This window comes from Thioalkalivibrio sp. ALJ24 (assembly GCF_000377785.1).
GTDB lineage: Bacteria > Pseudomonadota > Gammaproteobacteria > Ectothiorhodospirales > Ectothiorhodospiraceae > Thioalkalivibrio.
In genome coordinates this window covers 225,681-282,422 of record NZ_KB898727.1, presented here as the reverse complement: position 1 = coordinate 282,422, position 56,742 = coordinate 225,681, and the positions used below count along the sequence as shown (strand labels likewise).

Sequence of the window (56,742 nt, the reverse complement as noted above, 5' to 3'; positions counted from 1 at the left end):
TCCGAGACCAGCATCAGCTGGGAACGTCCGGTCACCGGGTTGGTGGTGCAGGCGGGCATGCCCAGGGCCATGCCCAGTACGGCGATCAGGGCCAGCACCGGCAGGCGCCGGCGCAGCGGACGGAACAGCGAGTTCATGCGTGACCAGTTCATGCGGTTTCTGCCTGCAGGTCCCGCGGGGATGCGGGATGATGACACGTCTTCAGCATACACCCTGCGGACCGCCCTGCGGAGCCCGCACGCAAACGAGGGCACCCCGAAGGATGCCCTCGCCGGATCGGCCACGCCGGCGGGGCCGAGGGGCCGCCGCCTGCCTGCGGGGCCGCGTGATGCGACCTCGCGACGGGGTTCAGAACGCGAAACGGCGCTTGAACTTGTCCACCTGGCCGGCGGTGTCGACGATCTTCTGCTTGCCGGTGTAGAACGGGTGGCACTGCGAGCACACGTCCAGGTGCATCTCGTCCTGACCCAGGGTGGACCGGGTCGTGAACTTGGCGCCGCAGCTGCAGATCACGTTGACTTCGCGGTATTGGGGATGGATCTCGGCTTTCATGGTCGACTCACGCGTGTTCGGGCGAAAAGTGCGCTAGCATAGCCGCCTCCTGTGGCCGCGCGCAAGTCGGCGGCGGTCTTCGCCCGAGGCGGCTGGCGGTCCGGCCAGGTCGTTGTCTTTCGGGGTTTGCGCCGGGGCGCGCGAGTTTTCCCCGAAACCTGTGGAAAACTTTGTGGACGAACTGTCACTGGATGGCTCCAGCGGCTTGCTGCGGCGCAGGGCTCTGAATTGGTCAGTTTTTGCCCAGATTTATTATGTACCTGAAAATAAAGTTTTATTCTTGTGTCAATGGGCGCCGACCCGGTGCAGCCCCGGTTCGGGGCCGGCGTGAAAGGACGGGAGTCGCTTTGTGAATAACATGTCCGCATTGTCAAGCGCAGTGCCGCAGGTCGGCTTTGTCAGCCTGGGCTGCCCCAAGGCGCTGGTGGATTCCGAGCGCATCCTGACCCGGCTGCGCGCCGAGGGCTACGGGATTGTGGGGGACTACACCGGCGCCGACCTGGTTGTGGTCAACACCTGCGGGTTCATCGACGAGGCGGTGGAAGAGTCGCTGGGGGCGATCGGCGAGGCCCTGGCGGAGAACGGGCAGGTGATCGTGACCGGCTGCCTGGGCAAGGATGCCGAGACGATCCACGAACGCCACCCCGACGTCCTGGCGGTGACCGGGCCGCATGCCTACGAGGACGTGGTCACGGCGGTGCACGAGCACCTGCCGCCGCCGGCGGGCACCTTCGAGACCCTGGTGCCGCCCGAGGGCATCCGCCTGACGCCGCGCCACTACGCCTATCTGAAGATCTCCGAGGGCTGCAACCACCGCTGCAGCTTCTGCATCATCCCCGGCCTGCGCGGCGATCTCGTCAGCCGCTCGATCGGCGAGGTGCTGGCGGAGGCCGAGCGCCTGGCCGAGGCCGGGGTGCGCGAGATCCTGGTGATCTCACAGGACACCTCGGCCTACGGCGTGGACGTGAAATACCGTACCGGCTTCCACGGCGGGCGCCCGATCCGCTCGGATATTGCGCACCTCGCCGAGGCCCTGGGGCGGCTGGGTATCTGGGTGCGGCTGCACTACGTCTACCCGTATCCGCATGTGGATCGCCTGATCCCGCTGATGGGTTCCGGCGAGGAGGGCGGTCTGCTGCCCTATCTCGACATGCCGCTGCAGCATGGCCACCCGCGGGTGCTCAAGGCCATGCGCCGGCCGGCCGCGGCGGAGAAGGTGCTCGACCGCATCGCCGGCTGGCGCGAGCAGGTGCCGGGGCTGACCCTGCGCTCGACGTTCATCGTCGGTTTTCCCGGGGAGACCGAGGCCGAGTTCGAGACCCTGCTGGAGTTCCTGCGCGAGGCGCAGCTCGACCGCGTCGGGGCCTTTGCCTATTCGCCGGTGGACGGGGCCGAGGCCAATGCCCTGCCGGACCCGGTTCCCGAGCCCGTGCGCCAGGAGCGCCTGGCGCGCTTCATGGAGGTGCAGGCACAGATCAGTGCCGAGCGCCTGCGCCGCCGGGTTGGCACACAGCCGGTGGTGCTGGTCGACGGCACCGACGAACACGGCATCGTGGTCGCGCGCTCGGCTGCGGAGGCGCCGGAGATCGACGGGGTAATCCGCGTGCCGGATGCCGATCCCGAGTCGGTGGAGGCCGGGGACTTCATCGAGGTGCGGATCACGGACACCCGCGAGCACGACCTGATCGCCGAGGTGGCCGACCCGGACGAATGACCGGGGCGGCCTCGCTCGGCAGCCGTGCTCAGCCGCCGTTGCGCTTCGGGGCCACCGGTTCCGGCGTGGCGTCCCAGATCTTCTCCGCGTAGTCGCGCACCGTGCGGTCGATGGAGAAATAGCCCATGCGCGCGATGTTGGTGAGCGCCGCGGCGTTCCAGCATTCGGGATGGGCATACAGCTTGTCGGCGCGTTCGCAGGCCTCGCGGTAGGCGGGGTAATCGGCGAGCACGAAGAACGGATCCTGGTGGCGCAGATAGTGTCCCAGTTCCGCATGGGTGGCGTTGTCGTCGCAGGTGAAATAGCCCTGCTCGATCATCTCCACCGTACGCGTCAGGGTCGGGCGCCCGGCGAGCATCGCCTCGGGGGCCTCGCCGCGGGCGCGGTGGGCGACCACCTCGGACTCGGTCATGCCGAAGATGAAGATGTTTTCTTCACCCACCGCGTCGCGGATCTCGATGTTGGCACCGTCCAGCGTGCCGATGGTCAGCGCGCCGTTCAGGGCCAGTTTCATGTTGCCGGTGCCCGAGGCCTCGAAGCCTGCGGTGGAGATCTGCTCCGACAGGTCCGCCGCGGGGATGATCACGGTCGCGGCGCTGACCTCGTAGTTGGGGATGAAGACGCACTTCAGGCGGTCGCCCACCTGCGGGTCGTGGTTGATGATGTCCGCGACCTCGTTGATGACCTGGATGATGTCCTTGGCGCGCTGGTAGCCGGGGGCCGCCTTGCCGCCGAAGATCACCACCCGCGGGGGCACGTCCTCGCCGTCGCGGATGCGGTTGTACAGCTCGATCACGTGCAGCAGCTTGAGCAGCTGCCGCTTGTATTCGTGGATGCGCTTGATCTGCACGTCGAACAGCACGTCCGTGCGGATGCGGATGCCGGTGCGCTCGCGCACCAGCGTGGCCAGGCGCTCCTTGTTCCTGCGCTTGACCTGCTGAAACTTCTGTTGCAGATCCGGATCCGCGACCCAGGGCTCCAGCGCCCGCAGGCGGTCCAGGTCGTACTGCCAGTCGTGGCCGATCTTTTCGCCGAGGAACTCGGTCAGTTCCGGGTTGGCCTGGATCATCCACAGCCGGGGGGTGACCCCGTTGGTGACATTGACGAAGCGTTCCGGCCACAGCTGGTAGAAATCGGCGAACAGGGTCTGTTTCAGCAGCTCGGTATGCAGCGCGGCCACGCCGTTGATCTGGTGCGACCCGACCACCGCCAGATGGGCCATGCGGACGTTGCGGCCGCCTTCCTCGTCGATCAGCGACAGTCGCTTGAGGCGCTCTTCATCGCCGGGGAAACGGCGGCGCACCATCTCGAGGAATTCGTGGTTGATGCGGTAGATGATCTGCATGTGCCGCGGCAGCACACGGGTCATCAGGTCCACCGGCCAGGTCTCCAGGGCCTCGGGCATCAGGGTGTGATTGGTGTAGGCAAACACCTTGCGGCAGAGCTCCCAGGCACGGGCCCAGTGCAGCTCGTGGCGGTCCATCAGCAGGCGCATCATCTCCGCCACCGCGATCGCCGGGTGGGTGTCGTTCAGCTGGATCGCGACCTGATGGGGCAGATCGTCCAGCGTGTAGCCCAGATCCAGGTGGCGGTCGAGGATGTCGTGCAGCGAGGCGGCGACGAAGAAGTATTCCTGCTTCAACCGCAGTTCCTTGCCGATGGCGGTGGCGTCGTTGGGATAGAGCACCATGGAGATGCTCTCCGACTGGCTCTTGTCGGCCACCGCGCGGATGTAGTCGCCCTCGTTGAAATAGCGCAGGTCGAAGTCGCGGGTCGCCTTGGCCCCCCACAGGCGCAGGTTGTTCACGTTGCGCCGGCCGTAGCCCGCGGTGGGGTAGTCGTAGGCCATGGCCAGGACCTGTTCCCCGTTTTCCCAGGAGTAGTGCACCGAGCCGTCGCTGCGGTGATGCTCCACCACCTCGCCGTAGAAGCGGATCGGGTACTTGCGCTCGGCGCGCGGGAACTCCCAGGGGTTGCCGTAGCGCAGCCAGTTGTCCGGGTGCTCGACCTGACGGTAGGGCTCGAACTCCTGGCGGAACATGCCATATTCGTAGCGGATGCCGTAGCCAAAGCCCGGATAGCCCTGAGTCGCCAGTGACTCGAGGATGCATGCGGCCAGGCGCCCGAGGCCGCCGTTGCCCAGTGCGGCGTCGTCTTCCCACTCGACGATCTCGTCGTAGTCCTGTCCCAGTTGTGCGAGGGCCTCGCGGGCCTCGTCGAGGATGCCGGTATTGCGCAGGTTGGCCTCCAGCATGCGCCCGATCAGGTATTCCATCGACAGGTAATAGACCCGCTTGACGTCCTCTTCGGCGAACTGGCGGCGGGTCAGTACCCGGCGTTCGATCATGCGTTCGCGCACCGCGAACGAGGTGGCTTCGAGCCAGTCGCGAGGGGTGGCCTGCCGCGGGTCCTTGCCGACGAAGCGGACCATGGCATCGCGGATGGACTGCTTCAGCCCCTCGGTGTCATGCGGCAGGGGGCTGAGCGAGGGGACGGGGGTGTCGGCGGCGCTGGTGGACATCTTGTTCTCCGGGGTTGCGGTCGGGCCGTGCGCCATCGTCCCCGGCGCCCGTTCAGCCGGGCCGGTCGATGGCGCGGTGGCCAATATCAGTACGAAAGTATATACCCTCGAAGTGGATTTCCCCGAGGGCGGTGTAGGCCTTTTTCTGCGCGTCGGCGTAATCCTGGCCCAGACCGACCACGCACAGCACGCGTCCGCCGGCGGTGACGACCCGGCCGCGGTCGTCGCTCGTGGTGCCGGCGTGGAAGACCCGTGCATCCGGCAGCGGGTCCACCGCCTCAAGGCCGTCGATCCCGTCGCCCTTGCGATACGCATCGGGATAGCCTTGCGCCGCGGCGACCACGCCCAGCGCCACGCGCGGGTCCCAGCGGGCCTCCACCCGGTCGAGGCGGCCGTCCAGCGCGGCCTCGACCAGGTCCGCCAGATCGCTTTCCAGGCGCATCAGGATCGGCTGGGTCTCCGGGTCGCCGAAACGGCAGTTGAATTCCAGCACCTTCGGGTTGCCGTCGGCATCGACCATGATCCCGGCATACAGGAACCCGGTATAGGCCTCGCCGTCGGCGGCCATGCCGCGCACTACGGGTTCGATGACCTCGTGCAGGATGCGGTCGTGCAGGGCGTCGGTGACCACCGGGGCCGGGGAGTAGGCCCCCATGCCCCCGGTGTTGGGGCCGCGGTCGCCGTCATCGCGCGCCTTGTGGTCCTGCGAGGAGGCCAGCGGAAGCACGTGTTCGCCGTCCACCATGCAGATGAAGCTGGCCTCCTCGCCCTGCAGGAATTCCTCGATCACCACTCGGTGCCCGGCCTCGCCGAAGGCATTGCCGGCCAGCATGTCGCGTACCGCGGCGCGCGCCTCGTTCGTGGTCTGTGCAAGGATTACGCCCTTGCCGGCGGCCAGGCCGTCGGCCTTCACCACGATGGGCGCGCCGTGGGTCTCGATGAACGCCAGTGCGGCATCCTCGTCCTCGAAGCTGCCGTACGCCGCCGTGGGGATGCCGTGGCGCTGCATGAAATCCTTGGCGAAGGATTTCGAACCCTCCAGGCGCGCGGCGTCGGCGGTGGGACCGAAGATCGGCTGGCCGGCGGCGCGGAAGGCATCCACCACTCCGGCGACCAGCGGCGCCTCGGGCCCGACCACGGTGAAGGCGACCTCTTCGCGCTGCGCCACGGCGAGCAGGCCGTCGATGTCCGTGGCGGCGCAGTCCACGTTCTCGCAGCCGGGCTCGCCCGCGGTGCCGGCGTTGCCCGGCGCGACCAGCACCCGCGCGACCCGCTCAGCCTGTGCCAGCTTCCAGGCCAGCGCGTGTTCGCGCCCGCCGCCGCCGATGACCAGGACGTTGATGGCCGGTTGGTTCATGAGCGTTCTCCTGCGGCCACGATCAGTGGCGGAAGTGGCGCATGCCGGTGAAGACCATCGCGATGCCGTGCTCGTCGGCCGCGGCGATGACTTCTTCGTCGCGCATCGAGCCGCCCGGCTGGATCACCGCAGTGATGCCGGCGCCGGCGGCCGCATCGATGCCGTCGCGGAACGGGAAGAAGGCGTCCGACGCCATCACCGAGCCGGCCACCTGCAGGCCCTCGTCGGCCGCCTTGATCCCGGCGATGCGGGCGGAATACACCCGGCTCATCTGGCCGGCGCCCACGCCGACGGTCTGCTGGTCGCGGGCATATACGATGGCGTTGGATTTCACGTACTTGCCCACCTGCCAGGCGAAGGCCAGGTCGCGGTTTTCCTGGTCGGTGGGGGTGCGCGCGGTGACGATCTTCAGGTTCACGTCGGCCAGTGAACCGCGGTCGGTATCCTGCACCAGAAGCCCGCCACCGATGCGCTTGTAGTCCAGTCCCGGGGCCGCGGGGGCGTCGGGGATCTCCAGCACGCGCACGTTCTTCTTCGCGGACAGCGCGCGCAGGGCGCCGGGGGTGATCTCCGGTGCCATCACCACCTCGACGAACTGCCGGCTGACGATGGCCTGTGCGGTGTCCCCCTCCAGCGGGCGGTTGAACGCGATGATGCCGCCAAAGGCCGAGGTGGGGTCGGTCTGGAACGCGCGCTCGTAGCTCATCAGCTGCGACGGGGCCGCCGCCACCCCGCAGGGGTTGGCGTGCTTGACGATCACGCAGGCGGCCTCGTCGAACTGACGTACGCATTCCCAGGCGGCGTCCGCGTCCGCGAGATTGTTGTACGACAGCGACTTGCCCTGGTGCTGGCGGAAGCTGGCGAGCGAGCCCGGCGCCGGCTGCGGGTCGCGGTAGAACGCCGCGTTCTGGTGCGGGTTCTCGCCATAGCGCAGGGCCTCCACCCGCTGGAAGGTCGCGTTGAGCTGGCCGGGGAATGCCTCCCGGTTACCCTGATCATCCAGCGCCGACAGATAGTTGCTGATGGCCGCGTCGTAGCGGGCCACGTGATCGAACGCCGCCACCGCGAAGCGGAAGCGCAGCGTGGCCGGGATGCCGTCGTGCGCGTCCAGGGCCTCGATGATCGCGGGGTACTGGCCGGGATCGGTGGCGACGGTCACGTCGCGGTAGTTCTTGGCGGCGGCGCGCAGCATCGCCGGGCCGCCGATGTCGATGTTCTCGATCGCCTCTTCCAGCGTGGCGTCGGGACGCGCCACGGTGTTCTCGAACGGGTACAGGTTGACCACCAGCAGGTCGATCGGCGGGATGTCGTGGGTCTCCATCGCGCCGGCGTCGGTGTCGCGCCGGCCCAGCAGGCCACCATGCACCCGCGGATGCAGGGTCTTCACCCGCCCGTCCATGATCTCGGGGAAGCCGGTGTGCTCCGAGACCTCGGTCACCGGGATCCCGTGCTCGCCCAGCAGTCGGGCGGTGCCGCCGGTGGACAGCAGTTCGGTGCCGCGTTCGTGGAGGTGGCGGGCGAGTTCCACCACGCCGGTTTTCTCGGAGACGGACAGCAGCGCGCGGCGCACGGGAGCCTGAGTAGTCATGGGACCTCGAAATCGCGTCAAAACGGCCATTATAGCGAAGGTGCCGGGGTTGTCGCGGTGGTCCGGTCCGGTGTCGCGCCACGGCCGGACGCCGGGGCACGGTCCGGGGCCCGGTTTGTAATTTGGGCGCAAAACCTTTAGCGTATAAAAACTCTTTCGGACACAACGCCTGCGTTCCGACGCAACGCATGGCACCGTTTGCGATCCCCGAGCCAGGCGCGCGAAGGCCGCCAGACCACGGCTCGGCACCCGGGCAACCACCGAATCCTTCCGGGTGTCAGGACCCGCCGGCCAGACCGGCGCCGGATGCTGGAATCAACGCATCCGTTCGGGAGCCCGCGATGACGGGCCGCCCGCACCCGGTTTTCGCAGGAGATGTTTCATGCCAGCGACCCGGGGTGCGGGATCGTCTTCGGTCGTGCAGGCGTTGTAATCCGGTGTGGCGGGGCCACGATGCCCGGTCGCACTTCATGCAGCAAAGCCAAGAGGACTCAGCATGTCAGCGAACATCAAGAACGATCAGGATTTCGGCGAAGAGCCGATCGAAACCCGCGATACGGATCATTACCTGGAGGAATACACCACCGGTTTTGTCGACAAGTGGGACGACCTGATCGACTGGGACAGCCGCGCCAAGAGCGAAGGCACGTTCTTCATCGAGGAACTGAAGAAGCGTGGCGCCAAGCGCGTGCTGGACGTCGCTGCCGGTACCGGCTTCCACTCGGTCCAGTTGATCGAGGCGGGCTTCGACGTGGTCACCGCCGACGGCAGCCCGGAGATGCTCGTCAAGGCCTTCGAGAACGGCCGTTCGCGCGGCCACATCCTGCGCACGGTGCAGGCCGACTGGCGCATGCTCAACCGCGACATTCACGGCCATTACGACGCCGTCGTCTGCCTGGGCAACTCGTTCACCCACCTGTTCAACGAGCATGACCGGCGCAAGGCCCTGGCCGAGTTCTACGCCACGCTCAAGCACGACGGCGTGCTGATCCTGGACCAGCGCAACTATGACACCATCCTGGATCACGGTTACTCCTCCAAGCACACCTATTACTACTGCGGTGACGACGTGCAGGTGCAGCCGGCCCATGTCGACGAAGGTCTGGCCCGCTTCCAGTACCAGTTCCCGGATGGTTCCGAGTACTTCCTGAACATGTTCCCGCTGCGCAAGGCCTATGTGCGTCGCCTGATGCGCGAGGTCGGTTTCCAGAAGATCGAGACCTACGGGGACTTCCAGGAGACCTATCGCGAAGCCGATCCGGACTTCTTCATCCACGTCGCCGACAAGCGTTACATCGAGGGCGAGGAACGATGAGCCAGGACTATTCCGACGTCGTTGAGACGGCGCGCGATTACTACAACAGCGAGGATGCCGACACCTTCTACAAGATGGTGTGGGGCGGTGAAGACCTGCACATTGGCCTGTACGAGTACCAGGATGAGCCGATCGGTGACGCCAGCCGGCGTACCGTTGCGCACATGGCCGATATGCTGGGCGAGCCGGAACCGCAGTGGCGCGTGCTCGACATGGGTGCGGGCTACGGCGGCGTGGCACGCTACCTGGTGGAGAACTACGGCTGTGACGTGACGGCGCTCAACCTGTCCGAGAAGGAAAACGAGCGCGATCGCGAGATCAACCGGGCGCGCCAGCTGGACCACAAGATCACCGTGGTGGACGGCTCCTTCGAAAAGGTCGACGAGCCGGACGAGTCCTATGACGTGGTGTGGTCCGAGGATTCGTTCCTGCACAGCCCGAACGAGGACAAGTACAAGGTCATCCAGGAGGCGGCGCGGCTGCTCAAGCCGGGAGGCTGGTTGATCTTCACCGATCCGATGCAGACCGATGACTGCCCCGAGGGCGTGCTGGATCCGATCCTCGCGCGCATCCACCTCGATTCGCTCGCGTCCCCGTCCCTGTACCGCGATGCGGCGCAGAAGGCCGGACTGCGCGAGATCGGTTTCGAGGAGCACTCCGGGCAGATCTCGACCCACTACGGTCGGGTCAAGCAGGAACTGGAGTCGCGCGAGGACGAGCTCAAGCGCTTCATCTCGCAGGAGTACATGGACCGCATGAAGCAGGGCCTGCAGCACTGGGTCGACGGTGGCAACTCCGGGTATCTGACCTGGGGTATTTTCCGCTTCCGCAAGCCGGCCTGATCGGGTCCGTCAGCGCGGGTCCCGGGGGCGTTACGCGTCCAGGGCCCGCCAGGTTCCGCCCCGTCGACCCTCGGCGGGGCGGAATCGTATCTTGTAATCCATGCGGGGTGCGTTCGGGATCCAGTAACCGAGATAGAGATGTGCCAGGCCCAGGGCCCGCGCACGCTCGATCTGGGACAGGATGCCGAACGTGCCCAGCGCGCGGGTCGGGGCATCCGGCTCGTAGAAGGTATACATGGCCGACAGCCCGTGGGGTGTGCGGTCGGTGATCGCGACGCCGAGCAGCTGGCCGGCGCGGCGGAACTCCAGCAGTTCCACCGTTGCATGGCGCTCGCTCAGCATGCCGGCATATTCCGTGCGATCCATGGACTCCATGCCGCCACCGGCGTGGCGTGCATGCAGATAGCGCCGGAACAGCGGCATGTGTTCGTCGAGATCGGCCTCGGCGCGCCCATCGACCGCACCCGGCGGGGCGCGGAGTTCGATGGTGAGATCGGCATTGGCGCGCTGGCAGCGCCGCTGGCTGCGGTTCGGCCGGAAGGTGGCCACCGGGATGCGCACCGGCACGCAGGCATCGCAGGCGGGGCAGTGGTGGCGATAGACAAAACGGCCGCTGCGGCGAAAGCCCTCGGCCAGCAAGGCCCCGAAGCCGGCGGCATCCAGCCGGGCCTCGGGGTCGACCAGCAGGGACTGCATCTCGCGCCCGTCGGTTATGTACGGACAGGGCTGCGGGGCAGTCAGATACCAGCGGATCGGGGATTCCTGCATTCCGCTATCCTGACAGCTCCGGCCCGGAGCGCCAATGGTGCCCGGGCCGCAGCCTCCGCCGGTGGCGGGGGCAGCCGGGCCGCGCGGTCCGGCGTGCTAAAGTAATGACATTCGAAACCAATGGTGTACGGCACATGACGGCAACGCGACAAGACCTCGAGAACGCCCTGAAGGAACGCATCCTGATCCTCGACGGTGGCATGGGCACCACCATCCAGCTGTACAAGCTGGAAGAGGCCGATTACCGCGGCGAGCGCTTCAAGGACTGGGAGGGTGACCTCAAGGGTAACAACGACCTGCTCTCGCTGACTCGCCCGGACATCATCGAGCAGATCCACAACGACTATCTCGAGGCCGGCGCCGACATCATCGAGGCCAACACCTTCAACGGCACGCGCATCGCGATGGCCGACTACAACATGGAGGACCTGGTCCCCGAGCTGAACCGCGAATCCGCGAAGCTCGCGCGCAAGGCCGCCGATGCCTGGACCGAGAAGACCCCGGACCGTCCGCGCTACGTTGCCGGTATCCTCGGCCCGACGAACCGCACCGCCTCCATCTCCCCGGACGTCAACGATCCGGGCGCGCGCAACGTCGATTTCGACACCCTGGTCGATGCCTACAAGGAAGCGGCCGAGGCGCTGGTCGAGGGCGGGGTGGACATCCTGCTGATCGAGACGGTGTTCGACACCCTGAACGCCAAGGCCGCGATCTTCGCGGTGAAGACCCTGGAAGATGAACTCGGGAAAGACCTGCCGGTAATGATCTCCGGCACCATTACCGACGCCTCCGGCCGTACCCTTTCGGGGCAGACCACCGAGGCCTTCTGGAACTCGGTGCGCCACGCGAACCCGATCTCCATCGGTCTGAACTGCGCGCTGGGCGCCAAGGAGATGCGCCAGTACGTGGCCGAGCTGTCGCGCATCGCCGACACGCACGTCTCCGCGCACCCCAACGCCGGTCTGCCCAATGAGTTCGGCGACTATGACGAGAGCCCCGAGCAGATGGCCGCGGACGTCGGTCCGTGGGCCGAAGAGGGTTTCCTGAACATCATCGGCGGCTGTTGTGGCACGCTGCCGGAGCACATCCGCGCCATCCGCGAGGCGGTGGAGAAGTTCCCGCCGCGCAAGGTGCCGGAGATCAAGCCGGCCTGCCGCCTGTCGGGTCTGGAGCCGTGCAACATCGACGACGACTCGCTGTTCGTGAACGTCGGCGAGCGCACCAACGTGACCGGCTCGCGCAAGTTCCTGCGCCTGATCCAGAACGAGGAATACGACGTCGCGCTGGAAGTCGCGCAGAACCAGGTCGAGGGCGGCGCCCAGATCATCGACGTCAACATGGACGAGGGCATGCTGGAGTCGCAGGACGCGATGGTCCGCTTCCTCAACCTGCTGGCCGGCGAGCCGGACATCGCCCGCGTCCCGGTGATGATCGACTCCTCCAAGTTCGAAATCATCGAGGCCGGCCTGAAGTGCGTGCAGGGCAAGCCGGTGGTCAACTCGATCTCCATGAAGGAGGGCGAGGAGAACTTCATCAAGCAGGCCGAGCTGTGCCGCCGCTACGGCGCCGCGATCGTGGTCATGGCCTTCGACGAGGAGGGCCAGGCCGACAACGAGGAGCGCCGTGTCGAGATCTGCACCCGTGCCTACAAGCTGCTGACCGAGAAGGTCGGCTTTCCGGCCGAGGACATCATCTTCGACCCGAACATCTTCGCGGTTGCGACCGGCATCGAAGAGCACAACAACTACGGCGTGGACTTCATCGAGGCCACCCGCCGCATCAAGAACGACCTGCCGCACGCGCTGGTCTCCGGCGGCGTGTCCAACGTGTCGTTCTCCTTCCGCGGCAACGAGCCGGTGCGCGAGGCGATCCACGCGGTGTTCCTCTACCACGCCATCAAGGCGGGTATGGACATGGGCATCGTCAATGCCGGCCAGCTGGCGGTGTACGACGACATCGACCCCGAGCTGAAGGAACTGGTCGAGGACGTGGTCCTGAACCGCCGGGATGACGCCACCGACCGTCTGCTGGAGAAGGCCGACGAATTCAAGGGCCAGGGCGGCGGCAAGAAGGAAGAGAACCTCGAGTGGCGCGAATGGGATGTGGCCAAGCGCCTCGAGCATTCCCTGGTCAAGGGGATCGACACCTACGTGGTCGAGGACACCGAGGAATGCCGGCAGCAGTTCGATCGCCCGATCCAGGTGATCGAAGGCCCGCTGATGGACGGCATGAACGTGGTCGGCGACCTGTTCGGCGAGGGCAAGATGTTCCTGCCGCAGGTGGTCAAGTCCGCGCGCGTGATGAAGAAGGCCGTGGCCCACCTGATCCCGTACATCGAGGCCGAGAAGACCGGCACCGAGAACAACGGCAAGATCCTGATGGCCACGGTGAAGGGCGACGTTCACGACATCGGCAAGAACATCGTCGGCGTGGTCCTGCAGTGCAACAACTTCGAGGTCATCGACATCGGCGTGATGCAGCCCGGTGCCGAGATCCTGAAGGCCGCCAAGGAGCATGACGTCGACGTCATCGGCCTGTCCGGCCTGATCACGCCCTCGCTGGAGGAGATGGCCAACTTCGCCGCCGATCTCGAGCGCGAAGGCATGACCACGCCGCTGATGATCGGTGGCGCGACCACCTCGCGCGCCCACACCGCGGTCAAGATCGAGCCGAACTACTCCGGCCCGGTGGTCTGGGTGAAGGACGCTTCGCGTGCGGTGGGCGTGGCCCAGAGCCTGATCAGCCCCGAACTGCGCGAGAACTACGCCGCCGAGATCCGCGAGGAATACGCGAAGCTGCGCGAGCAGACTGCCGGTCGCAAGAAGAAGGTCCAGTGGCTGTCGCTGGAGAAGGCGCGCGCCAACAAGCCGCAGATCGACTGGTCGGCCTATGCCCCGGCCAGGCCGAAGGCACTGGAGACCGAAGACCTGCCGGGCGAGCCGACCGTGCTGCATCCGCACGGCGACGGTTCGGTGCTGCTGCGTTTCGACGACTTCGACCTGAACACGGTCAAGGAGTACATCGACTGGACGCCGTTCTTCCATTCCTGGCAGCTGCATGCGGCCTACCCGCGCATTCTCGAAGACGAGAAGGTCGGAGAAGAGGCGCGCAAGCTGTTCAAGGATGCCCAGGAGATGCTGCAGCGGATGATCGACGAGAAGTGGGTCACCTGCCGCGGCGTGGTCGGCTTCTTCCCGGCGAACAGCGTCGATGACGACGACATCGAGGTCTATACCGACGAGAACCGCAGCCAGGTGCTGAAGAAACTGCACCACCTGCGCCAGCAGACCGAGAAGCGTCGCGGTCAGCCCAGCCATTCGCTGGCGGACTTCGTGATGCCGAAGGAGGCCGGCGGCCCCGACTACATTGGCGCGTTCGCGGTCAGTGCCGGCGGTGACGTCGACGCCAAGGCCGAGGAATACGAAAAGGCCAACGACGACTACCACGCCATCCTGGTCAAGAGCCTGGCGGACCGTCTGGCCGAGGCCTTTGCCGAGTGCATGCACGAATACGTGCGCAAGTACTACTGGGGCTATGTCCCGGACGAGCAGCTCGAGAACGAGGACCTGATCGAAGAGAAGTATCAGGGCATCCGTCCGGCGCCGGGCTATCCGGCCTGCCCCGAGCACACCGAGAAGGCCACGCTGTGGGAGCTGCTGCAGGCGGAGGAAAACGCCGACATGACGCTCACCGAGAGCTACGCGATGCTGCCGGTGTCGGCCGTGTCCGGCTGGTACTTCGCGCATCCCGAGTCGCGCTACTTCGGGCTGGGCAAGGTCAACCGCGACCAGGTCGAGGACTACGCGAAGCGCAAGGGCATGTCGTTCGAGGAGGCCGAGCGCTGGCTCGCGCCGAACATCGGCTACGACGACAGCGACGAGGCCAAGGCGGAAGCCGCGGCCGAGCGCGAGGCGCGCAGCGCGTAACCGCAGGGCCCGCCCTGTGACCCGAATCAGGCCCCGCCCCGTGCGGGGCCTTTTCGTTTGTGGCACCCCGCGGACGGCCTGTCCCGCTTTCCGCACATCGCTGAATGTTTGTATCCTGCAGCCATGTCCCGGCGGGCACTTGCGCCCACCGTCCCACACCAACGGAGCACCGCATGACCTCAGGTCAGGAAAGCGATTCCAGTCAGCACCTTCTCACCCTGCGCCAGACCCGGCTGGAGGACTACGACGACATCCGCGAGATCATGGAACGGGTGTATCAGGATCTGGACGGCGCCTGGAGCGAGGCGCAGTTCCGCTCTCAGGTAACGCGTTTTCCCGAAGGCCAGATCTGCATCGAGGACAACGGGAAAGTGGTGGCGGCTGCCATCAGCCTGATCGTCGAGTACAAGCGTTTTGGCGATCACCACAACTACTGGCAGATCACCGGCAACGGCTTTCTGACCACTCATGACCCGGACGGAGACACGCTCTATGGCGTGGACATCTTCGTGCACCCGGATTACCGCGGTCTGCGTCTGGGACGGCGGCTGTACGACGCGCGCAAGGAGCTGTGCGAGAAGCTGAACCTGCGTGCCATCGTGGCGGGCGGACGCATCCCCGGATACGAGGCCCATCGCGACGAGATGACGCCACAGCAGTACGTGGAGAAGGTCAAGAATCACGAGATCACCGATCCGATCCTGACCTTCCAGCTGGCGAACGACTTCCACGTGCGCAAGATCATCACGGACTACCTCCCGGACGACGAGAAGTCCGGGGCGTATGCCACGCTGATCGAATGGCTCAACATCTATTACGAGGAAAAGGAAAAGCTGATCGGCGGCAGCCGTTCGGATGTGCGCATCGGCGTGGTCCAGTGGCAGATGCGGCCCACCGCCGACCTCGATGCCCTGTTCCAGCAGGTGGAGTACTTCGTCGATGCGGTGTCGGGGTACCGCGCCGACTGCGTGCTGTTCCCGGAGTTCTTCAACGGTCCGCTGATGGGCGCGTTCAACCAGGACTATCCGGCCGAGGCCGTGCGCCGGCTGGCGGAGTACACCGAGGACATCCGCGAGGAGATGGTGCGCCTGGCGCTGTCCTACAACATCAACATCGTCGCCGGTTCGATGCCCGAATACCACGACGACGTGCTGCGCAACGTGTCCTACCTGTGCCGGCGCGACGGGACCTGGGACCGCCAGTACAAGCTGCACGTGACCCCCGACGAGATCGGCTACTGGGGCCTGCAGGGCGGTGACGAGGTGCATGTCTTCGACACCGACTTCGGCAAGATCGGGATCCTGATCTGCTACGACGTCGAGTTCCCCGAGCTGCCGCGGGTGATGGCCGATCACGGCCTGCAGATCCTGTTCGTGCCGTACTGGACCGACACCAAGAACGCCTATCTGCGGGTACGCCGCTGCGCCCAGGCCCGGGCGATCGAGAACGAGTGCTACGTGGTCATGTCCGGTTCGGTGGGCAACCTCCCGCGGGTGGAGAACATGGACATGCAGTACTCGCAGGCCGCGGTGTTCACGCCGTCGGATTTCGCGTTCCCGCATGACGCGGTGGCGGCCGAGGCGACCCCGAACACCGAGATGACCCTGATCGTGGATCTCGACCTCGACAACCTGAAGGAACTGCGCAACCACGGGTCGGTGCGCAACCTGCGGGATCGCCGGCGGGATCTCTACTCGATCGACTGGAAATCCGGCCCGATCTAGCCGGACATGCAATCGAAACGTGAAGGCCTTCCGCAGGTCGCCGCGCCGACGGGGTAGCTTTGTCCGGCGTTCGCACGTAATCTGGATAAATCGGTGTCCCCCTGCGGGGAATTGGTCGGGCGGGTGCCGGGGGGAAGGCAGGGATTCACGCAGGGGGTAACCATGGCGGAAGCAGCGAAGACCCACTCATCCGCAACGTCTTCCGGCGGCGGGCCGCGCAATGCGGTCCTGGTGGCTGATGACTCCAAGGTCATTCGAGTGGCCCTGCAGCGTATCCTGCGTGATACCCACACCGTGTACGAGGCCGCCGATGGCGAGGAGGCCTGGGAGCGGCTGCAGGAGCAGAAGGACATTGGTCTGGTGCTGACCGACCTGTCCATGCCCAACCTGGATGGCCAGGGTCTGCTGATGCGGATCCGTGACGGCGCCGACGGCATCCCCGCGGACCTGCCGGTGGGAATCGTGACCGGTCAGGAGAACGACGAACAGGCCGAGGACGAATGGCGTTCGATGGGCGCCAACGCCGTGCTGAAGAAACCCTTCGTGCCGGGCCGCGTGCGGGAAGTGGTGGGCGAGCTGTTGCCGGCGCCTGCCGTATCGGACGCAGACGCGGACGCCGAGCTGCGCCGCCTGCGTGACGAGGCGGAGCAGCTGCGCCGCGAGCTGATGCTGCGTCAGAGTTCGTCCGGCGATCGCGAGCTGCACAACGAGCTGGAACGCCTGCGCCAGGCCCTGGCCGAATCCCGCGATGACGCCACCGCTGCCTACCAGCGTGCCGACGAGTACGAGGAAAAGAGCCGCTCGCTGGCGCAGGAGCTCGAGGACGTGCGCGAGCGCCTGCACCAGAGCGAGGAGGCCCTCGAACAGGCCCGTACCGAGGCGGAGGCGAAGGCTGCGGAAGAGGCCGCCGAGGATACCGGTCAGCAGCGGGTGACCGAGCTGGAAGGCGAGGTGATCCGCCTCGAGCACGAGCTGGTCGAGCTGGAACGCGAGCGCGACAAGGCCCGCGAAGAGCGGGACGCGGCCAGGCAGACCGTGGAGCGCCTGCGCAACGAGCGTAACCAGCAGTGCGAACGGGCCTCGGCCGCCGAGTCGGCCCAGCACGAGCTGGAGACCCGGTGCTCGGACCAGGACAGCACGCTGCAGCAGCTGCGTGAGAGTCTGGAACATCGCGACCAGGAGCTGTCCGAGGCCCTGCACAAGAACAAGTCGCTGCGTGCGCGCATCCGCGACCTGGAACTGGAACTCAACGGCGGTCCCACGGCCGGCTCCGGCGAGGATACGAGCGAGAAAGCCGCAGCGGCCAGCCAGCCGGCCGCCGGTTCATCGCCCGGAAGCTTCACCCCGTCCAGCGACCGCCTGTGGTCGCGTCCGTGGTTCCGCGGCGTCCTGGTCGCGGCCCTGCTGGCCGTGATTTTCCTCGGGGTGCTGATCTACCTCCGGGGATTCTGAAACTCCCGGAAGCCCGCGGTCCGGATCAGCGGAGCCGCCGATCCAGTGCCCCCAGCAGGTGCTGCCAGGAATCCCGGTCGGCGCGCTCGTCGTAGCCCACCGGCATGTCGAAGCGTTCGGCAACCTCGTCCGCATCGGGGTTGGTGAAACTGTGCGGCACCCCGCCGAAGTCCACCAGGGTCCACTCTGCCTCCGCGTTTTCCATCTCTTCGCGGAAGTCGTCCACCTGTTCCTTCGGCACCATCGGATCGGCCGCGCCATTGAACACCAGGATCTCGGGTTTGAGGGTGTCGGCCGAGGCGGGCTCGTCGGTGGCCAGGCCACCGTGGAAGCTGGCGACCAGGGACAGATCCGCCCCGGCGCGCGCGGCCTCCAGCGCCACCGTGCCACCGAAGCAGTAGCCCACGGCGGCCACGGACTGGTCCGCGGTCTCGTCGTGCCCGCGCAGGTAGTCATGCGCCGCGCCGAAGCGCTCCAGCAGCACCTCGCGGTTCTCGCGGACCTCATCGGCGAATTCCCCGGCCTCGGAGGGATGGTCCGCAGTGCGCCCGTCGCCGTACATGTCCAGCGAGAAGGCGGTGTAGCCTTCGGCGGCAAGCTGCTCCGCCCGACCGCGCGCATAGTCGTTGTGGCCCCACCATTCGTGAATGACCAGCACGCCCGGGCGCGGACCCTCGACCGAGGGGTCCCAGGCGATGAACCCCTCGAAGGTCTTGCCGTCGTGCTCGTAGGTCACGGATTCGGTGTGCAGCTCGGCCAGCGCAAGCCCGGGGAACAGCGTGGCGAGCGCCACGGCGGCACTCAGGGAACGCAATGGTTGCATGGCAGGGCTCCTGGGTCGGTGTGTCCCCGGAGTATGGTCCGCTTCTGCAATGCCAACAAGCGGAATGCGAACCGGGCCGCCCGATCCGGGATGCGTCGGTGCGGCGCAGGGGCTAAGCTGAAAAGGCGATCCGGACGGGCGATTCCCCGCGGGAGGAGATTCGATGAGCGACGAAGCGGGCTTTGACAGCCTCGAGGCCCGGGTGGAGGCGGCGGACCGGCTGCTCGCCATGCCGCAGGTGGTGTTCGAGGTGTCGCGTTTGCTGGAGGACGACGAGAGCACCCAGCGACAGATCGCGGACGCACTGGGGCGTGATCCGGGCCTGGTGGCGCAGGTCCTGCGCATGGCCAACAGCCCGGCCTATGCGCCGGCGCGCGCGGTCGATTCGGTGGAACGGGCGGTCACCCTGCTGGGCCGCGGGACCCTGCAGCGGCTGGTCATTGCGGGCGCCGTCACCCGCTCGATGAGCAGCCTGCCGGAGCAGGAGCGCCTGCCGCTGGAGACTTTCTGGCGCCATTCGGCCTACTGCGCGGTGATCGCCCGCCAGCTCGCCCGGACCGTCGCCCCGCGCGAGGCCGAGGCGGTATTCCTGGCAGGGCTGCTGCACGACCTGGGCAAGCTGCTGCTGTTCTCGCAGTCGCCGGAGGCGGCACACCGAGCCTTCCTCGCGAGTCTGGATACCGCCAGCGGCCCGACGCCGCAGGCAGCCGAACGTGAACAGATGGGCTTCGATCACGCGCGTCTGGGCGGTGCCCTGGCGGAACGCTGGGGCCTGCCGGAGGTTCTGGTTCAGGGCATCGCCTGGCACCACGATCCGGCCTCGGCCAGCGAGGAATACCGCCGCGCGGTGGCGCTGGTGCATCTGGCGAACACCGGCGCCCATCTCGCCGAGATCGATTCGCGGGACTGGGCGGATGCACCGCCACTGACCGGGGAGGCCTGGTCGGCCGCCGGGGTCTCACCGGAGATGCTGCTGCAGGCGGTGGAGGATGCCCAGCACGAGGTCCTCGCGGTCCAGGCCCTGTCCGGCTCCGATGCGGGGGTCCCGACCGGCTGAGAACCCGTGCCGGTCCCCGGCGGTCAAAGGCGTATCATCAGGGGGATGTCGCCCATGATCGGTTTCGCCATTGTTCGCTCCGTCGTCGTGCGCTCGCATGCGCTGCCCCTGGCGCTGGTTGCGGGGCTGGTGCTGGCCGGCTGCGCGTCGGTACCCGAGCGCGTTGCCCCGTTGCCCGAAGACCCGGTCGAGCTGTCGGTGGCCCGCGGCGACCCGGCTGCCGTGGAGGGTCGCCTGGTGGTCTGGGGCGGGGTGATCGCGGCGGTCGAGAACACCCGCGACGGGACCGTGCTGGAGGTCGTCAAGCGTTCCCTGGATCGCGACGCCCGTCCGCAGCCGGCGGACGTCTCGCCGGGGCGTTTCCGCGTGTACAGCGACGCGTTCCTCGATCCGCGGGACCACGCACCGGGGCGGGAAGTGACGGTGCGCGGACGCGTCGCCGGCAGCGAGGAGGATCGCATCGGCGAGCATGCGTACGAGTTCGTACGGCTGGAAGCCGAAGGGGTTCACCTGTGGGAACGGCGTCCGCGACCGCGCGATCGTTATCACGATCCCTGGTATGACCCCTGGTACGATCCGTTGTACGGGCACTGGGGGCCGCGGGGTTACTACGGCCCCGGCTGGCGCTATCCGTATCCCCGGCATCACGATCCCCGTTACTGGTGAACATCATGTCCGAACGCCCGGATCTGCCCGTTGCCTCGCGTGTGCTGCGCCGTCTCGCTCCTGCAGCGGCCCTGCTGTTGCTGCTGAGTGGGTGTGCGGCCACTCCGCTGGAACCGCCCCGGCCGGCGGAGCCGGTAGAGCCGCGCGCGGTCACGGCCGACCGTCTGCCGCAGACCGAACAGCTGTGGGGCGGGGTGATCGCGGAGGTCAGCCATCAACCCGAGGTGACGGTCCTGGAGATCGTTGCCTACCCCCTGCGCGGCCAAGAACCGCGGACCGGTGCCGCCAGCGAGGGCCGGTTCAGGCTGCGGGTCGGGAAGTTCCTCGACCCGGTGGATTACCGTCCGGGGCGCCGGATCACCGCGACCGGTGCGGTGACCTCCATCGAGGACGGGACGGTGGGCGAGGCGGAGTATCGCTTCCCGGTGATGGAGGCGCGCCAGCTCCATCTGTGGCCGGTGATGACCCGCTCCGCGCCGGGGCGAGTGAACTTCGGCATCGGTATCGGCATCGGACTGTGACCGTTACATCCATCCAGCCTTTCTCAAATCCAGGGAGCGACATGCAAGCGATCCAGTTCAGGGAACCCGGCACGGCCGACGTGCTGTTCATGGGGGAGTGCCCCGATCCGGTGATCCGCGAGCCCGATGAGGTGCGCGTGCGCCTGCTGGCGGCGGGCGTCAATCCGGTGGATACCAAGGTCCGTACCGGCGGCATGCTGGTGGAAGGTGCGCCGCACAACACCCCCGGCTGTGACGGGGTGGGTATCGTGGAGGACTGCGGCGGCGCGGTGCAGTCCGTTCGCCCGGGGCAGCGCGTGGCCTTCTGCTTCGGCGGTACCGGGGCGGATCCGGGGACCTGTGCCGAACAGGCGGTGGTGCCCGAGGCGGCCCTGGTGCCCGTCCCCGACGCGGTCTCCGATGCCGAGGCGGCGGCCCTGCCGCTGGCCTGGATCACCGCGTGGGAAGCGCTGTTCGATCGCGGCGGGATGCAAAAGGGTGACTACGTGCTGGTGCATGCGGCCAGCGGCGGGGTCGGGCAGATGGCGGTCCAGCTGGCGCGCTCCGCCGGCGGCCGGGTGCTGGGTCTGGTGCGCAGCGAGACCGGCGCGGACGTGATGCGCGCTCTGGGCGTGGATCACGTGGACATCCGCAGCGAGCGTGCCGCCGCCGATATCGCCGCATTCACCGACGGGCGCCATTTCGACCTGGTGCTGGACACGGTGGGCGGTGATACCTTCGTCCAGGGGCTCGGGCAGATCCGCTTTGGTGGCCGCCTGGTGACCCTGCTCGCGCCTCCCGACGGCATGGACTGGAATCCGGCGCGCCTGCAGAACGCGGCCATCCATCTGGAGCTGATGCTGACGCCGATGCTGCAGCGCAGCCGGACCGGCCTCGCGCGGCAGGCCAGGATCGTGGCCGACGGCCTGGCGCGTCTGGAGGCCGGCACCCTGGAGGTCAACGTCGAGGACGTGCTGCCGCTGGCGCAGACCGCGGAGGCGCACCGGCGGATCGAGGCCGGCGGGCGTCGCGGCAAGCTGGTGCTGCGCATCCCTGACTGATGCGGGCCCGACTGAGGCGGGCCTGACCGAGGAGCCGGGTGTTCAGCCGCCGAACAGGTGGCTGAACACCCGCGCCCCGCCGATGTAGGTGCCGGCGGCCGAGCCCAGGGTCGTCAGCAGGAATACCAGCAGCACGCGCGAGACCCGGTTGTGCCACCACCCGCGGGCGTGGGTGGTGTCCTGGCGCAGGCGGGCGAAATCCGAGACCCGTGGCTTGCGCAGGAAGATCTCCGCGGCGGCGGCCACGAAGCCGACCCCGATGGTGGGGTTCAGGGAGGTCAGCGGCGCGGCCAGCGCGGCGGTCAGCAGGGTCAGCGGGTGGGCCAGGGCAATGGCCGCTCCCACGGCGGCCAGCCCGCCATTGATGACCACCCAGTCGATGATCATCTGTATCCCGATGTCGGGGTTGCGCAGGAATCCGATGACGAAGCCGGTGAGGATCACCCCCACCACGACCCACGGGACCACCTTCGGCCAGCGGGCCTTCGGCGGGGCCTGATCGAGTTCGTCCAGGATCTCGTCCGGCGGTTGTTGCTGCTGGCCGATCTGTTCGGCGATGCCGGCCAGGTGCCCGGCGCCGACCACCGCGAGGATGCGCCGGTGTTCGCCACTGGCGGCCATGCGCCGCAGATGTGCGGCCATGTACAGGTCGCGTTCGTGGATCAGCGTGCCGTACAGGGCCTCGGACTGCTCGGCGAACTCGCTGAAGGTGTTCTCCAGCATGTCGCCTTCCTTCAGGCGCTCGATCTCGCTCTCGTCGATCTTTTCGCGGCTGAGCACGCTGCCCAGCAGGCCGCCGACCAGGCCCATGCGCTGCCACCACGGAACGGCCCGGTAGGTGCGCCGCAGGGTCAGGCCCAGATCGCGGTCGATCAGCGCCAGCGGCACGCCCTGGTCGAGGGCGCCGTCCATGGCCGCGCGCATCTCCGCGCCCGGCTCGATCCCGTACTGCTCGGCCAGGCGCTGCTGGTAGGCCCCCAGCGCGAGGCTGGCGGCGATCATCGGGGCCTGGCCCTGGCGGATCACGCTGAACAGGTCCATGCGGCCCAGCGCGTCGGGATCCAGCATCGCGCGCTGGCGGCTCTCGCACAGCTCGATGGCGACCGCGTCGAAATCCCCGGTGTCGATCAGACTGCGGACCTGTTCGGCGCTGGCGCGCGAGACGTGTGCCGTGCCCAGCAGCACGATCTCGGTCTCCCCCAGCTGCAACACGCGGTGGGGTTCGCGGGCGATCAGGTCCTGGACGGTCGGATTCATGGGCGGGCCGGTGGTGGGATGTTTGCGGTTGGGCGCATGCTATCAGGCCCGTCAGGGCGCCGGCAGGGTCTCGCCCGGCGTATCCGGCCCTTCCACCGGGCCGCGCAGGGATTCGAGACGCTCCAGTACCCGCTGGCCGCGCTCGTGGGCGCTGCGCAGCCCGGAATGTTCCGGATCCAGTTCCAGCGCATGCTCCCAGGCCTCCAGGGCGCGGTGGATGTGTCCGGCGGCATAATCGGCATTGCCCTGTTCCAGCAGTTCGGCGGTGCGCGCGTCACGGCGCTCCTCCCAGCGCTCGCACAGGGAGCGGTGGCGTTCGGCGATCGAACCCGACAGCGCCTGTTCGGACAGGTCGCGGCAGTGTTCCCCCGCACGGACCAGGTCATCCGCCTCCAGCGCCCGTTCGATGGCGTCCAGCAGAGGGGGCGTGTCCTCGGGTTCGATCGGGTCGGGGGAGGCGCCGGTCTTTGTCTTCAGCTCCGCGATTCGCTGTTCGCGCTCCTCGCGCCGCTCGGGGTCCAGCTTCTCCGCCAGACGCAGACGCTCCAGGGCGGCCTCGGGATCGCCGTCGCGCGCATCGCGCTCGAGCTCTGCGGCGAGCCGGGTGCCGCGCTCGCGCAGTTCTTCGATGTCATCGGGCAGTGCATCGTCGTCGCGCGTCAGGGGCTGCATGATGTCCAGCAGCCGCAGGCGTTCGGCCAGTGCGCCGGCCTCCATCATCCGGTGCCGGCGTTCGAGGGCATCGAGACCGATGCGACGGTGGTGCTCCAGCTCTTCGATGCGCTGTTCGCGCACGGCGCTGGCGGGCAGGCGCGCATCGGCCTCCTCGAGGATGTCCAGGGCTCGTCCCACATTGCCCTCGGCGGTCTTCGCCTCGGCCTCGCGCAGGGCCCGGTCCGCGGCGTCGGCTGCACGCACCTCGATCTCGCCGCGCCGTGCCTCGCGCCCCGTGCGCTCGTCGTCATCCATTCCCTCGATGATTTCCAGCGCCTGACGGTATTCACCCGCCGCCACGGCGCGATCGATACGGGTGTCCGGGTCCTGCAGCGGTTCCAGCAGGGCGCAGCCGTGCAGTGTCGCCAGGACCAGCAGGATGCCGGGCAGGGTGCAGCGGAGCCAATATCGTGTCATGACACGGCTTGTGACGGGCTTACGCGGACCACGTCCACCGGGTCGCGCAGGCCGTGCAGCCGATGCTGGCCGAAATCTTCCTCCACGAATCTCCCGGTTTTGTGCCCGACCATCTGCGGATGCTCCATGAAATCGCGCGTGGTGACCAGGCCGCCCGGCGGTGCGACGGTCACCAGGCGCGCGGCCAGATTCACGGTCTCGCCGACCACCGTGAACTGCATGCGGTCGCGTGCGCCCATGTTGCCGGCGAGCATCTCGCCGGCGTACAGTCCGACGCGGAATTCCACCCGGCGTTCGCCACGGGCCGCACGGTCGGCATTGATGCGCGCCACGGTATCCAGCAGTGCGAGCCCGGTGCACAGGGCGCTGATGCGGTGATCGGGGTCCGGGCGGGCGGCTCCGAACACCGCCATTGTGCAGTCTCCCATGTACTTGTCCACCGTGCCGCCGTGTGCCGCGATGCACTCGGCCATCGGCCCGAAGAACTCGTTGAGCATGCTTCCCAGCTCCTCCGGGGTGCACTGCTGAGACAGGGCGGTGTAGCCGGTGATGTCGGCGAACAGCACCGACCCTTCCACTGCGCGTCCGCCCAGCTCGACCCGGTCCAGATTCTCGAGGATGTCCTCGGCCACGCCGGTGGAGACGTAGCGCCGCAGCGCCGCCTCGACCTGGTCCTTGCGCAGCAGGTCCTGCGCCATGGTGTTGAAGGCATCGGTGAGCTGGCTGATCTCGTCCCGGCGGACCACGACCCGCGGGTCGTCGTGATCCTCGGGGGGCGGCGGCAGGCGTTCGCGCATGGTCTGCGCCAGGTGCTCCAGCGGACGCACCAGGCGCCGCGAGATGTCGATCGCGAGCACCAGACTCAGCAGGAACACGACGGTGGCAGTGATGATCCCCGCGTTGACGGTGTTGCGTATCAGCTCCTGCATCGGCGTGGCGTCGATATGGGCCTCGATGTAGCCCACCTGGACGTCCTGAAAGCGGACCTCGCGGCGATAGGGCTCGCTGCCGGCACTCAGCGGCCACACGGAATCGGCGCCGTTATCCCCCGGGATGCTGCCGGCCACCGCCACGCGGCCCCGGTCGATCGCGTAGGCGGCGATGTACTCGACCCGCCCGTCTTCCACCAGCGAGTTCAGCAGGGTCTCCAGGGTCAGGTGGTCCTCGGCGAGGATCAGTTCGCCGGAGGTGCGGGCCACCGGGGCGACGGTCAGCTCCGCCTGGGCCTGGATCTGGTTGTCCAGCACGGTGCTCACCTGACTGAGGATCACCCACGCCAGCACCCCGATCCCGGACAGCGTCAGTCCGGCGATCACCGCCACGATCTTCCACGCGATGGGCAGATAGCGCGGGGCAAGGTCCGTATTGCGCCGGCGAGCAGAGGGCCCGCCGCGGGTGAACAGTCGCCTCACGTTGCTTCCCCGGCGGGCGGAGTCAGGTGGTCGGTGATCCATGCGTGCCAGGCGCGATGCAGTTCCGGGGCCCGGCCGGCGATGGCCGGCCGGCGGGCGAGATCACGGCGGAACAAGGGATGACCGGTCAGATCGCCCATGTCGCCTCCTGCTCGCCGCAGCATCAGGGTGCCGGCGGTGCTGTCCCACGGGGCCTGTCCGCCATGCAGGTAGAGATCCGCCCGGCCGGCCGCCAGCCAGGCCCATTCCAGCGCGCAGGCGCCAAGATTGCGCTGTGAGGCGAACGGTGCCGCGTCCAGCAGGGCCAGTCCCAGCGTCCGCGGCACCCGCTTGTAGTCCACCAGGGCGATGCAGCGATGCAGGGGCGGGATCGCGGAACCGGCGGTGCCGGGTCGTTCGCCGTTCAGCAGCAGCGGGCCGTCCGCGGTGGCGGAAAACAGTTCTCCGCGCACCGGGTCCAGGGTGGCCCCGTGGGTCACGCGGTCCCCCTCGATGCGTGCCAGGGAGATCGCGAAGAACGGCAGGCCGGCGGCGAAGTTGCTGGTGCCGTCGAGCGGGTCCAGCAGCCAGAACGTCGAGGCCTCGTCCAGTACCCGCTGCTGCTCTTCGGCCGTCTGTTCTTCACTGAGGACGGGCTCGTGGATCCCCAGCCCGCGCAGCAGATGGCGGATCGCGGCGTCCGCGGCGTGGTCCGCCGGCGTGATCACCGAGCCGTCCGGCTTGTAATCCACCGGCGTGCCGCCGGCAAATCGCGGAAGGAGTTCCTCGCGGCCAACCGCCCGCAGGCCTTCCAGCAGGTCGGAAAAGGGGATGGTGTTGCCGTTCATGCGGTTTCCAGGACGGGTCCGGACCTCGTCGGTGCGGCGCCGGGATCCGGGGCGACAGGAGAGCCTCCGGAGGGGCGGCGGGCGTGTGCGGTGTCAGTATGCGTATCATACCGATCCATGACCGGCGTGTTGATCCTGTTAGCCCTGGCCGCGGTGGTGGCCTATCTGAACGCCAACTGGCGGGCACACGAGCGTGCCCGGCGGCTGGCGCGCCAGGCCTGTGACCGCGCCGGCGTGCAGTTTCTCGACGGCAGCGTGGTGCGTCGACGGGTCCGCCCGGTGCGCCAGCAGGGCAATCCGGTGCTGCGGCGGGAATATGTTTTCGATTTTGCCGGGGATGGCGTGGAGCGGCGGCGCGGCTGGCTGATCCTGCGGGGCGCCACCCTGGAACGCATTACCCTGGACTGGCCGGAGGGCGGGCGAACGGTGGACGACAAGGGAGGCGAGCGGCATGACCCTGAGTGAACTGCGCTATGCGGTGGCCGTTGCCGATGCGCGCCATTTCGGGCGGGCCGCCGAGGCGTGCCATGTGTCGCAGCCGTCGCTGTCGGTGGCGGTGCGCAAGCTGGAGGACGAACTGGGGGTGACGCTGTTCGAGCGCGGCCACGGCGAGATCAGTGTCACCCCGGCCGGCGAGCGGTTGATCGCCCAGGCCCGGCAGGTGCTGTCCGAGGTGGAGCAGCTGCGCAACGTCGCGGCGCAGAGCCAGGACCCGCTGGTCGGGCCGCTGCGCCTGGGGGCGATCTATACCATCGCTCCCTATCTGCTGCCCGAGCTGATCCCGGTCCTGCACGAGCGCGCGCCGCAGATGCCGCTGGTGATCGAGGAGAACTACACCAGCCGCCTGCGCGAGCGGCTCAAGCAGGGCGAACTGGACGTAATCATCGTGTCCCTGCCGTTCGAGGAGCCGGGGATCGTGACCCTGCCGCTGTATGACGAGCCGTTTGTCGGCGTGTTGCCGGGAAGTCATCCGCTGGCGGAACGCGAGACGCTGGAGCTGCAGGACATGGCGCGCGAGACCCTGCTGCTGCTGGGTGCCGGGCACTGTTTCCGTGATCAGGTGCTGGAGCGCTGCCCGGAGTGTCAAAAAACCGTCGCCTCCGACGGCGGCACCTCCGGCAATCTGGAAGGCTCCTCGCTGGAGACCATCCGCCACATGGTCGCCTCGGGCATGGGGGTCACCATCCTGCCCTGTACCGCCGCGGGGGCCGACCACTATGCCCGCCGGCTGCTGGCGGTGCGGCGGTTCGCGGAACCCGTGCCGTCGCGCCGGGTAGCGCTGGCCTGGCGCAGCCGTTTCCCGCGTCCGGAGGCGGTCGAGGCCCTGCGTCAGGCGATCCTGCGGGCCCCGCTGACCTGTATCGATTTCATCCGTCCCGGGGAGGGCTACGAGGCCGACGGGCGCTGAACCCCGGCGCTGGCGTCAGTGGCCGGCGAGGACCCGGTCCCGCCCCGAGGCCTTCGCCGCGTACAGGGCCTCGTCCGCCTTCTGGTACAGCGACTGCAGGGTGGTGTGCCGGCCCAGCGAGGACACGCCCACCGATGCGGTGATCGTGGCCACGCCGTCGCTGGCGACCGGCGCGCCCTCCTCCGCGCGGGCGGCGACCCGGATCCGGGCAATCGCCTGACGAATGCGTTCCGCGCACTCCATGCCCGCCCGCAGGTCCGCCCCCGGCAGCAGGACCAGGAATTCTTCGCCGCCCATGCGCACGCACAGGTCCGACTGGCGGGTGGAATCGCGCAGCGCGCTCGCCACCTCGCGCAGGATCTCGTCGCCCACGGTATGTCCGAAGCGGTCGTTGAGCTGCTTGAAGTGGTCCAGATCCACCGTCAGCAAGGACAGCGATCGGTCCTGGCGCAGGCAGTCGGACAGCCACTGTTGACCCTGGACCTCGAAGGCGCGGCGATTGCCCAGCCCGGTCAGCTCGTCGCGTTCCAGGTTCGCGCGCAGGCGGCGGAAACGCCAGGCATTATGCAGTGCCGGGGCCGCCAGACCCAGGACCGATTCCACCAGAGCCTGCTCCTGATCATCGAAGCGCCGGCCCCGCATCAGAGCCAGGGATCCGAGGTCGGTACCGTTGTACCGGAGGGCGTATTCGATCCGGTGACGGTCGGTCGCACCGCCCTGCCAGTTCTCGCCCTGGTCGCTGGTGAAGATCCAGCCGCTGTGTCCGAGATGCTCGGCCAGGTGTTCGTTGATGCGTTCGATCACCGCGTCCAGATCCAGCGTGGCGGTCACCGTCTGTACGAAACCGAGGGCGTCCAGGGGCGCGTTGCGCTGCGGGCCCCCGCCGTTGCTGGAGATCAGGCGCAGATTGGTGGCGTTGTTATCGCTGCTCATGGCGGCCTCGCGGTGATCGATGATCCGTGTGACGGAGTTCAAGCCAGAAATGTGCCAGGTTTGTAACTTATTGATATGGAATCTTTAATTCTTTGGCCCTGGATCATGGCATGGCGGAAATCCGGCACTTTGGATCCCGCGGTGGCAGGTGATGGCCGCGCGGCAATGCCGGGTGGCAGCTTTTTGACACCCGTGCCCGCCCGACGGGATGGCGGGTCGCGGTCAAGCCTCGGTTACACTGCGCGCGCTGCAAGACCAGAGATTGGAGGCTGGATCCATGATCCGCATGCAGGACGTCGAACTGCGGCGCGGCCGCCAGGTATTGCTGCACGGGGCCGGGCTGACCGTGCATCCGGGCTGGCGTGTCGGTCTCACCGGCGCCAACGGTTCCGGCAAATCCAGCCTGCTGGCGGCGCTGCAGGGTGAACTGACGCTGGACGCCGGCTCCATCGAGGTACCCGAAGACTGGGTGGTCGCCCATCTGCCGCAGGAGGTGCCGGGCAGCCAGCGTCCGGCAGTGGAGTACGTGCTGGACGGGGATCCGGAGCTGCGGGATCTGCAGCAGCGCCTGGAACGGGAGACCGACGGGGCCGCGCAGGCGCAGTTGTACGCCCGCCTGGATGCGATCGATGGCTGGGGCGCCGAGGCCCGCGCGCGGCGCCTGCTGGCCGGTCTCGGGTTCGCCGAGGCGGACGGTGACCGCCCGATGGCCGACTTCTCCGGTGGCTGGCGCATGCGCCTGGGTCTGGCACGCACCCTGATGACCCGCTCGGACCTGCTCCTGCTCGACGAGCCGACCAACCACCTCGACGTGGAGACCATCGTCTGGCTGGAGGGCTGGCTGGCGCGCTACCCGGGCACCGTGATCGTGATCGCCCACGACCGGCGTTTTCTCGATGCGGTGGTCACGCACATCGCCCATATCGAGCGCGGCACCCTGACCCTGTACAGCGGCAGCTACACCCGGGCCGAGGCCCGGCGCGCCGAGGCCATGGCGCAGAGCGAGGCGGCCGCGGCGAAGGTGGCCGCGGAGCGTGCCCATCTGGAACAGTTCGTCCGGCGTTTTCGTGCCAAGGCGAGCAAGGCGCGTCAGGCGCAGAGCCGGCTCAAGCGGCTGGAGGCGCTGGAGGAGGTCGCGGTGATCCGTGCCGCGCGTCCGGTGCATCTGCAGATCCCCGCGCCGCAGCGGCTGCCCGATCCCCTGCTGGCGCTGGACGAGGCCGGCGTGCAGGGCGACGGACGGGTGCGTCTGCACCCGGCCAGCGTGCGTCTGCGGCCGGAGGACCGCATCGGGATCCTCGGTCCCAATGGTGCCGGCAAATCGACGCTCCTGGCCCTGCTGGCCGGCGAGCTGACGCCGGATGTCGGCGAGCGTTGCCCGGCACCGGATCTGCGGGTCGGCTATTTCGCCCAGCACCAGCGCGAGCAGCTGGATCTGGCGGCCTCGCCGCTGATGCATCTGCAGCGCCTGGATCCGCGGGCCACGGAACAGGACCTTCGCAACTTTATCGGCGGTCTGGGGTTCGGCGGCGAACATGCCGACCGGCCGGTGGGCGAATGTTCCGGAGGCGAGCGCGTCCGCCTGGTGCTGGCCCTGTTGATGTGGCAGGCACCGTCGCTGCTGCTGCTGGACGAACCCACCAACCACCTGGACCTGGACATGCGCGAGGCCCTGGGCGAGGCGCTGGAGGCCTACGCCGGGGGGCTGGTGGTGGTGGCGCATGACCGCGAGCTGCTGGCGCGGGTCTGTGACCGGTTCTGGCGGGTGGAGGCCGGCCACCTGAGCGAGTTCGACGGCGACCTCGACGACTATGCGCGCGAGCTGCAGGAGCGGCGCAACGAGGCCGTACCGGAGACCAGCGTGCCGGCCGCGGATGCCGCGCCGGCCGCGCCCGCGCAGTCGCAGAAGGAGCGCCGGCGGGCCGCCGCGCGCACCCGCGAGGTGCTCAGGCCCCTGCAGAAGCAGGCCGATCGTGCCGAGGCCGAGTGCACCCGGATACAGCAGCGACTGGATGCGATCGAGGCCGAACTGGCCGACGGGACGCTGTACACCGGTGACGCCGAGGCCGCGCAGCGGCTGGCCGACCTGACCCGCGAGCAGGGCGAACTGCGCAGCCGGCTGGAGACGCAGGAAGGTGAATGGATGGAGGCGCTGGAGGCACTGGAGGCCGCGCGGGCCGATGCCGCGGGTGATTCGCCGGAGTGAAAGACCAACCCTTGCACTCGGAAATTACGGGGTCTATAACAGGAGTCGAGTACAACGAAACGAGGAGTCATGCGATGAACGCACAGGAACTGAATCGTCGTTGTGTCGAACTCTTCCACCATCCGGATGCGCAGAACCACATGTGGCACCCGCGTATGTTCTGGGAGACCCATCAAATCGAGAATCCGAAGCCTGAAGACCTGCAGGAACCGAAGGTGGATCTGCGCGAGCTCGAGGTGCTGCTGTCCGAGGTTACGCACCAGCCCTCGCAGTGTGCGGACGAGCTGGAGAAGGAGGAGCCCGGTCGCGTGTCGCTGATCCGGCACATGACCGATCGCGGCGAGATGCCGTTCCTGCATCGCCCGCACTGACGATCGCCGACCGCCGTGGTCGGCCAGGGGGCTGGCGTCCTACTGGATGATGAAATCCGAGAAGTAGAGGGCGTCGATCAGCGGGGCGCCGGCGAGATCGTCCAGGGTCGCGCGCAGCTCCTCCAGTGCCTCTTCGCGCAGGCTTTCGCGCCCCTCGCTGCCGCGCACGTCGGAAGGCTCGCGGCCCCCCATCACGTGGATCAGACGGTCGCGCACCGCGGGGATGTGATCGCGCACCTGATCCGCGTCGGAGCGGGATTCGGTCTCCAGCTGCACGGTGGTCTGCAGATACCGGGCGGAGTCGGGATCGGCCAGGTTGACCACCAGGCTGTCTAGGGTCACGTAGCGCGAGTCGCCGTCGGTGGCGGCCAGGGGCGGTGCCAGCAGGAACACCAGCACCAGCAGGGTCAGCAGGGCCGGCGTCCGGCCGACGGGCCGGGAACGGGGGTGGCGGGTGGCAGGCGTCATGTCATTCTCTCCCCGGGTATGGAGGTTTCGATCACCGCCGCGCGGCGGTGGGGTTCCTGGCGGAAATAACCCGCCATCTCGGCGTAGACGTCCGGCAGTGCCTCGCGTAGCCGGGCAGGTTCGAAAAAGAACGCCTCGGCGGCGACCGCGAGGAACTCCTCGGGGGCCGTGGCGGCGTAGGGGTCCATGGGTAGATCTTCCTCGGATACACCCGGGGTCTCGACCCGGGCGTTGAACCATTCCCAGGCCTCGCTGAAGGCGGCGGTCCAGGCGGCCGGATCGCGGTCGCGTGGCAGCGGCGGGAAGCCGTTCACGTCGCCGTTGCCGCCGTCCAGGATATGCGTGACTTCGTGCACCACCACCGCGCCGTGTTCGAGCACGTCGTTCCACGACAGGATCACGGGCCCGCGCTCCCAGGCCTCGCCGGCCTGGGGCATCGCCCCCCGATGCACGATGCCGTCCTCGTCCACCCATTCGTGATCGGGTACGAAGGTGTCGGGGTAGATCAGCACGGTATGCCAGTCGCGGTAGGGCTCGAGCCCCAGTTCCAGCACTGGCAGGGCGGCGTAGGCGGCGATTACGTGGCACTGCCAGGGTTCCGGTTCGTGGTCGATGCCGACGAATTCCTTGCTGCCCAGCAGGCCCTCGATGCGCTCGCGCAGGCGTTCGGCCTCCGTGGCGCTCAGGGTGCGGATGAACGGGACCCGCCGGCGCAGGTCGGTCCATTCGGTGTCCGCCAGGGTTACGCGCCGCCCGTCGCCCGACCGGGGCGGGCGGCCCAGGCTGCGCAGCCAGTCTCCGAGGCGGCGGGGCAGGGGCAGGTTCACGATGGGTGCGGATCCGAAAGAATGAATGACCAAACTGCCAGAAGCCGGGCGCGCTGCAAAGCGCACCCCGGGGAGAGCACGGGAAAGCGCGGGTGTCTGGCCGGTGTTACCCCAGGGCCTGGCGGAGGTCGTCGATCAGGTCCTGCGGGTCTTCCAGGCCGACCGAAAGCCGCACCATCGCACCGGTGATCCCGCGGCGTACGCGTTCCTCCGGCGATACGCCGTGATGGGTGGTGGTGACCGGCTGGGTCACCAGGCTCTCGGTGCCGCCCAGGCTGGGGGCGATGGCGAACAGGCGCAGGCGGTCGACCACTGCGCTGGTGCCCTCGGTGTCGGCATCCAGTTCGAGGGTGAGCATGCCGCCGAAGCCGTACATCTGTTCGCGCGCGAGCGTGTGGCCGGGATCCTCCGGCAGGCCGGGGTAGCGCACGCGGGTGACCCCGGGGTGGCTCTGCATCGCCTCGGCGATGGACCGGGCCGCGGCGTTCTGATGGCGGACCCGCACGACCAGGGTGTGCAGACTGCGGGCCAGCTGCGCGCAGGTCTCCGGTGCGGGTGTGGAACCCAGGTTCTTGCGCCACCCGGCCACGGTCGCGATGTGCTCCGCCGAGCCCATCAGGGCCCCGGCGGTCAGGTCGGAATGGCCGCCCAGGTACTTGGTGGCGCTGTGGCTGACCAGGTCGGCGCCCAGCGCCAGCGGGTTCTGGTTGACCGGCGAGGCGAAGGTGTTGTCGACCGCCAGCAGCGCGCCACGAGCGTGCGCCCGCGCGGCGATCTCGCTGATCGGAAAGACCTCCAGCGCCGGATTGGTCGGGGTCTCCAGAAACACCAGTCCGGCACCCTGTTCCAGGCAGGCGTCCAGGCGGTCAAGCTCGTCGCCCAGCAGGAACTGCGTGCGGATCCCCAGTTGCGGCAGCTGCTCCGCCAGCAGCTCCATGGTCCCGCCGTAGGCATCGCCGATGCAGACGATGCCCGCGCGACCCAGCGCGAGGAACAAGGCGGTCTCCGCCGCCATGCCCGAGCTGAACACCAGTGCGGCCTCGGCCCCTTCAAGGCTGGCGAGCTTGGATTCCACACTGCGGATGGTCGGGTTCATGCCGTAGCGGGTGTACAGACTCCCGCCGGTACGTCCCTCCACCACGTCGAGGATCGCGGCGGTGGAGCGGTACTTGAAGGTGGTCGTGGGGTAGATCGGCGTCAGCGCGCTGCCGTGGACATCGCCGATCTCGCCGGCATGGATGCAGCGGGTGGACAGGCGGCGGTCGTCGGATTCGGCCATCGGCGGGCTCCGGTCGCGATTAGGGGATCAGGCGTGGCGCAGGGTGCCGTCGAAGTAGCGCTGCAGGAAGGTGTCGAAGTCCAGGGTATCGGCCGCCTCGATCTCCGCCTGCTCGGCCAGGCTCTGGCGCGCCAGAGTCTCCAGCATGTCGGCGCGCGGCAGCGGCCCGTTGGAGCGGAACGCCTCGCGGTGCTGGGCCGACAGGCGCCGGGCATGCACGTGAAAGCCCTCCTCGCGCGCCATCATGTCTTCCAGCATGCGCGCCGAGGGCGTCAGGTCGGCCTGTTCCACCTTGCCCCACTGCTCGCTGAGGGCCCGGCGATACGGATCGCCCGGGCGGTCCTGGTCGAGCATGGCGGCCACCGGGCGCATCAGCGCCAGCAGTTCGCGCGCCCATTCCTGCAGGGAGACATCACCCTGCGGCCGCTGCAGCATCAGGCCCGGGCGCCGGCCGTAGTGCGCCACCTGCAGCAGATTGGCGTCGATTGCCTCCAGCTCGCCCGGGCCGAAGGCGGGGCTGGGCTGCAGCAGACAGGCCAGTGCGAAGGTCTCGAGAAAGCGCAGCTGGGTCTCGTCCACGCCGAGGGGGTGTTGCGCGTTGATGTCGACCGACCGCAGTTCCACGTACTCGATGCCGCGGGCCTCCAGCGCGTCGGTGGGCTTTTCGAAGCGCTCCAGCGGCTGCTTCGGACGCACGGTGGAGTAGTATTCGTTCTCGATCTGCAGGATGTTGGCGTTGAGCTGGCGGTATTCACCGTCGACCTTGACCCCCAGCGCCTCCCATTCCGGGCAGGGGGTATTGATTGCGCAGCGCAGAGAATCGACATAGCCGGCGAGGCTGTTGTAGTCGGCCTTGATCCCGGTGTCCGCCTCCTTGCGATTGGTGTAGCCGATGTCCCCCATGCGCAGGCTGGTAGCATGCGGCAGATAGCTGGTGTCGTCGTCGAAGTCCTCCAGCGTGGTGCCGTGACCCTCGAGAAACGAGTTGCAGACCGCCGGCGAGGCGCCGAACAGATACGGCACCAGCCACCCGAAGCGCAACAGGTTGCGGATCATCCCCATCATCCGCGTGTCGCGGAACTCGCGGTTATCGGCCTCGCCGAGCACCCGGGCCAGTGCCGGCCAGAACTCCTCGCGCGGCGAGTAGTTGAAATGCACTCCGGCGATCACCTGCATCTTGCGCCCGTAGCGGTGGCCCAGTCCCAGGCGATAGACGGTCTTCATGCGCCCGGCGTTGGAGGGCCCGTAGTCGGCCACCGGGATCGCCGAGTCGTCGGCGGTCACGCAGGGCATGGAGGTGGACCACAGGATCTCGTCGCCCACGCTGGCCGCGGCGAACGCCTGCAGGTCGTGGAGGAACCCGAGGGTCTCGCGCACGTCGTCGAACGGCGGGGTGACGAACTCCAGCAGGGCCTCCGAGTAATCGGTGGTGATATGGGGGTGGGTCAGGGCCGAGCCCAGTGCCGGCGGGTGCGGCGTACGCGCCGGCGAGCCGTCCGGGCCGACGCGCAGGGTCTCCTTCTCCAGCCCGACCCGGCCGTGCAGGCTGCCGCTGGGCAGGAACTCCGCCAGCTGCGTGACCAGGGCCTGCAGATTGCGTTCTTCTTTTCCCACGTGCGGACCGCCTTGATGGCTCGAGCTTGCTGGATGGGAGGGCGGAAAATACCGGAATGTTCCTCTCCGGTCACCGGACGGCGGGTCGCGGTTCTCGGTTCTCTTTCCGCGCCTGCGCCGGTACATTAGGAACAGCTGATAGTAGAGGGGGAGGCCGGCATGAGCAATATTCCGAGGCAGGATGATCCGCGCGACCTGAGTGACCGCGTGATCGATTTCCTGCGCGCCCCGGCCACCCTGCTGTTCCTGCTTGGTCTTCTCGTCGGCGGTCTGGCGATGCACCTGTCGGCCGAGCCGGAGGTCCCGGAGGGCATGCTGCTGGTCACGGTTCACAACGACACCGAGGAGATGATCGAGGCGATCCATTTCAACTTCAGCCACGGTGAAAGCCTGACGGAGATGCGCGAAGGCCGAATACGCCCGGGCGAGCGCCGCGACGTGGCTCTCAACCATCCCCCGGCGGCCGGGTTCAACATGGAGGTACGCTACGCCGACGGCGAGGAGCAGTCGTTCTGCGCCAACCGCGGTGTGGAAGGCCGGCGTCAGGCGGTCCGCCTGTACCGCTGAAGCGGCGGCGCGATATCTGGACAGGGCGCAAGGTCGTGGATAGAATCTGAATCTGCTCAGGGGAGTAGTCACCCCGTCCACGCGTGACGGGGGCCTGCGTCAACATCTTTGGTCCGCACGGACCATGGCGCTGGCAGCCGCATCCCGGCCCGACGAGACCTGTGGCATGGATCTCCGGCCCGCCGTGATGGCGGCGGGCGCGCTCGTGGCCGGGCGGCGGGGGTCGATGCCACCGGTCATCGCCCGCCCGGCCCGGATCATCCGTGATGGAACTCTTTCTTCTTTCCGTCTTTGCCGTGGCCGTGGCCGAGATCGGCGACCGGTCGATGTTCCTCGCCGCGCTGTTCGGCCTGCGCTGTCACCGCCTGTGGCCGGTGTTCTGGGGCATGGTCGCCGGGCTGTTCGCCAATCAGCTGCTGTCGGCCGTGGCCGGGGTGTGGCTGTTCTCGGTGATCGACACCGACTGGCACCTGTGGCTGGTCGCGATCGCGTTCCTGGCCATGGCGGTCTGGGTGCTGATCCCGGAGGACGACGAAGACGGGGTGCCGGAGAATCCCTGCGCCCGCAGCCTGTTCTTCACCGCCGCGACCACCTTCTTCCTGTTCGAGATGGCGGACAAGACCCAGCTGGCCGTGGTCGCGCTGGCCGGGGCCTCGGGCAACCTGGTGCCGGTGGTGCTGGGCGCGACCCTGGGGATCCTGCTGATCACCGTACCCGGGCTGCTGCTGGGGCGGCGCTTTGCCGAGCGCATGCCCGTGCGCACGCTGCGCTGGTTCGCCGCGGCGCTGTTCCTGCTGATCGGCCTGTGGAGCCTGCTGGAGGCACTCGGGTGGATGCCGGAGCTGGGTCTGCCGGACTTCTCCGGGGCGCTGCTGGAGGCGGCAGGCCGCAGCGGTGACTGATTGTCGGCATCCGTTCGAGTTTCTCGATGGTTCTCCGCGAAAATCCCGGATTTTCATTCGATTCCTTCGATGGGATTATGGGGTGGCATCATGCCCTGAAAACGCCCCGGAGAATGCCCCATGAGTCTGCTGATCAACGGCGAACTGCGCGATGGCTGGCTGGAGGAGGAGTCCGACGCGAACGGCGAGTTCGTGCGTCAGGACCAGCAGTACCGCAACTACGTGACCGCAGATGGCAGTCCCGGCCCGCTGGGCGAGGGCGGCTACCCGGCCGAATCCGGCCGCTATCACCTGTACGTGTCGTATGCCTGCCCGTGGGCCCATCGCGCGCTGATCCTGCGCCGGCTCAAGGGTCTGGAGCCGCATATCGGGCTGTCGGTGGTGCACCACTACATGGGCGATGCCGGCTGGTCGTTCGATGACTGCGACGGCTGCACCGGGGACCGGGTGCATGGCTCGCGTTACATGCACGAGCTCTACACCCGCACCGATCCGAACTACACCGGCATCGTGACCGTGCCGGTGCTGTTCGACACCGAGCGCGACCGCATCGCGAACAACGAGTCGCTGGATCTGGTGCGCATGTTCAACAGCGCCTTCGATCACATCACCGGCAACACCCTGGATTTCTACCCGGAAGACCTGCGCGAGGAGATCCACGCGGTCAACGACCGGGTCTACGAGAACGTGAACAACGGGGTCTATCGCTGCGGCTTCGCGACCACCCAGCAGGCCTATGATGCCGCCTTCGACCGCCTGTTCGAGACCCTGGACTGGCTGGAGGAACGCCTGGCGCGTGAGCCCTTCCTGGTCGGCGAGCGCCTGACCGAGGCCGACTGGCGGCTGTTTACCACGCTGGTGCGCTTCGACCCGGTGTATTACAGCCACTTCAAGTGCAATCGGCAGCGGCTGTCGGACTTCCCGAACCTGTCCGCCTATCTGCGCATGCTCTATCAGCGTCCGGGCGTGGCGGAGACCGTGCGCATGGACCACATCAAGGCGCACTATTACGGTTCGCATCCGATGCTGAATCCCTCGGGCATCGTGCCGAAGGGGCCGCGGCTGGATCTGGAGGCCGCGCACGGGCGCCCGCTGGGGGCGCTTCCGGACGCCCTGCGGAACCCCGGGGAAGAGGGCTAGCCGGGTACGGACCAACCGAACCGAACTGAACAAACCGGGAGTACGCGCGTGAAGGCAGGCGGGATTGCAGTCGGTGTGCTTGTACTGGTGCTGGCGGCCGGGGCGTTCTGGTGGCTGCAGGATCATCCGGACGGGGCGCCCCAGGCGACGCTGCCGGATGCCGGGGAGCGGGATGACCGCACCCCGGTGCGGGTGACCGACGTGGAGATGCGCGACTTCGAGACCGTCATCGAGGCCCTGGGGTCGGTCCGAGCCCGGGAGTCGGTGATGCTGCGACCGACGGTCACCGAGCGGGTCGAGGAGATCCTGTTCGAGGAGGGCGACCGGGTCGAGCAGGGGGAGGTCCTCGTGCGTCTGAGCGCGGACGAGGAACAGGCCCGCCGCGACGAGGCGCAGGTACGCTTCGACGAGGCCCGGCGCGAGCTGGAGCGGGTGCGTGACCGGGTGCAGGACGGCATCGTGACCGGCCAGGAGGTGGATCAGCAGTCCTCCCGTCTGGAAGAGGCCGGGGCCGCGCTCGCGGCCGCCAGCGCACAGGTGGAGGATCGCACCATCCGCGCGCCGTTTACCGGCACCCTGGGACTGCGCCAGATCAGCCCGGGCGCCATGGTGTCTCCGGATACCGACATCGTCGAGCTGGACGACATCCGTACCGTGCGCCTGGATTTCCCGGTGCCGGAGCGCTTCGCCACCGCGATCGAGCTGGGGATGAAGGTCACCGGCCGCAGTGCCGCGGGCGAATTCGACGCCGACGTCACCGCGCTGAGCAACCGTATCGACGTCTCCACGCGCACCCTGAGCGTGCGCGCGGTGGCCGACAACCCCGACCGCCACCTGCGTCCCGGCATGCTGGCCACGGTCCGCCTGGCGCTGGATCCGGAACGCGCGCCGGCCGTGCCCGAGGGTGCGGTGATCCAGCGCGCGGACGAACACTTCGTGTTCCGCCTGCACGACGACGATACGGTCAGCCGCGAGCGTATCCGGGTCGGGCGGCGTGCGGACGGCTGGGTCGAGGTGACCGACGGACTGGAAGAAGGCGAGCCGGTGGTGTCCGAGGGCGTCTCGCGCGTTCGTGACGGCTCGGAGGTGCGCCTGCGCGACGCCGGAGAGGACGGATGATCGTCTCGGATGTGGCCAATCGCCGGCCGGTGCTGGCGATTGTCTTCAACCTGCTGCTGGTGACGTTCGGCCTGATCGCCTGGGAGCAGCTGCCGCTGCGCGAATACCCGGACGTGGACCCGCCGGTGGTCACGGTGGACACCGCCTACCCGGGCGGCAGTGCGCAGATCATCGAGCGCGAGGTCACGCAGCGGCTGGAGGACCGCATCGCCGGGGTCGAGGGGATCCGCTACATGGAGTCCTCCAGTGACGACGGGCGCTCGCGGATCACGGTGGAGTTCGGCCTGGACCGCGATCTGGACGTGGCCGCCAACGACGTGCGCGAGGCGGTCAGCCGGGTACTCGGTGACCTGCCGGACGATGCCGAGGCCCCGGAGGTGACCAAGGCCGACTCCGATTCCTCCCCGATCCTGTGGCTCAACCTCTCCAGCACCGAGATGAGCGGGCTGGAGCTGGCCGACTATGCCGACCGCAACCTGGTCGACCGCCTGTCGGTGGTGGATGGCGTGGCCATGGTGCGCATGGGGGGCGCGCGCAGCTATGCGATGCGCATCTGGATCGACCGCGAGGCCCTGGCCGCGCGCGACGTGACGGTGCTGGAGATCCAGGAGGCCCTGGAACGCGAGAACGTGGAGCTCCCGGCAGGGCGTCTGGATTCCGACGATCGCGAATTCCGCGTGCGCGTCGACCGCAGTTACCGCACCCCCGGCGATTTCGAGAACCTGGTGCTGCGGCGCGGCGATGACGGGCAGCTGGTGCAGCTTGGGGATGTGGCATCGGTGAACGTCGGCGCGGACACCGAGCGCACCGAGTTCCGCGGCAACCGCGAGGACATGATCGGGCTCGGCATCATCCGCCAGTCCAACGCCAACGTCCTCGAGGTGGCCAACGGCGTCAAGCAGCTGGTCGCCGACCTGGAGGCCGATCTGCCGGAGGGGGCCTCGCTCACCCCGACCTACGACGAATCGGTGTTCATCGAGGGGGCGCTGGAGGAGGTATATATCACCCTGGGCGTGGCGACCATGGCCGTGGTCCTGGTGATCTACGTGTTCCTGGGCAGCTGGCGCGCCACGCTGATCCCGGCGGTGACCGTGCCGGTGGCCCTGACGGCGGCCTTCATCGGCATCAACCTGTTCGGTTTCTCGGTGAACCTGCTGACCCTGCTGGCGCTGGTGCTGGCGGTCGGGCTGGTGGTGGACGACGCCATCGTGATGCTGGAGAACGTCCATCGGCGGATCGAACGCGGCGAGCCGGGCCTGCTGGCGGCCTGGCGCGGGGCACGCCAGGTCGGCTTCGCGATCGTCGCCACCACCTCGGTGCTGGTGGCAGTGTTCGTGCCGCTGGCCTTCCTCGACGGCATGGTGGGGCGGCTGTTCGCCGAGTTCGCCATCGCCATGGCGATCGCCGTGGTGTTTTCCAGCATCGTGGCCCTGACCCTGGCGCCCGTGCTCGCCGGGCGCCTGATGAAGAAGGGCGACGACGAGACCGGTGCGGCGCGACTGGTGGGACGGGCGTTCGGCGCCATCGAGAACGGTTACGGCAAGCTGCTTTCCGGTGGTCTGCGCGTGTCCTGGCTGGTGGTGCCGCTGCTGGGCGGGATGCTCATCGCGGCGTGGTACCTGTTCGATTCCCTGCCCGAGGAGTTCGCGCCCGAGGAGGATCGCGGCGCGTTCTTCGTGATGGTGGAGGGACCGGAGGGCGCCAGCTTCGACTACATGAGCCGCCAGATGGCCGAGGTCGAAGACCGTCTGCAGCCGCTGATGAGCGAGGAGGGCGGACCGATACGGCGCGCCCTGGTGCGCACCCCGCGCGGCTTCGGCGGGGTGGAGACGGTCAACGACGGATTCGTGATCGCGATCCTTGAACACTGGGATGACCGCGAGCCCTCCGGGCGCGAGGTGATGGACTGGATCGAGGGCTCGCTGGGCGAGATGCCCGGTATCGAGGCCCGTGCGGTCATGCGCCAGGGACTCAGCACCGGGGCGCCGGGGCCACCGGTGCAGTTCGTGATCTCCGGGCCGGATTTCGAGACCCTGGAGGAATGGGGCAACGCGGTGCTGGACGAGGTGCGCGACCTGGACGGGCTGCGTAACCCGCGGCTCGACTACGAACCCACCCAGCCACAGCTGAACGTGACGGTGGACCGCGAACGTGCCGGGGATCTGGGGATCTCCATGCGCGACATCGGACGCACCCTGGATATCCTGCTGGGTGGCCGGGCCGTGACCCGCTGGCAGGATCGCGGCGAGGAATACGATGTGGTGCTGGAGGGGCTCACCGATCAGCGCCGCAATACCGAGGCCATCGACAATATCCATCTGCGCGCCGACTCCGGCGAGCTGGTGCCCCTGTCCAGCGTGGTGCAGTACGAGGAACAGGCCGGCCCCGCGTCGCTGTCGCGCTATAACCGTGCGCGCGCGGTGACCGTGCAGGCCGGGGTGGGCGGTGACCTCACGCTCGGACAGGCGCTGGATACGCTGGACGCGGCGGCCCGCGACGTGCTGCCGGACGAGGCGCAGATCGACTACAAGGGCGAGTCGCTGGACCTGCGTGAGGGGGCGGAGGCGATCCTGTTCGTGTTCGCGCTGGCGCTGCTGGTGGTGTTCCTGGTGCTGGCGGCGCAGTTCGAGAGCTTCGTGCATCCGCTGGTGATCATGCTGACGGTGCCGCTGGCGGTGGTGGGTGCGTTGCTCGGGCTCACACTCACCGGGCAGACGCTGAACATCTACAGCCAGATCGGGATCGTGATGCTGATCGGACTGGCGGCGAAGAACGGCATCCTGATCGTGGAGTTCGCCAATCAGCTGCGCGACCGTGGCCGCGAGTTCCGCGATGCCGTGATCGAGGCGGGGCGCATGCGCCTGCGTCCGGTGCTGATGACCGCGCTGACCACCGTGGCCGGCTCCATCCCGCTGATCCTGGCCTCCGGCCCGGGCGAGGAGACGCGCTTCGTGATCGGGGTGGCGGTGTTTTCGGGCGTGCTGTTCGCCACCGTGTTCACGCTGTTCGTGATCCCGGCCACCTACTACCTGATCGCCCGCGGCACGACCTCCCCGCTGGCCACTACGCGGCGGCTGGAGTCACTGGATGAGGAGGTCAGGGATGTGGATGGCGAGACCCGTCGGTAACAGGTCCGGAACAGACGCCGGCCGACCGCTTGATGTCGGTTTCATTGGCGAGACGATGCCCCCTTCCGCAGGAGCCGTTGCCTGCCTGGCGCAGCGGGATCCCGGGGCGATCCGGTGCGCCCCGGGAAGCGGTGTCTATTGCAGCACCTCTTCCTGGAAGCCCTTGAAGCCGCCTTCCATGAAGTAGTAGTTGTCGATGCCGTATTCCTCGAGGGTGTACTGGAACGCCTTGATCTCGTGACCGGTGATGTCATAGACCAGCAGCGGGGCGTCGGAGTCGCGCACCTGTTCGAGGTATTCCGACAGCGCATCGCTTTCCGAGGCCGGGATATTGGTTTCAGAATTGAGGAACAGGCCGACCTGGTCCTGTTCGAACGGGCGCCGGATATCCAGCACGCGGGCGTTGTCCTGCTGTGCGCGTTCGGAGAACTCCATCGGGGGCAGCAGCCGATCACGGAATTCGTTGAAGTCGATCAGGTCGGCCTGCTCGATGGGCGCTTCGCCGAACAGGGCGGTGTCCTCCGGGTAGTTCTCGGCCCAGTCAAACACGCCGTAGTCCATGGTCCGGGCATCGTCGAATCCGGCCGCCTTCATGCGCTCCACGGCCTGGTAGCCCATGAAGCAGGTGTGACCCCGGCAGTAGAAGGCTACCGGCTTGTCGGGGTCCTCCTGATGGATCTCGAGCACCTTGTCGACGAAGTCCTCGTCGTCGAGGCTGACGTGGTGGGCCCCGTCGATCCGCAGGGTGTCGTATTCGTAGCGGGTGCGTACGTCGATCACGTGCACCTCGTCGCGGGCGTACTTATCCGCGAGCTCTTCCAGGTCGTAGGTATCGACGTAGAAGTAGATCGAGCGTCCCGGCGGTTCATAGCCTTCGGCATCCGGGTCCAGTTCGGACTCGTCGATCTCTACCGCTTCGCCGGCACTGGCGGCGGCATGGGCGGAGAAAGCCAGAAGGCCGGCGGAGACGAGAGCAAGGGGGAGACGGGCGGGCTTGAAAAACATGGCGAACTGCTCCATGGCAATGATCTGGCTTTCACTCTAGACGCTTGCGCCCGGCGTTTCTACTACGGAGCGGTTTCCTCGCGCGGCCGGAACGTCAGGACCGCCGAGTTGATGCAGTAGCGCAGCCCGGTGGGCGCCGGCCCGTCCGGAAAGACGTGCCCCAGGTGGGAATCGCAACGCGCGCAACGGACCTCGGTGCGCGTCATTCCGAGAGAGTCGTCGCGGTGTTCGGTGACCGCGGTGGCGGTCACGGGTGCGGTGTAGCTGGGCCAGCCGGTGCCGGAGTCGAACTTGGTGGTACTGTCGAACAGATCCGCGCCACAGACCGCACAGCCGTAGCGTCCGTCGGCCTTGTGTGCGTGCCAGGCGCCGGAGAACGGGGGCTCCGTACCCGCCTGGCGGGCAATGCGATACTGCTCCGGGGTCAGGCGCTGGCGCAGTTCTTCTTCATCCGGTTGCGGCTGAGGGCGTTCGGTCATGTCGGCATTCTCCCGATTAGTGCTATCTTTCCAGCCGGATCGGAATCAACAACGCGGCGGTCGAGGTAACCATTTTGAGCTGTCCGGACTGTGAACGCATCAACGTCCTTCCCGATGGCACGGGAACCCTCTACCTGGCACCCGTACTCGCCCACACGCGGGCGACCCTGCGGCGGCGGCTGCTCGAGGAGGACTTCGCCTGCAGCGAGCCGGTCTCCGGTATCCTCGCGCTGAGCGTCGACGGCGAGCACGACCTGGGGACTACCCTTTCGCGCCTGGCCGAGGTGCTCAGTCACTCGGAACAAAGTGGCTGCCGCGCGACCTTCGTCCCCGAGGGGCAGGCGTTCGGGGTGGAACACCTGCAGGACACCCATCTGCTGTCCACGCTGATCGCGCGGCACAAGGCCCGTGATCTGGCCGCCATCCTCGCCGCCGACACCCTCGATTTCCATTTCCAGCCGATCGTGCATGCCGCGCGGCCGGACGAGGTGTTCGCCTGGGAGGCGCTGGTGCGGGCCAGCTCGCCGGCGGGCGAATTCATCCCGCCGAACATCCTGTTCGACCAGGCCCGCGCGGCGGAGATGATGTTCCATCTGGATCGCGCAGCGCGCATCAACGCCATTCGCCGCGCGACCGAGCGCGGGATCCACGACCACCTGTTCATCAACTTCAATCCCACGGCGATCTATGATCCGGCATTCTGCCTGGAGACCACGGTGCGCGAGATCCACGGGATCGACCCGCAGGTGACGCGGCCGGCCGGGTTCGTGTTCGAGGTGATCGAGAGCGATCAGATAACCGACACCGAACATCTGCGCCGCATCATCGATCGCTACCGCAATGCCGGTTTCAACGTGGCGCTGGACGACCTGGGAGCGGGGTATGCCTCGCTCAATCTGCTGTCGCAGCTGCGTCCCGACTTCGTGAAGATCGATCGCGAGCTGGTCAGCGGCATCGACGGCGACGAATACCAGCAGAAGATCCTCGGCAAGATCATCGAACTGGCTCGCGAACTGGACATCCGCATCGTGGCCGAGGGCGTGGAGACCGCCGGCGAATGGCGCTGGCTGCGCGACCGCGTGGACTACTGTCAGGGTTATCTGTTCGCCCGTCCGGCGGCCGAGCCGCCGGCGCCGGTGCATCCCGACGCCGGATAGCCGCAGGGGGCCCATGTGCACATCGAACCGGGCTTCACTAAACTGGGGCCATGACGACCCTGCCGCATGATGCCCGCAACCCCACGCTGGAATCGGCCGTCCAGCTCCTGCGTGACTCCGAAGTGCGCTATCGGGGCCGTACCGTCGGCACCGTGGCCAGCCTCGACACCCGGGCCCCGGCCGACAATTACGCCGACTGCTTCATCCGCGACTTCGTGCCCTCCGGGCTGGTCTACCTGCTGCACGACGAGCCCGAGGTGGTGCGCGACTTCCTCGGGCTGATCCTGCAGATCCGCGACACTCAGGAAGAGATCGAGGGCCACCGTCGCCTGCCGCGGGTGATGCCGGCCAGCTTCCGCGTGGTGACCGACCCTCGGGGGAACGAGACCCTGGCTGCGGATTTTGGCGACCGCGCGATCGGGCGGGTGGCCCCGGTGGACTCCATGATGTGGTGGGTGCTGCTGGCGCGTGCCTACCAGAACCGCACCGGTGACCACGAGTTCATCAAGTCGCCCGACGTGCAGCGCGGCATCCGCCTGATCCTCAGCATCTGTCTGCAGGACCGCTTCGAGGTCTTCCCGACCCTGCTGGTGCCCGACGGCAGCTTCATGATCGACCGTCGCATGGGGGTGTACGGGCATCCGCTGGAAATCCAGGCCCTGTTCTACGGCATGCTCAAGGCCGCGCTGGCGATGCTCGAGCCCTGCGATACGGACTCCGAGCAGCTGTGCGAGCAGTCGGCCATCCGTACCCGGCAGCTGGCGGACTACATCCGCCATTACTACTGGCTGGACCTGGAACGCCTGAACGCGATCCATCGCTACCGCACCGAGCACTTCGGCCACGAGTCGGAGAACGCGCTGAACATCTACCCCGAGAGCATCCCCGACTGGCTGGTGGACTGGATCCCGTCGGAGAGCGGCTACCTGGTCGGCAACCTGGGGCCGGGCCGCATGGATTTCCGCTTCTTCAGCTTCGGCAACCTGCTGGCGGTGCTGTTCGGGCTGGCCGACGAACACGAGTCGCGGCTGATCATGCAGACCTTCGAGCAGCGCTTCGAGGACCTGATCGGCACCATGCCGGTGAAGATCTGCTACCCCGCGATGATGGGCGAGGAATGGCGCCTCCTGACCGGTTCGGACCCCAAGAACACGCCCTGGTCCTACCACAACGGCGGGAACTGGCCGGCGCTGCTGTGGGCCTTTACCGGGGCGGCGCTGCGCGTGGGCCGCCCGGATCTTGCCCGCAGCGTGCACGCGGTGGCGGCCGAACGGCTGCATCGCGACGACTGGCCCGAATACTACGACGGCCGCCACGGCCGCCTGATCGGTCGACGCGCCAACTACCGCCAGACCTGGTCGGCCACCGCGGTATTGCTGTCCCAGGCCATGATCGACAATCCCGAAACCCTGTCGCTGTTCGACAGTCCGGAACCGGAGACGCCATGAAGAAGACTCAGAGCAAGTCCCGCCAGGGCGAAGGCCTTTATCTTGTTCTGATCAGCGTGCATGGCCTCATTCGAGGCGAAAATCTGGAACTCGGCCGGGATGCCGACACCGGCGGGCAGACCCTCTACGTGGTCGAGCTGGCACGGGCCCTGGCGCGGCATCCGCAGGTCGGACGGGTGGACCTGCTGACCCGGCGGGTGGTCGACAGCCGGGTCGATGATGATTATGCCGAACCGGTGGAGGATCTGGGCGACGGGGCGCATGTCGTACGCCTGGACTGCGGTCCGAAGCGCTACCTGCGCAAGGAAAAGCTCTGGCCGTATCTCGACTGCTTCGCCGACAACGCCCTGGCGCATATCCGCCGGGTGGGCCTGCGCCCGGACGTGATCCATGGTCACTACGCCGATGCCGGCCAGGTCGCGGTGCGGCTGTCCAATCTGCTGGGCGTGCCCATGCTGCAGACCGGGCACTCGCTCGGGCGGGTCAAGCGCGAGCGCCTGCGCGAGGGCGGTTTGTCGGATGCCGACATCGAGTCGCGCTACAACATCTCCACCCGCATCCATGCCGAGGAAGAGGCCCTGGCGCACGCCCACCGGGTGATCGCCAGCACCCGTCAGGAGGTGGACGAGCAGTACGCCACCTACGACAACTACCAGCCCGAGCGCATGGAGGTGATCCCGCCGGGGACCGACCTCGAGCGTTTTCACCCGCCGAAACGCGGCGAACGCAAGCCGCCGATCTGGGCCGAGATCCGGCGTTTCCTGCAAAAGCCCGACCGGCCGCTGATCATGGCCCTGTCGCGCGCCGACGAGCGCAAGAACATCCGCAGCCTGGTGGATGCCTATGCCGGCAACGAATGGCTGCGCGAGAACGCCAACCTGCTGATCGTCGCCGGCAACCGGGACGACATCCGCGATCTGGAAAAGGGCGCGCGCGAGGTCCTCACGGATCTGCTGCTGCGCATCGACCGCCACGACCTGTATGGCAAGGTGGCCTATCCCAAGCACCACGGCTCGGACGACGTGCCCGATCTCTACCGCCTGGTGGCGGCCACCCGCGGGGTGTTCGTGAATCCCGCCCTGACCGAGCCGTTCGGCCTGACCCTGATCGAGGCGGCCGCCAGCGGCGCCCCCATCGTCGCCACCAATGACGGCGGCCCCGACGAGATCGTCTCGCGCTGCCACAACGGCCTGCTGATCGACCCGCTGGATCCCGAGGGGATCGCCGATTCCATCCAGGCGATCCTCGCCGATCGCCCGCGCTGGCAGCGTTATTCGCGCGACGGGCTCAAGGGCGTGCGCAAGCACTATTCCTGGGACGGGCACGCGGAGAAATACGTGCGCCTGCTGCGCTCGCTGTCGCGCGAGGTGCGTCAGGTGCGGCACGAACAGCGCCAGGTCTCCGGTCGACTGGCGAACGTGGACCGCGCGGTGATCACCGACATCGACAACACCCTGCTGGGTGACACGAAGGCGACCCGGGCCTTCGTTGCCTGGCTGCGGCGCAACCGCAAGCGGGTGGCCTTCGGCGTGGCTACCGGGCGCCGCATCGATTCCGCCGCCGCGGTGCTGCAGGAACACGGCGTACCGATGCCCGACGTCTGGATCACCTCGGTGGGCAGCGAGATCCATTACGGGGCCGAACAGACCCCGGATCGCGGCTGGGCCCGGCATATCAGCCATCGCTGGGAACCGGATCGACTGCGCGAGGAACTGGATGGTGAGTCCGGGCTTGTGCCCCAGCCGGACATCGACCAGCGCGAGCACAAGGTCAGCTATTTTGTCGAACCGCCGGGCAGCATCGACGTGGAGACGATCGAGACCCGGCTGTATCGGGCCGACCTGCACGCCCACGTGATCTATTCCCATGAACGCTTCCTGGACCTGCTCCCGGTGCGGGCGTCCAAGGGGCTGGCGGTGCGCTACTTCGCCGACAAATGGGGCATCCCGCTGGAGCATGTACTGGTCGCCGGCGATTCCGGCAACGACGAGGACATGCTTCGCGGCCGCCTGCTGGGCGTGGTGGTGGGCAATCATCAGCCCGAGCTGCAATCCCTGCGTGGTTTCAAGCGCATCCATTTCGCCCGGGCCACGCATGCACGCGGCATCCTCGAGGGGATCGAACACTTCGATCTGCTCAACCGCTGCGACGTGCCCGGCAATGGCCATACCTGCTGAGGTTGCGGAGCCTCCCGCGCGGCGGAGCCGCAGGACGGAAAAGGTTCAGGGCACCGGCAGCAGCAGCGCGATGCCGGTGAGGACCGTGACGACCTCGAACGCCCGCTTCACCAGGCGGTTGCCGTAGCGGATCGCCAGCGTGGCGCCCAGATAACCGCCGATAAAGCTGCCCACCAGAAGCGCCGGCAGCCAGTCCCACTGCACCGTGCCGAAGGTGCCCAGCATCAGGGCACCGGCGCCGTTCCACACCAGCCCCACCAGCACCATGGTGTAGCCCACCGCCTCGGTGTAGCTCATGCCGTACCAGCGCACCAGCCACAGGGTCACCATCAGCCCGGTGCCGGAGGCCAGCGAGCCGTTGAGCACGCCGATCACGAACAGCCCGGCGGCACCGATCAGCGCGTGGTTGAGGCTGTCGGAGGTGATCCGGCGCGTCTGTCCCAGCTGCGGGCGCCGCCAGGAATACCAGCCCAGGGCGATGGTGAGCAGGCCCAGGGCGATCTCGCCGGCGCGCGGCGGGATCTCCAGTACCAGCCAGGCCCCCAGCAGTACGCCAGGGACGCCGGCGCCCAGGATGACCCCTAGTCGCGCCGGGGCAAATGTGCTTTCCTTCACATGACGCAGGCCGGCCCCCGCGCCCAGGGCCACCGTGGCGATCTTGTGGGTCGCCAGGGCCACCGGATAGGGGAGGCCGAGGAAGATCAGGGCGGGCAGTTGCAGCAGCCCGGCCCCGCCGCCCGCCAGCGCGGAGAATCCGTTGGCGATGAGGGCGACGAGCGTGAGCCCGAGATGCTCGAGGATGGACATGAGAGTAAACGGACCAATAAACGGGAACGCAGTGCGCGCCGGGATTGTGATGGGTGCCCTGACCCTGTTGCTGGCCATGCCGGTGGCACCGGCGGTGGCCGGAGACGTCCATCGCTGGGTGGACGATGACGGCACGGTGCATTACTCGCATACCCCGCGCCCGGAGGCCAGCGACCGAGAGCGGCAAGTGTACGACCGACACGGCTTTCTGCGCGAGGTGGTTCCGCCGCCGCCCACCGTTGAGGAGCGCGAGGCACGGGCCGAGGAGGAACGCCGGGCCGAGGCCGGAGACAATGATTCCGCCGAGCGTGATGCCCGCCGGCGCCAGCTGGAGCGCGCCTACGATTCGCTTGGCGAGATTGAGCGCCAGCGCAAACAGCGCCTGGAGGCACTCGAGAACAACGTCCGTCTGAGCGAACGTCAGGCCGAGCGGCTGGAGCGCGAGCGTGACCGTATCGAGGACCAGAAGAGCCGCAACCGGGATGACCCGGGTCTGCAGCGACGCTACGCCAGCCAGCTGGAGGACGTGCGCGGGCGTCTGGAGCGGGAGCGATCCTACATGGAACGCCAGCAGACACGCATCGACGACATGAACGTGCAGTTCGACGCCGACGCCGAGGACTACCGCGAGCTGGTCATGAACGAGGAGGACTGAGGCGGTTGGCGTCGCTCAGCGACTGATCAGGGTGCCCACGCCCTCGTCGGTCAGCAGTTCCAGCAGCACCGCGTGTTCCACCCGGCCGTCGACGATGTGGGTGGCGTTCACGCCGCTGCGTACCGCATCCAGGGCGCAGCGGATCTTGGGGATCATGCCGCCATGGATGGTGCCGTCACGGATCATCTCGTCCACCTGTGGCGCGGCAAGCTTCGGCATCAGCGTACCGGTGCCGTCCAGCACCCCGGGGGTGTTGGTCAGCAGGAACAGTTTCTCCGCATCCAGCACCACTGCAAGCTTCTCGGCCGCGGTATCGGCGTTGATGTTGTACGCGCGTCCCTCGCGGTCGAAGCCGATGGGGGCGATCACCGGGATGAAGCTGCTGTCGTCCAGGGTGTGCACGATCGCCGGATCGACCCCTTCCACCTGGCCGACGTGACCCAGGTCCACCTCGGGATCGGCCCCGCGCAGTGGCGTGGCCCGGATCATCTGGCCGTCCTTGCCGGTCAGGCCCACGGCGCGGCCGCCGTAGCGGTTGATCAGCGACACGATCTCCTGGTTGACGATCCCGCCGAGGACCATCTGCACCACGTCCATGGTCTCGCGGTCGGTCACCCGCAGGCCGTCCACGAACTCCGATTTCTTGCCGAGGCGATCCAGCAGGTTGCCGATCTGGGGGCCGCCGCCGTGGACCACGACCGGGTTCACGCCCACCTGCTTGAGCAGCACGATGTCGCGCGCGAAGCTCGCCTTCAGGTGGTCCTCGGTCATCGCGTTGCCGCCGTACTTGATGACGATGGTCTTGCCTGCGAAACGCTGGATGTAGGGCAGCGCCTCGATCAGGACATGGGCGACGGAATGGGCGGTGTCGGTGTCCATGGCTGGGGTCCGGTTGACGTTCGGGGGCGGAGTTTATCACCCGGCGTGGCGGGCTGGTGTCGATCAGCGCTGGCCGGAGGAGCCGAAGCCGCCGCTGCCGCGCGCGGAGTCCTCGAAGTCCTCGACCACGCGGAACCGCGGCTGCAGCACCGGCACGATCACCAGCTGCGCGATGCGGTCGCCCACGTCGATGGAGATCGGCGCATCGCTGCGGTTCCAGGCGGAGACCATCAACGGGCCCTGGTAGTCGGCATCGATCAGCCCGACCAGGTTGCCGAGTACCAGGCCCTTCTTGTGACCCAGCCCGGAGCGCGGGAGGATCATGCCGGCGTAGCCCGGGTCGGCGATGTGCACCGCCAGTCCGGTGGAGATCAGCTCGGCCTCGCCGGGCGCGAGGCTCATGGGCTCTTCCAGCATGGCGCGCAGGTCGACGCCCGCGGAGCCATCGGTGGCGGGGGTGGGCAGCGGGAAGTCGGTTCCCATGCGCGGGTCGAGGATCTTCAGGTCGATTTCGGGGCTGGGCATCCGTCAGGCTTCCTGGGGTGAGGAGGGGTGGTCGGGGTTCGTGTCCGGGGCAAGTCGGTCGGCGATCAGGCGGATCAGTTCGCCGGCCAGCTGCTCCTTGGGCTGACGCGGGAGTTCGCGTTCGCCGCCGGGCCACAGACACAGCAGCGCGTTGTCGACATCCCCGAACCCGCGTCCGGCGTCGACGCGATTGGCGGCGATCAGATCCAGCCCCTTGCTGGTGAGCTTGTCGCCCGCGTGTTCCCGCAGGCGGTCGGTCTCGGCGGCGAAGCCGACCAGCAGCGGGCGCGGGGCGAGCTGCTCGGCGCGGCGGGCAACATCGGCCAGGATGTCGGGGGTGCGTTCGAGTTCCAGGTTCAGGGAATCGCGCGATTTCTTGAGCTTGTGGTCCGCCGGTGCGGCGGGACGGTAGTCGGCCACCGCCGCGCTGGCGATGAACACCTCGGTCCCTTCCAGCGCCTCCAGTACGGCTGCATGCATCTCGGCCGCGGTCTCCACCGCGCGGGTGGCGACGCCCGGCGGGGGCGGGTGTTCGCAGGGGCCGTGGACCAGCGTGACCCGGGCGCCGGCATCGCGCGCGGCGGCGGCCAGCGCCAGGCCCATGCGTCCCGAGCTGCGGTTGCCCAGATAGCGCACCGGGTCCACCGGTTCGCGGGTCGGGCCGGCGGTGATCAGCACCCGGCGGTCCTGCAGCGCACCCGGATGCGTATCCAGCAGGGCCGCGGCGATGGCCGCGGGTTCCGCCATGCGTCCGGCGCCCTGCTCGCCGCAGGCCTGCTCGCCGCTGTCCGGCCCGACGAACCGCACGCCGCGCTCGCACAGGGTGGCGTGGCTGGCGCGGGTCGCCGGGTGTTCCCACATGCGGTGGTTCATCGCCGGGGCCAGGGTCACCGGGGCGGTGGTGGCCAGCAGCAGGGTGGTCAGCAGGTCGTCGGCCAGGCCGTGGGCCATGCGTGCCATCAGGTCCGCGGTGGCTGGCGCGATCACCACCTGATCGGCCCAGCGGGCCAGCGCGATGTGGTCCATCCCGGACTCGGCCTCGGCATCCAGCAGATGGGTGCGCACCGGCTCGCCGGACAGCGCCTGGAAGGTCAGCGGCGTGACGAAGGCCTGCGCGCCCGCGGTCATCACCACGCGCACCGCACAGCCGCGCCGGCGCAGTTCGCGCACCAGCTCGCAGGCCTTGTACGCCGCGATGCCGCCGCTGACGCCCACCAGGATGCGCGGGGCATCGGTCATCTCGCCGGTGTCCGCCGGGGTCGCGAAGATGTCCTCGGGATCACTCATGTGCGGATTCTAACCCGTGAGCCGGGCCGGGTGCCGGATTCGGCCGCGGATGCGAGCATCGCGCGGGCACGCCTTGCGCGGACCGCTGCGCCGCGCCAGTATCCGGGCAACGGAACCCGACCACAGGGAGGTGGACATGGCCATCAACGACTGGCCGGCGGGCGAGCGCCCGCGCGAGAAACTGCTGGAGCGCGGTGCCTCCGCGCTGTCGGATGCCGAACTGCTGGCGATCTTCCTGCGCACCGGCGTGACCGGCAAGAGCGCGGTGGATGTCGCGCGCGAGCTGCTGTCGCGCTTCGGCGGGCTGCGCCCGCTGCTGCAGGCCGACGAGGCCGGGTTCTGCGCGGCGCCGGGGCTGGGGCAGGCCAAGTACGCCCAGCTGCAGGCCGTGCTGGAAATGGGCCGTCGGCATCTGGAAGCGGATCTGGAGCGCGGCGAGGCGCTGACCTCGCCAACTGCGACCCGCCGGTTCCTGCGCGCCCGCCTGCGCGACTACCCCTTCGAGGTGTTCGCGGTGCTGTTCCTCGACAACCGGCACCGGGTGCTGGCGTTCGAGGAACTGTTCCGCGGCACCATCGACGGCGCCAGCGTGCATCCGCGCGAGGTGGTGCGGCGGGTATTGCACCACAACGCCGCCGCGGTCATCCTCGCGCACAACCATCCCTCCGGCGTGGCCGAGCCCTCGCGCTCGGATGCGCTGATCACCCGGCGCCTGAGCGAGGCGCTGGCGCTGGTCGACGTGCGTCTGGTGGACCACCTGATCATCGGCGACACCTCCGTGTCGCTGGCCGAGCGCGGCGAGCTGTGAGCGCGCGCACGACCGGCATCAGTCCTTCAGCGCCCAGCTGCCTTCCTCGTCGGGACAGGCAGTGCCGGTGTGCCGTTCCCCGTCGATCGTCATTTCGAACGGGCGGCACCCTTGCGACCGGCTCTCGCCGGGCGTGAAATGGACCTTCTCGCCCTGATCGGTTTCCCAGCGGACGTCCTGCCCGCTGTCGGCCAGTTCGAGGGCATGTCCCATGCAGGCCTGGTCGCGGCCGTCCAGTTCGCGGCCGATCAGCCCGCCCAGCAGGGCCCCGCCGGCCGCCCCGATGAGTACCGCTACGGTATCGCCGTCACCCACGCGGTGGCCGATGATGGCGCCCGCGCCGCCGCCGATGGCCGCCCCGATGCGGTCCCGGTTGCAGCGGCCTTCAAGGATGCCCCAGTGTTCATCCCAGCGGTCGCGGGTGTGGCCATGGTAGCCGGCATAGCCGGGATCATTCTGGGCGCGCCAGCCGTGCGCGGGCGCATGCGGTGGCGGCTGTGCCACCGCATCGGCCGCGAAGCCGGCCAGCATTGCCGTCGCGAGGATTTTTGGTATGAGTCGGTTACGTCGCATGTTCCGGCCCTCCGTGCGTGCGTTTGGAGAAAACGTGCCACGGGGCGCTGAACCGACGGTGAATCGCAATGCAGGAACGGGAAATCGTTCACGTTCCTGCTGTCTGCGAGGTCTCAGTTTGCGGATTCGGCCCGCAGGGCGCGCTCGAGTGCGTTCAGCAGGGCGTCGACCTGGGCTTCGCTGTGGGCGGCGGACAGGGTGATGCGCAGACGGGCCTGGCCCTCGGGGACCGTGGGCGGGCGGATGGCGGGAACCAGGAAGCCGGCCTGCTGCAGGCGCTCGGCGATGGCCGTGGCGTGCGCCGCATCGCCCAGGATCACCGGCTGGATGGGCGTGTCCGGCGGCGGGTGAGGCAGGCCCAGGGCATCCAGCCCGGTGCCCAGGCGCCGGATCAGGGCGTGCAGGTGTTCGCGGCGGTCGCCGGCCGCCTCGGCGATGCGCACGGACGCCAGGGTGGCGGCGGCCAGCGCGGCGGGCATCGCCGTGGTGTAGATATACGGGCGTGCGGTCTGGATCAGGGCCTCGATCAGCGCCTCACTGCCGGCAACGAAGGCCCCGGCGGTGCCGAACCCCTTGCCCAGGGTGCCCATCAGGATCGGCACGTCGCCGGCATCCAGGCCGTAATGCTGGCAGCAGCCGCCGCCGGTCTCGCCGAGCACGGTCAAGCCGTGGGCGTCGTCCACCATCAGCCAGGCGTCGAACTCGCGGGCCAGCGCGGCCAGCTGCGGCAGCGGGGCGAGGTCGCCGTCCATGGAGAAGACCCCGTCGGTGACGATCAGGCGGTGGCCGCTGGTGGGTGTGCGTTCGAGGCGCTGGCGCAGGTGTTCGGGGTCGCCGTGGCGGTAGCGCTGGCTGTGCGCGCCGGACAGGCGCACGGCGTCGATCAGCGAAGCGTGGTTCCAGCGGTCTTCGAACACCGTGTCGTGGCGCCCGACCAGGGTCTGTACCAGCGCGAGGTTGGCCATGTAGCCGGTGGAGAAGACCAGTGCCCGCTCGCGTCCGGTGAAACGCGCCAGCGCCTGTTCCAGCTCGGCGTGGGCACGGGTGTGGCCGTTGATCAGGTGGGCGGCCCCGGCGCCAGTACCGTATGCGTCCAGGGCCTCGCGGGCGGCCGCGCTGACCGCCGGATCGGCGGCCAGGCCGAGGTAGTCGTTGGAGCAGAAGGCGACGACCGGCTTCCCGTCGATGACCTGCTCCGGCTGCTGCGGCCCGTCCAGCGTGCGCAGGCGGCGCCAGCGCCCGTGCGTGTGTACACGGTCGAGGCGGGCCTGCAGGAAGGTCTCCAGCGACTTGTTCATGGTGAATGGCTCATGATGAATGGCTCACGGCCGCAGCCCGGCCCGCAGGAAGATCGGCCAGTGCACGCGGGCGGTGACGTACGGGTTCGGCCACAGCGCGTTCAGGGCCGGTTCCAGTGCGGCCAGCGGATCCTGGCCGGCGGCGTGCGCGCGGCCGATGGCCGACCAGGTGCCGAGATAGCCGAGCAGGGTGTCGCGGCCCCAATCGCGGTCGACCCGAAACTCGGGCGTGTCGATCTCCGGCCAGGGGAAGGGCAGGTCGCGGTAATGGCTGCGGATATGGTTGCGCTCTTCCGGCCACCAGGGCGCCAGGGCGGTGTCGTGGAAGTCGGTCAGCAGGCGGTGCAGCGCCGGGTCCTCGGCGCGCGGGATGCCGTAGCCCCAGATCGCCAGCAGGCCACCCGGGCGCAGGACGCGCGCGACCTCGTCATGGAACTCGGCGTGGCGGAACCAGTGCGCGGCCTGAGCGACACAGGCCAGATCCATCGAGGCGTCGGCCAGCGCGGAGGCCTCGGCGGCGCAGGCGATGCGGTCGATGCCGGTGGTCGCCGGCAGGGCGGCGAGCAGGGCCGGGGCGGCATCCGTCGCCACAACCTGCGAGAAGTGAGGCTTCAGATCCAGCGCGGCCTGGCCATTGCCGCTGGCGCAGTCCCAGGCGCGTTCGCGTTGCGGGGCGTGTGCGGCCAGCCAGTCAAACAGTTCGGCGGGGTAATCCGGGCGGTGGCGGGCATAATCCGCCGCCACCGCCGAGAAATGATCGGGAAAGTCGCCCGCCACCGGCCCGGTTGGCTCAGGCCGATGCCGAGGCGGGGCGGTCCGTTTCCGCAGAGGGTTCCGGGCCGGTCTCCGGCTGCAGGCCCAGACGCTCGAACAGCGCGAGGTCGTGGTTCTCGCCGGGGTTCGGCGTGGTCAGCAGGGTGTCTCCGTAGAACAGCGAGTTGGCGCCGGCGAGGAAGCACAGCGCCTGCATCTCGTCGGACATCTCGGTGCGCCCGGCGGACAGGCGCACGTAGGAGGCGGGCATCACGATGCGCGCGACCGCGATGGTGCGCACGAACTCCAGCGGATCGATGTTCTCCACGTCCTGCAGCGGGGTCCCCTCGACCTGGATCAGCTGGTTGATCGGTACCGACTCCGGATGCTTCGGCAGGTTGGCCATCTGCTGCAGCATGCGCGCGCGGTCATGGCG

At 68.2% G+C, this 56,742-nt stretch carries 50 protein-coding genes and 1 riboswitch (2 of these 51 running past the window's edge); of the genes, 24 read left to right on the top strand and 26 right to left on the bottom strand.

The genetic code is table 11. The features are described from left to right. On the bottom strand, positions 1–137 hold the 5' portion of the coding sequence (locus D571_RS0107195) for a M48 family metallopeptidase (RefSeq protein ID WP_018936003.1). 721 nt of this gene lie to the left of the window's left edge; the window shows 137 of its 858 coding nt (coding positions 1–137); its start codon is at positions 135–137; its stop codon lies off the left edge, out of view. 211 nt (positions 138–348) lie between these two features. Then, positions 349–552 (bottom strand): 50S ribosomal protein L31, encoded by a 204-nt coding sequence (rpmE, locus tag D571_RS0107190; protein WP_018936002.1) that lies wholly within the window; start codon positions 550–552, stop codon positions 349–351. 358 nt (positions 553–910) lie between these two features. Here rpmE and rimO point away from each other — a divergent pair, with 358 nt between their 5' ends. Continuing rightward, positions 911–2,266: a 30S ribosomal protein S12 methylthiotransferase RimO gene (rimO, locus tag D571_RS0107185; RefSeq protein WP_026287678.1), complete on the top strand. Its 1,356-nt coding sequence runs from the start codon at positions 911–913 to the stop codon at positions 2,264–2,266. Positions 2,267–2,294: 28 nt separating this feature from the next. Here the strand turns inward: rimO and D571_RS0107180 are convergent, their stop codons facing one another. The 3 genes from D571_RS0107180 to purH are packed head-to-tail and all read right to left on the bottom strand — an operon-like array spanning position 2,295 to position 7,732. Next, complete coding sequence (locus D571_RS0107180; RefSeq protein WP_018936000.1) at positions 2,295–4,787, bottom strand: glycogen/starch/alpha-glucan phosphorylase; 2,493 nt, start codon at positions 4,785–4,787, stop codon at positions 2,295–2,297. Positions 4,788–4,839: 52 nt separating this feature from the next. Beyond that, positions 4,840–6,129 carry a phosphoribosylamine--glycine ligase gene (purD, locus tag D571_RS0107175; RefSeq protein ID WP_026287676.1) on the bottom strand — a complete coding sequence of 430 codons (1,290 nt, stop codon included), beginning with the start codon at positions 6,127–6,129 and terminating at the stop codon, positions 4,840–4,842. A 37-nt stretch (positions 6,130–6,166) separates the two neighbouring features. Further along, the gene (purH, locus tag D571_RS0107170; RefSeq protein ID WP_026287675.1) at positions 6,167–7,732 is read right to left on the bottom strand and encodes a bifunctional phosphoribosylaminoimidazolecarboxamide formyltransferase/IMP cyclohydrolase; all 1,566 of its coding nucleotides are present in this window, start codon (positions 7,730–7,732) and stop codon (positions 6,167–6,169) included. Positions 7,733–8,228: 496 nt separating this feature from the next. Here purH and D571_RS0107165 point away from each other — a divergent pair, with 496 nt between their 5' ends. Beyond that, positions 8,229–9,047: a class I SAM-dependent methyltransferase gene (locus D571_RS0107165; protein WP_018935997.1), complete on the top strand. Its 819-nt coding sequence runs from the start codon at positions 8,229–8,231 to the stop codon at positions 9,045–9,047. Then, entirely contained in the window at positions 9,044–9,889 is an 846-nt protein-coding gene (locus tag D571_RS0107160; protein ID WP_018935996.1) for a methyltransferase domain-containing protein, read from the top strand. The genes D571_RS0107165 and D571_RS0107160 overlap by 4 nt, the downstream gene beginning before the upstream one ends. A 30-nt stretch (positions 9,890–9,919) precedes the next feature. On the opposite strand, the gene D571_RS0107155 is transcribed toward D571_RS0107160, so the two are convergent. Further along, complete coding sequence (locus tag D571_RS0107155) at positions 9,920–10,657, bottom strand: arginyltransferase (protein WP_018935995.1); 738 nt, start codon at positions 10,655–10,657, stop codon at positions 9,920–9,922. Positions 10,658–10,791: 134 nt separating this feature from the next. Between D571_RS0107155 and metH the strand changes: the two genes are divergently transcribed. The 3 genes from metH (at position 10,792) to D571_RS0107140 (ending at position 17,759) form a co-directional block, all read left to right on the top strand. Continuing rightward, positions 10,792–14,583, top strand: coding sequence for a methionine synthase (metH, locus tag D571_RS0107150; RefSeq protein WP_018935994.1), 3,792 nt, complete (start codon positions 10,792–10,794; stop codon positions 14,581–14,583). Positions 14,584–14,756: 173 nt separating this feature from the next. Further along, complete coding sequence (locus tag D571_RS0107145; protein ID WP_018935993.1) at positions 14,757–16,307, top strand: bifunctional GNAT family N-acetyltransferase/carbon-nitrogen hydrolase family protein; 1,551 nt, start codon at positions 14,757–14,759, stop codon at positions 16,305–16,307. A gap of 162 nt (positions 16,308–16,469) precedes the next feature. Beyond that, positions 16,470–17,759: a response regulator gene (locus tag D571_RS0107140; RefSeq protein WP_018935992.1), complete on the top strand. Its 1,290-nt coding sequence runs from the start codon at positions 16,470–16,472 to the stop codon at positions 17,757–17,759. A gap of 25 nt (positions 17,760–17,784) precedes the next feature. On the opposite strand, the gene D571_RS0107135 is transcribed toward D571_RS0107140, so the two are convergent. Then, positions 17,785–18,582 (bottom strand): dienelactone hydrolase family protein, encoded by a 798-nt coding sequence (locus D571_RS0107135; RefSeq protein ID WP_038046851.1) that lies wholly within the window; start codon positions 18,580–18,582, stop codon positions 17,785–17,787. 163 nt (positions 18,583–18,745) lie between these two features. Between D571_RS0107135 and D571_RS0107130 the strand changes: the two genes are divergently transcribed. Genes D571_RS0107130 through D571_RS0107115 form a run of 4 tightly spaced genes read left to right on the top strand, consistent with a single transcriptional unit; the run spans position 18,746 to position 21,866 of the window. Then, positions 18,746–19,639, top strand: a complete 894-nt coding sequence (locus D571_RS0107130; protein ID WP_018935990.1) for an HDOD domain-containing protein — start codon at positions 18,746–18,748, stop codon at positions 19,637–19,639. A gap of 54 nt (positions 19,640–19,693) precedes the next feature. Beyond that, positions 19,694–20,305, top strand: coding sequence for a Slp family lipoprotein (locus D571_RS0107125; protein WP_018935989.1), 612 nt, complete (start codon positions 19,694–19,696; stop codon positions 20,303–20,305). Between the two features lie 5 nt (positions 20,306–20,310). Beyond that, entirely contained in the window at positions 20,311–20,826 is a 516-nt protein-coding gene (locus D571_RS0107120) for a Slp family lipoprotein (protein ID WP_083916878.1), read from the top strand. 41 nt (positions 20,827–20,867) lie between these two features. Then, positions 20,868–21,866 carry a zinc-binding dehydrogenase gene (locus D571_RS0107115; RefSeq protein WP_018935987.1) on the top strand — a complete coding sequence of 333 codons (999 nt, stop codon included), beginning with the start codon at positions 20,868–20,870 and terminating at the stop codon, positions 21,864–21,866. Positions 21,867–21,908: 42 nt separating this feature from the next. On the opposite strand, the gene D571_RS0107110 is transcribed toward D571_RS0107115, so the two are convergent. The 4 genes from D571_RS0107110 to D571_RS0107095 are packed head-to-tail and all read right to left on the bottom strand — an operon-like array spanning position 21,909 to position 26,493. Beyond that, positions 21,909–23,123, bottom strand: a complete 1,215-nt coding sequence (locus tag D571_RS0107110; protein WP_018935986.1) for a TraB/GumN family protein — start codon at positions 23,121–23,123, stop codon at positions 21,909–21,911. Between the two features lie 51 nt (positions 23,124–23,174). Then, entirely contained in the window at positions 23,175–24,254 is a 1,080-nt protein-coding gene (locus tag D571_RS0107105) for a hypothetical protein (RefSeq protein ID WP_018935985.1), read from the bottom strand. Beyond that, positions 24,251–25,666, bottom strand: a complete 1,416-nt coding sequence (locus D571_RS0107100; protein ID WP_018935984.1) for an adenylate/guanylate cyclase domain-containing protein — start codon at positions 25,664–25,666, stop codon at positions 24,251–24,253. Before D571_RS0107100 ends, D571_RS0107105 begins: the two co-directional genes overlap by 4 nt. Continuing rightward, positions 25,663–26,493 carry an inositol monophosphatase family protein gene (locus D571_RS0107095; protein ID WP_018935983.1) on the bottom strand — a complete coding sequence of 277 codons (831 nt, stop codon included), beginning with the start codon at positions 26,491–26,493 and terminating at the stop codon, positions 25,663–25,665. Before D571_RS0107095 ends, D571_RS0107100 begins: the two co-directional genes overlap by 4 nt. A 117-nt stretch (positions 26,494–26,610) precedes the next feature. Here D571_RS0107095 and D571_RS0107090 point away from each other — a divergent pair, with 117 nt between their 5' ends. Together D571_RS0107090 and D571_RS0107085 are read left to right on the top strand one after the other, a co-directional pair. Continuing rightward, a complete protein-coding gene (locus D571_RS0107090; protein WP_018935982.1) occupies positions 26,611–26,958 on the top strand; it encodes a DUF3301 domain-containing protein in 348 nt (115 codons plus the stop codon). Continuing rightward, positions 26,945–27,901, top strand: a complete 957-nt coding sequence (locus tag D571_RS0107085) for a hydrogen peroxide-inducible genes activator (RefSeq protein ID WP_018935981.1) — start codon at positions 26,945–26,947, stop codon at positions 27,899–27,901. The genes D571_RS0107090 and D571_RS0107085 overlap by 14 nt, the downstream gene beginning before the upstream one ends. A gap of 15 nt (positions 27,902–27,916) precedes the next feature. Here the strand turns inward: D571_RS0107085 and D571_RS0107080 are convergent, their stop codons facing one another. After that, positions 27,917–28,834 carry a GGDEF domain-containing protein gene (locus tag D571_RS0107080; protein ID WP_018935980.1) on the bottom strand — a complete coding sequence of 306 codons (918 nt, stop codon included), beginning with the start codon at positions 28,832–28,834 and terminating at the stop codon, positions 27,917–27,919. A gap of 277 nt (positions 28,835–29,111) precedes the next feature. On the opposite strand from D571_RS0107080, the gene D571_RS0107075 reads away from it, so the two are divergent. Next, positions 29,112–31,040, top strand: coding sequence for an ABC-F family ATP-binding cassette domain-containing protein (locus tag D571_RS0107075; protein ID WP_018935979.1), 1,929 nt, complete (start codon positions 29,112–29,114; stop codon positions 31,038–31,040). A 74-nt stretch (positions 31,041–31,114) separates the two neighbouring features. After that, complete coding sequence (locus tag D571_RS0107070) at positions 31,115–31,411, top strand: hypothetical protein (RefSeq protein ID WP_018935978.1); 297 nt, start codon at positions 31,115–31,117, stop codon at positions 31,409–31,411. Positions 31,412–31,450: 39 nt separating this feature from the next. Here D571_RS0107070 and fliL read toward each other — a convergent pair whose 3' ends face one another. From fliL to gshA, 4 genes are all read right to left on the bottom strand, one after another. Continuing rightward, positions 31,451–31,879, bottom strand: coding sequence for a flagellar basal body-associated protein FliL (fliL, locus tag D571_RS0107065; protein ID WP_018935977.1), 429 nt, complete (start codon positions 31,877–31,879; stop codon positions 31,451–31,453). After that, the gene (locus D571_RS0107060; RefSeq protein ID WP_018935976.1) at positions 31,876–32,706 is read right to left on the bottom strand and encodes a zinc-dependent peptidase; all 831 of its coding nucleotides are present in this window, start codon (positions 32,704–32,706) and stop codon (positions 31,876–31,878) included. Before D571_RS0107060 ends, fliL begins: the two co-directional genes overlap by 4 nt. Positions 32,707–32,812: 106 nt before the next feature. Beyond that, complete coding sequence (locus D571_RS0107055) at positions 32,813–33,985, bottom strand: PLP-dependent aspartate aminotransferase family protein (RefSeq protein WP_018935975.1); 1,173 nt, start codon at positions 33,983–33,985, stop codon at positions 32,813–32,815. 27 nt (positions 33,986–34,012) lie between these two features. Further along, positions 34,013–35,599: a glutamate--cysteine ligase gene (gene gshA / locus D571_RS0107050; RefSeq protein WP_018935974.1), complete on the bottom strand. Its 1,587-nt coding sequence runs from the start codon at positions 35,597–35,599 to the stop codon at positions 34,013–34,015. Positions 35,600–35,758: 159 nt separating this feature from the next. Here gshA and D571_RS0107045 point away from each other — a divergent pair, with 159 nt between their 5' ends. The 5 genes from D571_RS0107045 (at position 35,759) to D571_RS0107025 (ending at position 42,455) form a co-directional block, all read left to right on the top strand. After that, positions 35,759–36,166 carry a hypothetical protein gene (locus D571_RS0107045; protein WP_018935973.1) on the top strand — a complete coding sequence of 136 codons (408 nt, stop codon included), beginning with the start codon at positions 35,759–35,761 and terminating at the stop codon, positions 36,164–36,166. 49 nt (positions 36,167–36,215) lie between these two features. Continuing rightward, positions 36,216–36,346: riboswitch (yybP-ykoY riboswitch) on the top strand. An 86-nt stretch (positions 36,347–36,432) separates the two neighbouring features. Further along, complete coding sequence (locus tag D571_RS0107040) at positions 36,433–37,068, top strand: TMEM165/GDT1 family protein (RefSeq protein WP_018935972.1); 636 nt, start codon at positions 36,433–36,435, stop codon at positions 37,066–37,068. A 120-nt stretch (positions 37,069–37,188) separates the two neighbouring features. Further along, entirely contained in the window at positions 37,189–38,208 is a 1,020-nt protein-coding gene (locus D571_RS0107035; protein WP_018935971.1) for a glutathione S-transferase family protein, read from the top strand. Positions 38,209–38,256: 48 nt separating this feature from the next. Next, complete coding sequence (locus D571_RS0107030) at positions 38,257–39,327, top strand: efflux RND transporter periplasmic adaptor subunit (RefSeq protein ID WP_026287669.1); 1,071 nt, start codon at positions 38,257–38,259, stop codon at positions 39,325–39,327. Continuing rightward, a complete protein-coding gene (locus D571_RS0107025; protein WP_018935969.1) occupies positions 39,324–42,455 on the top strand; it encodes an efflux RND transporter permease subunit in 3,132 nt (1,043 codons plus the stop codon). Before D571_RS0107030 ends, D571_RS0107025 begins: the two co-directional genes overlap by 4 nt. Positions 42,456–42,590: 135 nt before the next feature. On the opposite strand, the gene D571_RS0107020 is transcribed toward D571_RS0107025, so the two are convergent. Together D571_RS0107020 and msrB are read right to left on the bottom strand one after the other, a co-directional pair. Beyond that, on the bottom strand, positions 42,591–43,475 hold the full coding sequence (locus D571_RS0107020) for a rhodanese-like domain-containing protein (protein WP_018935968.1): 885 nt from the start codon (positions 43,473–43,475) through the stop codon (positions 42,591–42,593). Positions 43,476–43,522: 47 nt separating this feature from the next. Then, positions 43,523–43,939 carry a peptide-methionine (R)-S-oxide reductase MsrB gene (gene msrB / locus D571_RS0107015; RefSeq protein WP_018935967.1) on the bottom strand — a complete coding sequence of 139 codons (417 nt, stop codon included), beginning with the start codon at positions 43,937–43,939 and terminating at the stop codon, positions 43,523–43,525. A gap of 74 nt (positions 43,940–44,013) precedes the next feature. On the opposite strand from msrB, the gene D571_RS0107010 reads away from it, so the two are divergent. The 3 genes from D571_RS0107010 to D571_RS0107000 are packed head-to-tail and all read left to right on the top strand — an operon-like array spanning position 44,014 to position 48,721. Further along, positions 44,014–45,096 (top strand): EAL domain-containing protein, encoded by a 1,083-nt coding sequence (locus tag D571_RS0107010; protein WP_018935966.1) that lies wholly within the window; start codon positions 44,014–44,016, stop codon positions 45,094–45,096. A gap of 50 nt (positions 45,097–45,146) precedes the next feature. Next, positions 45,147–46,544, top strand: coding sequence for a glycoside hydrolase 100 family protein (locus D571_RS0107005; protein ID WP_018935965.1), 1,398 nt, complete (start codon positions 45,147–45,149; stop codon positions 46,542–46,544). Next, on the top strand, positions 46,541–48,721 hold the full coding sequence (locus D571_RS0107000) for an HAD-IIB family hydrolase (protein WP_018935964.1): 2,181 nt from the start codon (positions 46,541–46,543) through the stop codon (positions 48,719–48,721). The genes D571_RS0107005 and D571_RS0107000 overlap by 4 nt, the downstream gene beginning before the upstream one ends. Positions 48,722–48,766: 45 nt before the next feature. Here the strand turns inward: D571_RS0107000 and D571_RS0106995 are convergent, their stop codons facing one another. After that, on the bottom strand, positions 48,767–49,528 hold the full coding sequence (locus D571_RS0106995; protein WP_018935963.1) for a sulfite exporter TauE/SafE family protein: 762 nt from the start codon (positions 49,526–49,528) through the stop codon (positions 48,767–48,769). 16 nt (positions 49,529–49,544) lie between these two features. On the opposite strand from D571_RS0106995, the gene D571_RS0106990 reads away from it, so the two are divergent. Continuing rightward, entirely contained in the window at positions 49,545–50,183 is a 639-nt protein-coding gene (locus D571_RS0106990) for a DUF4124 domain-containing protein (protein WP_026287668.1), read from the top strand. Between the two features lie 15 nt (positions 50,184–50,198). Here D571_RS0106990 and argB read toward each other — a convergent pair whose 3' ends face one another. The 3 genes from argB to coaBC form a co-directional block, all read right to left on the bottom strand. Further along, a complete protein-coding gene (gene argB, locus D571_RS0106985) occupies positions 50,199–51,062 on the bottom strand; it encodes an acetylglutamate kinase (protein WP_018935961.1) in 864 nt (287 codons plus the stop codon). A 63-nt stretch (positions 51,063–51,125) separates the two neighbouring features. Further along, positions 51,126–51,587, bottom strand: coding sequence for a dUTP diphosphatase (dut, locus tag D571_RS0106980; RefSeq protein WP_018935960.1), 462 nt, complete (start codon positions 51,585–51,587; stop codon positions 51,126–51,128). 3 nt (positions 51,588–51,590) lie between these two features. Further along, positions 51,591–52,874, bottom strand: coding sequence for a bifunctional phosphopantothenoylcysteine decarboxylase/phosphopantothenate--cysteine ligase CoaBC (coaBC, locus tag D571_RS0106975; RefSeq protein ID WP_018935959.1), 1,284 nt, complete (start codon positions 52,872–52,874; stop codon positions 51,591–51,593). 136 nt (positions 52,875–53,010) lie between these two features. Here coaBC and radC point away from each other — a divergent pair, with 136 nt between their 5' ends. After that, positions 53,011–53,682: a DNA repair protein RadC gene (radC, locus tag D571_RS0106970; protein WP_018935958.1), complete on the top strand. Its 672-nt coding sequence runs from the start codon at positions 53,011–53,013 to the stop codon at positions 53,680–53,682. A gap of 18 nt (positions 53,683–53,700) precedes the next feature. Here the strand turns inward: radC and D571_RS0106965 are convergent, their stop codons facing one another. The 4 genes from D571_RS0106965 to bioB all read right to left on the bottom strand — a co-directional run. Beyond that, on the bottom strand, positions 53,701–54,255 hold the full coding sequence (locus D571_RS0106965) for a YMGG-like glycine zipper-containing protein (protein ID WP_026287666.1): 555 nt from the start codon (positions 54,253–54,255) through the stop codon (positions 53,701–53,703). Between the two features lie 113 nt (positions 54,256–54,368). Continuing rightward, positions 54,369–55,553 carry an 8-amino-7-oxononanoate synthase gene (gene bioF / locus D571_RS0106960; protein ID WP_018935956.1) on the bottom strand — a complete coding sequence of 395 codons (1,185 nt, stop codon included), beginning with the start codon at positions 55,551–55,553 and terminating at the stop codon, positions 54,369–54,371. A gap of 24 nt (positions 55,554–55,577) precedes the next feature. Then, positions 55,578–56,330, bottom strand: a complete 753-nt coding sequence (locus tag D571_RS0106955) for a class I SAM-dependent methyltransferase (RefSeq protein ID WP_018935955.1) — start codon at positions 56,328–56,330, stop codon at positions 55,578–55,580. Positions 56,331–56,343: 13 nt separating this feature from the next. After that, positions 56,344–56,742, bottom strand: partial view of a biotin synthase BioB gene (bioB, locus tag D571_RS0106950; RefSeq protein WP_018935954.1) — the end only. It continues 597 nt past the right edge of the window; only the last 399 of its 996 coding nucleotides appear in the window; its start codon lies off the right edge, out of view; its stop codon occupies positions 56,344–56,346.

Coding starts and splice junctions, on each gene's coding strand:
- D571_RS0107155 (WP_018935995.1), bottom strand. CDS start 10,657: ATGCAGGAATCCCCGATCCGCTGGTATCTGACTGCCCCGCAGCCCTGT.
- D571_RS0107005 (WP_018935965.1), top strand. CDS start 45,147: ATGACGACCCTGCCGCATGATGCCCGCAACCCCACGCTGGAATCGGCC.
- D571_RS0107110 (WP_018935986.1), bottom strand. CDS start 23,123: ATGAATCCGACCGTCCAGGACCTGATCGCCCGCGAACCCCACCGCGTG.
- D571_RS0107145 (WP_018935993.1), top strand. CDS start 14,757: ATGACCTCAGGTCAGGAAAGCGATTCCAGTCAGCACCTTCTCACCCTG.
- D571_RS0107160 (WP_018935996.1), top strand. CDS start 9,044: ATGAGCCAGGACTATTCCGACGTCGTTGAGACGGCGCGCGATTACTAC.
- D571_RS0107070 (WP_018935978.1), top strand. CDS start 31,115: ATGAACGCACAGGAACTGAATCGTCGTTGTGTCGAACTCTTCCACCAT.
- rpmE (WP_018936002.1), bottom strand. CDS start 552: ATGAAAGCCGAGATCCATCCCCAATACCGCGAAGTCAACGTGATCTGC.
- D571_RS0107125 (WP_018935989.1), top strand. CDS start 19,694: ATGATCGGTTTCGCCATTGTTCGCTCCGTCGTCGTGCGCTCGCATGCG.
- D571_RS0107020 (WP_018935968.1), bottom strand. CDS start 43,475: ATGGAGCAGTTCGCCATGTTTTTCAAGCCCGCCCGTCTCCCCCTTGCT.
- coaBC (WP_018935959.1), bottom strand. CDS start 52,874: ATGAGTGATCCCGAGGACATCTTCGCGACCCCGGCGGACACCGGCGAG.
- purH (WP_026287675.1), bottom strand. CDS start 7,732: ATGACTACTCAGGCTCCCGTGCGCCGCGCGCTGCTGTCCGTCTCCGAG.
- D571_RS0107025 (WP_018935969.1), top strand. CDS start 39,324: ATGATCGTCTCGGATGTGGCCAATCGCCGGCCGGTGCTGGCGATTGTC.
- D571_RS0107130 (WP_018935990.1), top strand. CDS start 18,746: ATGAGCGACGAAGCGGGCTTTGACAGCCTCGAGGCCCGGGTGGAGGCG.
- msrB (WP_018935967.1), bottom strand. CDS start 43,939: ATGACCGAACGCCCTCAGCCGCAACCGGATGAAGAAGAACTGCGCCAG.
- D571_RS0107180 (WP_018936000.1), bottom strand. CDS start 4,787: ATGTCCACCAGCGCCGCCGACACCCCCGTCCCCTCGCTCAGCCCCCTG.
- D571_RS0107115 (WP_018935987.1), top strand. CDS start 20,868: ATGCAAGCGATCCAGTTCAGGGAACCCGGCACGGCCGACGTGCTGTTC.
- D571_RS0107080 (WP_018935980.1), bottom strand. CDS start 28,834: ATGAGCAGCGATAACAACGCCACCAATCTGCGCCTGATCTCCAGCAAC.
- D571_RS0107000 (WP_018935964.1), top strand. CDS start 46,541: ATGAAGAAGACTCAGAGCAAGTCCCGCCAGGGCGAAGGCCTTTATCTT.
- D571_RS0107055 (WP_018935975.1), bottom strand. CDS start 33,985: ATGGCCGAATCCGACGACCGCCGCCTGTCCACCCGCTGCATCCATGCC.
- argB (WP_018935961.1), bottom strand. CDS start 51,062: ATGGACACCGACACCGCCCATTCCGTCGCCCATGTCCTGATCGAGGCG.
- D571_RS0107040 (WP_018935972.1), top strand. CDS start 36,433: ATGGAACTCTTTCTTCTTTCCGTCTTTGCCGTGGCCGTGGCCGAGATC.
- D571_RS0107035 (WP_018935971.1), top strand. CDS start 37,189: ATGAGTCTGCTGATCAACGGCGAACTGCGCGATGGCTGGCTGGAGGAG.
- D571_RS0107140 (WP_018935992.1), top strand. CDS start 16,470: ATGGCGGAAGCAGCGAAGACCCACTCATCCGCAACGTCTTCCGGCGGC.
- D571_RS0107045 (WP_018935973.1), top strand. CDS start 35,759: ATGAGCAATATTCCGAGGCAGGATGATCCGCGCGACCTGAGTGACCGC.
- rimO (WP_026287678.1), top strand. CDS start 911: ATGTCCGCATTGTCAAGCGCAGTGCCGCAGGTCGGCTTTGTCAGCCTG.
- D571_RS0107085 (WP_018935981.1), top strand. CDS start 26,945: ATGACCCTGAGTGAACTGCGCTATGCGGTGGCCGTTGCCGATGCGCGC.
- D571_RS0107135 (WP_038046851.1), bottom strand. CDS start 18,582: ATGCAACCATTGCGTTCCCTGAGTGCCGCCGTGGCGCTCGCCACGCTG.
- D571_RS0107120 (WP_083916878.1), top strand. CDS start 20,311: ATGTCCGAACGCCCGGATCTGCCCGTTGCCTCGCGTGTGCTGCGCCGT.
- D571_RS0107075 (WP_018935979.1), top strand. CDS start 29,112: ATGATCCGCATGCAGGACGTCGAACTGCGGCGCGGCCGCCAGGTATTG.
- metH (WP_018935994.1), top strand. CDS start 10,792: ATGACGGCAACGCGACAAGACCTCGAGAACGCCCTGAAGGAACGCATC.
- dut (WP_018935960.1), bottom strand. CDS start 51,587: ATGCCCAGCCCCGAAATCGACCTGAAGATCCTCGACCCGCGCATGGGA.
- D571_RS0107165 (WP_018935997.1), top strand. CDS start 8,229: ATGTCAGCGAACATCAAGAACGATCAGGATTTCGGCGAAGAGCCGATC.
- fliL (WP_018935977.1), bottom strand. CDS start 31,879: ATGACGCCTGCCACCCGCCACCCCCGTTCCCGGCCCGTCGGCCGGACG.
- D571_RS0106965 (WP_026287666.1), bottom strand. CDS start 54,255: ATGCGACGTAACCGACTCATACCAAAAATCCTCGCGACGGCAATGCTG.
- D571_RS0106995 (WP_018935963.1), bottom strand. CDS start 49,528: ATGTCCATCCTCGAGCATCTCGGGCTCACGCTCGTCGCCCTCATCGCC.
- D571_RS0107090 (WP_018935982.1), top strand. CDS start 26,611: ATGACCGGCGTGTTGATCCTGTTAGCCCTGGCCGCGGTGGTGGCCTAT.
- radC (WP_018935958.1), top strand. CDS start 53,011: ATGGCCATCAACGACTGGCCGGCGGGCGAGCGCCCGCGCGAGAAACTG.
- bioF (WP_018935956.1), bottom strand. CDS start 55,553: ATGAACAAGTCGCTGGAGACCTTCCTGCAGGCCCGCCTCGACCGTGTA.
- D571_RS0107105 (WP_018935985.1), bottom strand. CDS start 24,254: ATGACACGATATTGGCTCCGCTGCACCCTGCCCGGCATCCTGCTGGTC.
- D571_RS0107095 (WP_018935983.1), bottom strand. CDS start 26,493: ATGAACGGCAACACCATCCCCTTTTCCGACCTGCTGGAAGGCCTGCGG.